This is a genomic window from Tardiphaga sp. 768_D3_N2_1, from assembly GCF_052076105.1.
In the GTDB taxonomy this organism is placed as follows: Bacteria; Pseudomonadota; Alphaproteobacteria; order Rhizobiales; family Xanthobacteraceae; genus Tardiphaga.
In genome coordinates this window covers 3566663-3622475 of sequence record NZ_CP197245.1, presented here as the reverse complement: position 1 = coordinate 3622475, position 55813 = coordinate 3566663, and the positions used below count along the sequence as shown (strand labels likewise).

53 protein-coding genes (2 of these 53 cut by a window edge) are annotated in these 55813 nt (G+C 62.1%); 35 read left to right on the top strand and 18 right to left on the bottom strand.

Annotated features, from left to right (window positions below):
* Window positions 1-617, top strand: partial view of an MFS transporter gene (locus tag AB8A27_RS17120; RefSeq protein WP_441242927.1) — the 3' portion only. Its footprint begins 601 nt before the window's first position; only the last 617 of its 1218 coding nucleotides appear in the window; its start codon lies off the left edge, out of view; its stop codon occupies window positions 615-617.
* Here the strand turns inward: AB8A27_RS17120 and dgcA are convergent.
* Window positions 587-1558 (bottom strand): N-acetyl-D-Glu racemase DgcA, encoded by a 972-nt coding sequence (dgcA, locus tag AB8A27_RS17115; protein WP_441244939.1) that lies wholly within the window; start codon window positions 1556-1558, stop codon window positions 587-589. The genes AB8A27_RS17120 and dgcA overlap by 31 nt on opposite strands.
* 253 nt (window positions 1559-1811) lie before the next feature.
* Between dgcA and AB8A27_RS17110 the strand changes: the two genes are divergently transcribed.
* The 5 genes from AB8A27_RS17110 to AB8A27_RS17090 are packed head-to-tail and all read left to right on the top strand — an operon-like array spanning window position 1812 to window position 6051.
* Window positions 1812-2942, top strand: a complete 1131-nt coding sequence (locus AB8A27_RS17110; RefSeq protein WP_441242926.1) for an MlaE family lipid ABC transporter permease subunit — start codon at window positions 1812-1814, stop codon at window positions 2940-2942.
* Between the two features lie 5 nt (window positions 2943-2947).
* Entirely contained in the window at window positions 2948-3760 is an 813-nt protein-coding gene (locus AB8A27_RS17105; protein ID WP_441242925.1) for an ABC transporter ATP-binding protein, read from the top strand.
* Window positions 3761-3779: 19 nt separating this feature from the next.
* Window positions 3780-4703, top strand: a complete 924-nt coding sequence (locus AB8A27_RS17100) for an MlaD family protein (protein WP_092146358.1) — start codon at window positions 3780-3782, stop codon at window positions 4701-4703.
* Window positions 4704-4718: 15 nt separating this feature from the next.
* Entirely contained in the window at window positions 4719-5594 is an 876-nt protein-coding gene (locus tag AB8A27_RS17095; RefSeq protein ID WP_441242924.1) for an aldose 1-epimerase family protein, read from the top strand.
* Window positions 5595-5646: 52 nt separating this feature from the next.
* A complete protein-coding gene (locus AB8A27_RS17090) occupies window positions 5647-6051 on the top strand; it encodes a GFA family protein (RefSeq protein ID WP_441244938.1) in 405 nt (134 codons plus the stop codon).
* A 264-nt stretch (window positions 6052-6315) separates the two neighbouring features.
* Here AB8A27_RS17090 and AB8A27_RS17085 read toward each other — a convergent pair whose 3' ends face one another.
* The gene (locus tag AB8A27_RS17085) at window positions 6316-7278 is read right to left on the bottom strand and encodes an MBL fold metallo-hydrolase (protein ID WP_441242923.1); all 963 of its coding nucleotides are present in this window, start codon (window positions 7276-7278) and stop codon (window positions 6316-6318) included.
* Window positions 7279-7437: 159 nt separating this feature from the next.
* Here AB8A27_RS17085 and AB8A27_RS17080 point away from each other — a divergent pair, with 159 nt between their 5' ends.
* Window positions 7438-8385, top strand: coding sequence for a LysR family transcriptional regulator (locus tag AB8A27_RS17080; RefSeq protein ID WP_441242922.1), 948 nt, complete (start codon window positions 7438-7440; stop codon window positions 8383-8385).
* Window positions 8386-8632: 247 nt separating this feature from the next.
* On the opposite strand, the gene AB8A27_RS17075 is transcribed toward AB8A27_RS17080, so the two are convergent.
* Window positions 8633-14044, bottom strand: a complete 5412-nt coding sequence (locus tag AB8A27_RS17075) for a hypothetical protein (RefSeq protein WP_441242921.1) — start codon at window positions 14042-14044, stop codon at window positions 8633-8635.
* Between the two features lie 302 nt (window positions 14045-14346).
* On the opposite strand from AB8A27_RS17075, the gene AB8A27_RS17070 reads away from it, so the two are divergent.
* Together AB8A27_RS17070 and AB8A27_RS17065 are read left to right on the top strand one after the other, a co-directional pair.
* Window positions 14347-14817 carry an Hpt domain-containing protein gene (locus AB8A27_RS17070; RefSeq protein ID WP_353647283.1) on the top strand — a complete coding sequence of 157 codons (471 nt, stop codon included), beginning with the start codon at window positions 14347-14349 and terminating at the stop codon, window positions 14815-14817.
* A 143-nt stretch (window positions 14818-14960) separates the two neighbouring features.
* The gene (locus AB8A27_RS17065; RefSeq protein ID WP_089265206.1) at window positions 14961-15281 is read left to right on the top strand and encodes a 2Fe-2S iron-sulfur cluster-binding protein; all 321 of its coding nucleotides are present in this window, start codon (window positions 14961-14963) and stop codon (window positions 15279-15281) included.
* A 70-nt stretch (window positions 15282-15351) separates the two neighbouring features.
* Here AB8A27_RS17065 and AB8A27_RS17060 read toward each other — a convergent pair whose 3' ends face one another.
* On the bottom strand, window positions 15352-15804 hold the full coding sequence (locus AB8A27_RS17060) for an acyl-CoA thioesterase (protein ID WP_441242920.1): 453 nt from the start codon (window positions 15802-15804) through the stop codon (window positions 15352-15354).
* A gap of 200 nt (window positions 15805-16004) precedes the next feature.
* Here AB8A27_RS17060 and AB8A27_RS17055 point away from each other — a divergent pair, with 200 nt between their 5' ends.
* The 3 genes from AB8A27_RS17055 (at window position 16005) to AB8A27_RS17045 (ending at window position 18762) form a co-directional block, all read left to right on the top strand.
* Window positions 16005-17033, top strand: coding sequence for an NAD(P)/FAD-dependent oxidoreductase (locus AB8A27_RS17055; protein ID WP_441242919.1), 1029 nt, complete (start codon window positions 16005-16007; stop codon window positions 17031-17033).
* Window positions 17034-17297: 264 nt separating this feature from the next.
* A complete protein-coding gene (locus AB8A27_RS17050; protein WP_441242918.1) occupies window positions 17298-17927 on the top strand; it encodes a DUF2147 domain-containing protein in 630 nt (209 codons plus the stop codon).
* Between the two features lie 265 nt (window positions 17928-18192).
* Window positions 18193-18762, top strand: coding sequence for a DUF4865 family protein (locus tag AB8A27_RS17045; RefSeq protein WP_441242917.1), 570 nt, complete (start codon window positions 18193-18195; stop codon window positions 18760-18762).
* Here the strand turns inward: AB8A27_RS17045 and AB8A27_RS17040 are convergent.
* Window positions 18759-19616, bottom strand: coding sequence for a LysR family transcriptional regulator (locus AB8A27_RS17040; RefSeq protein ID WP_441242916.1), 858 nt, complete (start codon window positions 19614-19616; stop codon window positions 18759-18761). The genes AB8A27_RS17045 and AB8A27_RS17040 overlap by 4 nt on opposite strands.
* Before the next feature lie 158 nt (window positions 19617-19774).
* On the opposite strand from AB8A27_RS17040, the gene AB8A27_RS17035 reads away from it, so the two are divergent.
* On the top strand, window positions 19775-21319 hold the full coding sequence (locus AB8A27_RS17035; protein ID WP_441244937.1) for an MFS transporter: 1545 nt from the start codon (window positions 19775-19777) through the stop codon (window positions 21317-21319).
* Window positions 21320-21379: 60 nt separating this feature from the next.
* Here the strand turns inward: AB8A27_RS17035 and AB8A27_RS17030 are convergent, their stop codons facing one another.
* Both AB8A27_RS17030 and AB8A27_RS17025 read right to left on the bottom strand, forming a co-directional pair.
* The gene (locus AB8A27_RS17030; RefSeq protein ID WP_441242915.1) at window positions 21380-23338 is read right to left on the bottom strand and encodes a hypothetical protein; all 1959 of its coding nucleotides are present in this window, start codon (window positions 23336-23338) and stop codon (window positions 21380-21382) included.
* Window positions 23339-23418: 80 nt separating this feature from the next.
* Entirely contained in the window at window positions 23419-24495 is a 1077-nt protein-coding gene (locus AB8A27_RS17025; protein WP_441242914.1) for a lysylphosphatidylglycerol synthase transmembrane domain-containing protein, read from the bottom strand.
* 391 nt (window positions 24496-24886) lie between these two features.
* Between AB8A27_RS17025 and AB8A27_RS17020 the strand changes: the two genes are divergently transcribed.
* A complete protein-coding gene (locus AB8A27_RS17020) occupies window positions 24887-25393 on the top strand; it encodes a YciE/YciF ferroxidase family protein (RefSeq protein WP_441242913.1) in 507 nt (168 codons plus the stop codon).
* A 69-nt stretch (window positions 25394-25462) separates the two neighbouring features.
* Here the strand turns inward: AB8A27_RS17020 and AB8A27_RS17015 are convergent, their stop codons facing one another.
* Complete coding sequence (locus AB8A27_RS17015; protein ID WP_441242912.1) at window positions 25463-25897, bottom strand: hypothetical protein; 435 nt, start codon at window positions 25895-25897, stop codon at window positions 25463-25465.
* Between the two features lie 74 nt (window positions 25898-25971).
* Between AB8A27_RS17015 and AB8A27_RS17010 the strand changes: the two genes are divergently transcribed.
* Window positions 25972-26574, top strand: a complete 603-nt coding sequence (locus AB8A27_RS17010; RefSeq protein ID WP_441242911.1) for a hypothetical protein — start codon at window positions 25972-25974, stop codon at window positions 26572-26574.
* On the opposite strand, the gene AB8A27_RS17005 is transcribed toward AB8A27_RS17010, so the two are convergent.
* Both AB8A27_RS17005 and AB8A27_RS17000 read right to left on the bottom strand, forming a co-directional pair.
* Window positions 26575-27000, bottom strand: a complete 426-nt coding sequence (locus AB8A27_RS17005) for a universal stress protein (RefSeq protein WP_441242910.1) — start codon at window positions 26998-27000, stop codon at window positions 26575-26577.
* 59 nt (window positions 27001-27059) lie between these two features.
* Window positions 27060-27596: a SixA phosphatase family protein gene (locus AB8A27_RS17000; RefSeq protein ID WP_441242909.1), complete on the bottom strand. Its 537-nt coding sequence runs from the start codon at window positions 27594-27596 to the stop codon at window positions 27060-27062.
* A gap of 141 nt (window positions 27597-27737) precedes the next feature.
* On the opposite strand from AB8A27_RS17000, the gene AB8A27_RS16995 reads away from it, so the two are divergent.
* From AB8A27_RS16995 to AB8A27_RS16945, 11 genes are all read left to right on the top strand, one after another.
* The gene (locus AB8A27_RS16995) at window positions 27738-29111 is read left to right on the top strand and encodes an NAD(P)/FAD-dependent oxidoreductase (RefSeq protein WP_441242908.1); all 1374 of its coding nucleotides are present in this window, start codon (window positions 27738-27740) and stop codon (window positions 29109-29111) included.
* A 129-nt stretch (window positions 29112-29240) separates the two neighbouring features.
* Window positions 29241-29747, top strand: coding sequence for a peptide-methionine (R)-S-oxide reductase MsrB (msrB, locus tag AB8A27_RS16990; RefSeq protein WP_441242907.1), 507 nt, complete (start codon window positions 29241-29243; stop codon window positions 29745-29747).
* Between the two features lie 232 nt (window positions 29748-29979).
* The gene (locus tag AB8A27_RS16985; protein ID WP_441242906.1) at window positions 29980-31836 is read left to right on the top strand and encodes a flagellar hook-basal body complex protein; all 1857 of its coding nucleotides are present in this window, start codon (window positions 29980-29982) and stop codon (window positions 31834-31836) included.
* Window positions 31837-31894: 58 nt separating this feature from the next.
* Entirely contained in the window at window positions 31895-33796 is a 1902-nt protein-coding gene (gene flgK, locus AB8A27_RS16980) for a flagellar hook-associated protein FlgK (protein WP_441242905.1), read from the top strand.
* Window positions 33797-33803: 7 nt separating this feature from the next.
* Window positions 33804-35426, top strand: coding sequence for a flagellar biosynthesis protein FlgL (locus AB8A27_RS16975; protein ID WP_441242904.1), 1623 nt, complete (start codon window positions 33804-33806; stop codon window positions 35424-35426).
* Window positions 35427-35707: 281 nt separating this feature from the next.
* Window positions 35708-37318 (top strand): flagellin N-terminal helical domain-containing protein, encoded by a 1611-nt coding sequence (locus AB8A27_RS16970; protein WP_441242903.1) that lies wholly within the window; start codon window positions 35708-35710, stop codon window positions 37316-37318.
* Between the two features lie 252 nt (window positions 37319-37570).
* A complete protein-coding gene (locus AB8A27_RS16965; RefSeq protein ID WP_441242902.1) occupies window positions 37571-39139 on the top strand; it encodes a flagellin N-terminal helical domain-containing protein in 1569 nt (522 codons plus the stop codon).
* 377 nt (window positions 39140-39516) lie between these two features.
* Complete coding sequence (locus tag AB8A27_RS16960) at window positions 39517-41115, top strand: flagellin N-terminal helical domain-containing protein (RefSeq protein WP_441242901.1); 1599 nt, start codon at window positions 39517-39519, stop codon at window positions 41113-41115.
* A gap of 256 nt (window positions 41116-41371) precedes the next feature.
* Window positions 41372-41749, top strand: coding sequence for a flagellar biosynthesis repressor FlbT (gene flbT / locus AB8A27_RS16955; RefSeq protein WP_115029896.1), 378 nt, complete (start codon window positions 41372-41374; stop codon window positions 41747-41749).
* A 3-nt stretch (window positions 41750-41752) separates the two neighbouring features.
* Window positions 41753-42118, top strand: a complete 366-nt coding sequence (flaF, locus tag AB8A27_RS16950) for a flagellar biosynthesis regulator FlaF (protein WP_441242900.1) — start codon at window positions 41753-41755, stop codon at window positions 42116-42118.
* A gap of 96 nt (window positions 42119-42214) precedes the next feature.
* Entirely contained in the window at window positions 42215-42574 is a 360-nt protein-coding gene (locus AB8A27_RS16945; protein ID WP_441242899.1) for a hypothetical protein, read from the top strand.
* A 3-nt stretch (window positions 42575-42577) separates the two neighbouring features.
* Here the strand turns inward: AB8A27_RS16945 and AB8A27_RS16940 are convergent, their stop codons facing one another.
* The 4 genes from AB8A27_RS16940 to AB8A27_RS16925 form a co-directional block, all read right to left on the bottom strand.
* On the bottom strand, window positions 42578-42964 hold the full coding sequence (locus AB8A27_RS16940) for a hypothetical protein (protein WP_441242898.1): 387 nt from the start codon (window positions 42962-42964) through the stop codon (window positions 42578-42580).
* Between the two features lie 163 nt (window positions 42965-43127).
* Window positions 43128-43622: a hypothetical protein gene (locus AB8A27_RS16935; RefSeq protein WP_441242897.1), complete on the bottom strand. Its 495-nt coding sequence runs from the start codon at window positions 43620-43622 to the stop codon at window positions 43128-43130.
* Window positions 43623-43639: 17 nt separating this feature from the next.
* Complete coding sequence (gene flgJ / locus AB8A27_RS16930; RefSeq protein ID WP_089265185.1) at window positions 43640-43987, bottom strand: flagellar assembly peptidoglycan hydrolase FlgJ; 348 nt, start codon at window positions 43985-43987, stop codon at window positions 43640-43642.
* Complete coding sequence (locus tag AB8A27_RS16925) at window positions 43987-45111, bottom strand: flagellar basal body P-ring protein FlgI (RefSeq protein WP_441242896.1); 1125 nt, start codon at window positions 45109-45111, stop codon at window positions 43987-43989. The genes flgJ and AB8A27_RS16925 overlap by 1 nt, the downstream gene beginning before the upstream one ends.
* A 327-nt stretch (window positions 45112-45438) precedes the next feature.
* On the opposite strand from AB8A27_RS16925, the gene AB8A27_RS16920 reads away from it, so the two are divergent.
* The 4 genes from AB8A27_RS16920 to AB8A27_RS16905 all read left to right on the top strand — a co-directional run bounded on the left by AB8A27_RS16920 (window position 45439) and on the right by AB8A27_RS16905 (window position 47898).
* The gene (locus AB8A27_RS16920) at window positions 45439-45849 is read left to right on the top strand and encodes a flagellar assembly protein FliX (protein WP_441242895.1); all 411 of its coding nucleotides are present in this window, start codon (window positions 45439-45441) and stop codon (window positions 45847-45849) included.
* A gap of 252 nt (window positions 45850-46101) precedes the next feature.
* Entirely contained in the window at window positions 46102-46512 is a 411-nt protein-coding gene (gene dksA / locus AB8A27_RS16915; RefSeq protein WP_068735634.1) for an RNA polymerase-binding protein DksA, read from the top strand.
* A gap of 199 nt (window positions 46513-46711) precedes the next feature.
* On the top strand, window positions 46712-46975 hold the full coding sequence (locus AB8A27_RS16910; RefSeq protein WP_089265183.1) for a hypothetical protein: 264 nt from the start codon (window positions 46712-46714) through the stop codon (window positions 46973-46975).
* 134 nt (window positions 46976-47109) lie between these two features.
* Window positions 47110-47898, top strand: a complete 789-nt coding sequence (locus tag AB8A27_RS16905; protein WP_441242894.1) for a 2-keto-4-pentenoate hydratase — start codon at window positions 47110-47112, stop codon at window positions 47896-47898.
* Between the two features lie 140 nt (window positions 47899-48038).
* Here AB8A27_RS16905 and flgH read toward each other — a convergent pair whose 3' ends face one another.
* Genes flgH through flgF form a run of 4 tightly spaced genes read right to left on the bottom strand, consistent with a single transcriptional unit; the run spans window position 48039 to window position 51522 of the window.
* The gene (gene flgH / locus AB8A27_RS16900; protein ID WP_092146412.1) at window positions 48039-48791 is read right to left on the bottom strand and encodes a flagellar basal body L-ring protein FlgH; all 753 of its coding nucleotides are present in this window, start codon (window positions 48789-48791) and stop codon (window positions 48039-48041) included.
* Between the two features lie 5 nt (window positions 48792-48796).
* Entirely contained in the window at window positions 48797-49951 is a 1155-nt protein-coding gene (gene flgA, locus AB8A27_RS16895; protein ID WP_441242893.1) for a flagellar basal body P-ring formation chaperone FlgA, read from the bottom strand.
* A gap of 5 nt (window positions 49952-49956) precedes the next feature.
* A complete protein-coding gene (flgG, locus tag AB8A27_RS16890) occupies window positions 49957-50745 on the bottom strand; it encodes a flagellar basal-body rod protein FlgG (protein WP_441242892.1) in 789 nt (262 codons plus the stop codon).
* Window positions 50746-50757: 12 nt separating this feature from the next.
* The gene (gene flgF, locus AB8A27_RS16885; protein WP_441242891.1) at window positions 50758-51522 is read right to left on the bottom strand and encodes a flagellar basal-body rod protein FlgF; all 765 of its coding nucleotides are present in this window, start codon (window positions 51520-51522) and stop codon (window positions 50758-50760) included.
* A gap of 362 nt (window positions 51523-51884) precedes the next feature.
* Here flgF and fliL point away from each other — a divergent pair, with 362 nt between their 5' ends.
* From fliL to AB8A27_RS16860, 5 genes are all read left to right on the top strand, one after another.
* Window positions 51885-52376, top strand: a complete 492-nt coding sequence (gene fliL / locus AB8A27_RS16880) for a flagellar basal body-associated protein FliL (RefSeq protein WP_441242890.1) — start codon at window positions 51885-51887, stop codon at window positions 52374-52376.
* A gap of 18 nt (window positions 52377-52394) precedes the next feature.
* Entirely contained in the window at window positions 52395-53594 is a 1200-nt protein-coding gene (gene fliM / locus AB8A27_RS16875; RefSeq protein ID WP_441242889.1) for a flagellar motor switch protein FliM, read from the top strand.
* On the top strand, window positions 53591-54028 hold the full coding sequence (locus tag AB8A27_RS16870) for a DUF6468 domain-containing protein (RefSeq protein ID WP_441242888.1): 438 nt from the start codon (window positions 53591-53593) through the stop codon (window positions 54026-54028). The genes fliM and AB8A27_RS16870 overlap by 4 nt, the downstream gene beginning before the upstream one ends.
* Window positions 54025-54795 (top strand): MotE family protein, encoded by a 771-nt coding sequence (locus AB8A27_RS16865; RefSeq protein WP_441242887.1) that lies wholly within the window; start codon window positions 54025-54027, stop codon window positions 54793-54795. The genes AB8A27_RS16870 and AB8A27_RS16865 overlap by 4 nt, the downstream gene beginning before the upstream one ends.
* Before the next feature lie 98 nt (window positions 54796-54893).
* On the top strand, window positions 54894-55813 hold the beginning of the coding sequence (locus tag AB8A27_RS16860; RefSeq protein ID WP_441242886.1) for a tetratricopeptide repeat protein. It continues 2797 nt past the right edge of the window; the window shows 920 of its 3717 coding nt (coding positions 1-920); the start codon lies at window positions 54894-54896; the stop codon falls past the right edge of the window.

The window sequence follows — 55813 nt, the reverse complement described above, 5'->3', positions numbered from 1 at the left end:
TGCTGTCGAAGGCAAGCGCGTTGCTGCGCGATCCCGGCTTTCTCGCCATAGCGATCTCCGCAGCGCTGATCCAGGGCAGCCATGCCGGCTACTACACCTTCGCGTCGATCACCTGGCAGGCGGCTGGGCTCGACGGCCTCACAATCGCTGGTCTATGGACGCTCGGCGTGCTGGCCGAGATTGTCCTGTTCGCAGTGTCGCCGCGCCTGACATTGGCACCTGCGACCATGGTCATCCTTGGTGGGCTTGGCGCGTTGCTGCGCTGGACGCTGACCGCGCAAACGCTTCCGCTCCCGATTCTCGTGGTTGTGCAATTGCTGCACGGCGCGACCTATGGCCTGACGCAGCTCGGCACAATGGGCCTGTTGCTGCATCACGTCTCGCCGCACGTCATGGCGCGCGCGCAGGGCTATGTCACGGCCTGCACCGGCCTTGTGATGAGCAGCATGGCAGTTCTGTCAGGCGCGATCTATGCGCGTTACGGCGAGGGCGTTTACTACGTGATGGCCGTGCTCGGCTTTGCTGGCGCGACCGTCATATGGTTCGGCCGGCATCGCGCCGGGCAGCCGCCGGGCGTTGCGGGCGATCAGCCCCACAGCGCCGCGTCGGGCGGATAGACCGTACTCTCGTCATAGCGCAGACCGCCGTCGCGATCCCCGGCCAGCAATAGCGGACCATCGAGATCGACGAAGCGTGCATATTGCGCAATCAGCATCGCCGGCGCCATCGCCAGCGACGTTGCCACCATGCAACCGACCATGATGTCGAGATTCATGGCACGCGCGGCATCGGCCATCGCCAGCGCTTCGGTCAGGCCGCCGGTCTTGTCGAGCTTGATGTTGATCGCATCATAACGCCCGCGTAACGCCTCAAGCGAAGCGAGGCCATGCACGCTCTCGTCGGCGCAGACCATGATCGGCCGATGCACATGCATCAGCGCATCATCCTTGCCTGCCGGCAGCGGCTGCTCGATCAGCGTGACGCCGGCGTTATGGCAGGCATCGAGATTGGCTTTCAGGTTGTCCGGCGTCCACGCCTCATTGGCATCGACGATCAACTCGGATTCCGGCGCAGCCCGGCGCACGGCCGTGATGCGGCTGATGTCGTCGTCACTGCCGAGCTTTATCTTCAGCAACGGCCGGTAGGCGGCCTTTGCGGTGGCGGAGGCCATCGCCTCGGGCGTACCAAGCGAGATTGTATAGGCGGTGGTGCAGGCGCGCGGTGCCGGCCGCTGCAGCATGTTCCAGACGCGCTGGCCCCGGCTCTTGGCTTCGAGGTCGAGCAGGGCGCAATCCACGGCGTTACGGGCCGCACCGGCAGGCATGGCCGATTGCAGGGCGTTTCGGTCGAGGCCCGCGGCAAACCGGTCCTGCATCGCCAGGATGGCCGCCAGCGTGGCCTCCGGGGTCTCGCCATAGCGCGCATAGGGGACGCATTCGCCACGGCCGGTCAAACCGCCGCGGTGAATCTCGGCGACCACGACGACCGCCTCGGTCTTGGCGCCGCGGCTGATGGTGAAGGCGCCTGCGATCGGCCATTGCTCGATCCGGGCGGTCATTAGGGCGGGGGCAGCGTCGGATGCGGACAATGCGGCGTCTTTCGGGCTGTGCCGGCAACGGCGGGTAATGACGTGTCTATAAGTTTACGTGATCGCCGTGAACTTGTTTGCGACGCAATGCCGGTGTCTGACAGGGCGGATTAAGGCTATATTAACCATAGCAACGTGTTGGCTTCACTTGGCTTCTCAAAAACGTATTTGGGCGTGTTAATACTTTGTTCATGCACAGACTGAACGCCCGCGGGAGCCTGTTTTGAGCGGCCCGACCCTGGAACAGATCGCGAAAGGCGACGGCTTGGCGCTGTGCGCGGCTGGGTCGTGGACGGCCCGTTTTGCCCCCGCGCTCGAAAAACTCGTCGGCGAGGCCGAGAAGCTGACGGGTAGCCGCCCCAACATCTTCATCGACGTGTCGCAGGTCTCCAAGCTGGATACATTCGGCGCCTGGCTGATCGAGCGGTTGCGTCGGGCGCTGACCAATGGCGGCCACGAGGCGCAGATCGCGGGCCTGTCGGCGAATTACGCGACCCTGGTCGACGAGGTCCGCCGCGTGAAGCCCACGGTCCCGTTACCGGCAAGCGGTAGCGCCCTGACTGCCGTGCTCGATGGCATCGGCCGCAATATCTATGGTATCGGGGAAACCCTCGTCGCGCTGGTCGATATGATTGGTGCCGTGATCGCGGCCTGGTTCCGCGTCTGGCGGCATCCGTCAAAATTCCGGCTCACCTCGGTGGTGCATCACCTGCAGCAGGTGTGCTGGAACGCGGTACCGATCGTGGTCCTGATCACCTTCCTGATCGGCTGTATCGTTGCCCAGCAGGGCCTGTTCCATTTTCGCCGCTTCGGCGCCGACGTCTTCGTGGTTGATATGCTCGGCGTGCTGGTGCTGCGCGAGCTCGGCGTGCTGCTAGTGGCGATCATGGTCGCCGGGCGTTCCGGCAGCGCATATACCGCCGAGCTCGGCTCCATGAAGATGCGCGAGGAGATCGATGCGCTTCGCACCATGGGCTTCGATGCCATCGAAGTTCTGATCCTGCCGCGCATGGTGGCGCTGGTGCTGGCGCTGCCCATTCTCGCATTTCTCGGCGCGATGGCTGCGCTCTACGGCGGCGGTCTGGTCGCCTGGCTCTATGGGGGCGTCGATCCATCGTCGTTCCTGTCGCGGCTGCGCGAGGCGATTTCGATCAACCACTTCATCGTCGGCATGGTGAAAGCGCCGGTGATGGCCATGGTGATCGGCATCGTGGCCTGCGTCGAAGGCCTGGCTGTGCAGGGCAGTGCGGAGTCGCTGGGACAGCACACCACGTCGTCTGTGGTGAAGGGGATCTTCTTCGTGATCGTGATGGACGGCGTGTTCGCGATCTTCTTCGCATCGATCGGGATCTGACGGCCATGATCTCGACGACTGCGACGCCCATTGCCGAGACGCCGACGGCTGCTGCCTCTACGTCTGCCGATGCGATCATCAGCGTGCGCGATCTCACCGTGGCGTTTGGCAGCCGCCGTGTGCTCGATGGCCTCAATCTCGATGTCACCCGCGGTGAAATCCTCGGCTTCGTCGGCGCGTCCGGCGCTGGCAAGTCCGTGCTGATGCGCACAATCATTGGCCTCGTGCCGAAAGTCTCGGGAACGATCGAAGTGTTTGGCACCGATCTCGACAGAGGCGATAAGGAACGCCGCGATGTCGAGCGGCGCTGGGGTATTCTGTTTCAGCACGGGGCGCTGTTCTCGTCGCTCAACGTGCGGCAGAACATCCAGTTTCCGGTGCGCGAATATCTCAAGGTCTCCGAACGCCTGCTTGATGAGATCACCATGGCCAAGCTCACCATGGTCGGCCTCAAGCCGGAGGTCGCGGATCGCTATCCGTCTGAACTCTCGGGCGGCATGATCAAGCGCGTTGCGCTGGCGCGCGCGCTCGCGCTCGATCCGGAGATCGTGTTTCTGGACGAGCCGACCTCGGGTCTCGATCCGATCGGCGCCGGCGACTTCGACGAACTGGTGCGCACGCTGCAGCGAACTTTGGGGCTGACCGTTTTCATGGTAACTCATGATCTCGACAGCCTGCATACAGCCTGCGACCGGATCGCCGTTCTCGGCAGTGGCAAGATCATCGCGCAGGGAACGATGGCCGACATGCTGGCCTCGCAACATCCCTGGCTACGGGAATATTTCCACGGCAAGCGCGCACGCGCTGTTATCGGCTAGTTGTACTGGAGTTGGGTTGATGGAAACGCGGGCGAACTTCGTCCTGATCGGAACTTTCACGCTGGCGGTGATCGCCGCGGCGTTCGGCTTCGTGCTCTGGTTCCAGAATCTGCATTCGACCCAGCAGCGCACGCCGCTGCGGATCATCTTCGAAGGTGCGGCCTCGGGTCTGCGCAACGGCGGCAACGTCAACTTCAATGGTATCCGCGTTGGCGAGGTCGTCTCCGTGAAGCTTGACAATCCCAAGCGCGTCGTTGCGCTGGCGATGGTCGAAAACATTGCGCCAATCCGCAAGGACACGATGGTCGGTCTCGAGTTTCAGGGCCTGACGGGTGTGGCAGCTATCGCGCTGAAGGGCGGCGATGAGGGCGCGCCCGCAGTGCCGCTCGATACCGATGGTGTCCCGGTGCTGACGGCCGATCCGGAATTGCTGCGCGATATCTCTGAATCGATCCGGGCAACGCTCAACAACGTCAATCGTCTGGTTGCCGACAATCAGGATACCCTCAAGGGCGCCATGAAGAATGTCGAAACCTTCACGGCGACGCTCGCGAAGAACTCCGAAGTGATCGACAGCATCATGCTGAAGATCGACAGCGTGATGGGCAAGGCCGACGGCGTCATGGGCAAGGCGGATAGCGTGGTGGCGCGAACCGACAATATCCTGCTCGGCCTAGATGCGCTCGCAGGCGGCAAGGACGGCGGTGAGCTGACCGCGGCCGTGAAGTCGTTCCATGAGCTGACAGAGAATCTCGACAAGCGGTCCGGTGCATTGATGCTCGATGGCCGTCGTACCCTCGCGGATATCAGCCGCGCTGTGAACAATCTCGACCGCAACCCGACGCGCCTGTTGTTCGGCGCCAGTAGCAGCAGTACACCTGCGGCATCGCCGGCCCCGGCGGCAGCACCTGCTGCTCCTCCGCGCCGCCGGCAGGCTCAATAGGAATGGAGAGTGCTGATGGCGAATGACGATCTTTTCACCATCAGCAACGGCCGCGTCACGGCGAGTATCAAGGCTGACGGCGCCGAGCTCTGTTCGCTGAAAGATGCAAATAGACACGAAGTGTTGTGGCAAGCGGGCCCCGAATGGCCTCGGCATGCGCCGCTGCTGTTTCCGATCGTTGGCAAGCTGAAGGACGATGTGCTGCGCCATCGCGGCCAGGTCTATGCCATGACCCAGCACGGTTTTGCCCGTGACCAGCGCTTCAGCTGGACCGGGCAGGGGCCGTCGTCCTGCTCGCTATCGCTGACGGACAATGACGCCAGCCGGGCGAAGTATCCGTTCGCGTTCAAACTGGACGTGACCTATGCCATCGAGGACGATGAGCTGGTGATCGGCTATGCCGTGACCAACACAGGCGACGAGATGCTGCCGGCCTCGATTGGCGCGCATCCGGCCTTTCATTGGCCCTTGACCGAGGGCGCCGACAAGCGAGCGCATACGATCATCTTCTCCGATGCAGAGCCCGCACCGATCCGACGCCTCGAAGGCGGGTTACTGCTGAAGGAGCCGGAGCCGTCGCCGGTGCAGGGCGGCGCACTGGCACTGTCCGAATCGCTCTTCGTCAAGGATGCGATGATCTTCGATCAGCTTGCCAGCACGTCGCTGAGCTATAGCGCGCCTGGCGGACCAACGATCACCTTCGCCTGGGAAGGTTTTCGCGAACTGGGCATCTGGTCGAAACCATCCGGAGCTGCATTCCTCTGCATCGAGCCGTGGTATGGTTACGCCAGTCCTGTGGATTTCGACGGCGAGTTTGCCGACAAGCCGGGCGTGATGCACATCGCGGTGGGCGAGACACGCAGCGTCACCCAACGCATCGGGTTCGCGTAGACGATCGTTACAGCCCGTGATCCAGCAGACCGCTGCATCGAGGAGGCTCGTCATGTCGAGAACTGCGTCCTGTTCGTGCGGCCAGCTGTCCATCGCGCTCGAAGGTGAGCCTAAGGGCGTCGGTATATGCCACTGTTTTGCCTGCCAGCGCCGGACCGGCAGCGTCTTCGCCGCGCTCGCGTGCTTCGGGCCAGGTTACAGTATAAGCGGCATCGCGACCGAGTATGTCCGCACAGGGGATCAGGGCGCGCGCTTCCGATTCCGGTTCTGCCCCGTCTGCGGCACTAATCTCTTTCACACCGAAGAAGGATATGAAGGGCGTTCCGTCGCCGTGGCGGTCGGCTGCTTTGCCGATCCGGATTTTCCGCCGCCGGCGATCTCCGTCTATCACAGTCGCAGACATCCCTGGGTGACGCTGCCATTCGGCGTCAGCATTCACGACAAGGATCCCGCGTGACGACAGCGTCGGCCTGATCCCCGACATAACGCTCCGGCACAACGATACGCCCAACAAAAAAGCGGAGGCATCGCTGCCTCCGCTTTTCGCGTTCGTCTATGGTCTTGCTTAGCCCGGCCGGCCCGATGCATGTGCGAGCAGGGTGTAGACCAGACCCGTCTCCGAGGTCAGGTGGCTCACAGCGCTGCCGGGCCGCGTCTCGCGGGTGATCCTGTAAAGCTGTTGTTGCGCCGGGGCGTTTCGCTCAGCGCGTCAGCCTGTCGTTCAGGTCTGCAAGGCCCAGTCCGCCACCTGCCAGCGCAGTTGTCCGCGATCCGAGACGATGCGACCGAGGCCGGGGAAGGGCATATGCGTCGCCGCGATCAGCGCGCCTTCGGAAGCTGCGCGCGCAAAGAACTTGTCGCGCATCGCCTGTGCCGCCGGGCGGTCCTGTTCAAACAGGAAGCCCACATCGGTTGCGCTCGGATGGATCACGGGGAAGACCATGTCGGATACCATGATGAGGCTCTGACCGGCATCGGCGATCCGCACGCCGATATGGCCTGGCGTATGACCGGTCAGATCCACAATGGAAATGCCGCGCACGATCTCGCGCTCGCCATCGATCTTCTGCAGCTTGGGATACAGACGCACGACTTCGTTCGCCATTTTGAAGCTGGGCTGCAGATAGTCGGGCGCACCGGCTTGCTTTGCCGGATCGGTCCAATGCACGACGTCGCGACGGTCGACATAGAGCTCGGCCTTGGGAAAATTCTTCTTCCCGCCAGCGATCAGGCCACCCATGTGGTCCTGATGCATATGCGTCACGATCACTGCATCGATTTGATCGCGGCTGATGCCGAATGCGGCGAGCGCCTTCGGGAGTGCACCTGTCTGGCCGATGGAACCTGCCGGCCCGGTATCGATCAGAATCCGGCGCTGGCCGTCCTCGATCAGATACTGATTGAACACGAAACGCACGCCGCTCGGCCGCGCCGTGAACTGCGCCTTTGCAGCCTGTTCCACCTGTTCGGCCGTGCGACCGGGGAAATAAGTGTAAGGCATGTCCGCATAGCCGTCGGTCAGCGCGGTCACGGTGAAGCGGCCGATCTGGATCTGCGCCAAAGGCGTCACACCCTTTGCCGGAGCCGCCGCGTTTTCGGCTGCGGCAATCCCGGGAAGAAGGCCACTGCCCACGATGCCGACACCGAGTCCGCTGATGAGCGTGCGACGAGAGAAATTGTTCATGGTTGGCGCCTTCCTGATCCTTGACGCCGCCTTAGCGCGCGTCCGCTATCTGTGGCACGCATCCCGCGAGGCCCTCAGCGTCGCGAAAACTAGAGTCGCTAATGGTAAAACGGTATCCTAAGACTGCAGGAGGGTTCCTCCCACAGTTCGGAAGGTATGATGGACCGGTTCGAGGCCATGTCGGTGCTGCTGGCTGTTGTCGAAGCTGGCAGCCTGTCCGCCGGTGCCCGGCATCTGCGCGCACCACTCGCCACGGTTAGCCGCAAGGTGGCCGAACTTGAGCAGCATCTCGGCACCCGGTTGGTCATACGCACTAGCCGCAAGCTCACTCTCACCGATGCCGGCCGTGCTTATGTCGCCGCCTCACGTCGGATACTCGAACAGTTGGAGGAGGCAGAGCGAGAGGCGGGCGGCGAATACAATGCGCCACGTGGCGTGCTCCATGTCACGGCCCCCGTCGCATTCGGGGAGCGTCATCTGTTGCCCATCGCACTGAGCTTTCTGGCGGAGCAGCCCGATATCTCGTTGCGGCTCACCCTGGCCGATAAGCAGATCGATCTCGTGAGCGAGCATGTCGATCTTGCTTTGCGCATCGGGCATCTGGAGGACAATGCACTGATCGCGACGCGCGTCGGCGTCGTTCACCGTGTTATCTGTGCCAGCCCTGCTTATCTGGCTCGGAATGGCACCCCGCGCGTGCCGGAAGATCTGGCACGGCATGACGGAATTGCTTTCAATGGCTTCGCGACATCGCCCGAATGGCGCTATCGGCGAGACACCGCTGCCTTCTCCGTGGAGCCGCGCTCGAAGCTGGCGGTGAATACAACGGACGCGGCCATACAGGCCGCCCTTGCCGGCATCGGGATCATCCGGGTGCTCTGCTATCAGGTGGCGGATGAACTAAAATCTGGTCGGCTACAGATTCTCTTACCGGATTTCGCGCCGGAGCCGTTACCGGTCAGCTTGGTCTATCCGGATGCCGGACTGCAGCCGTTGAAGGTCCGGTATTTTCTGGACTGGGCCGTGCCGCGTCTGCGGGCCGATATGGCGCAGCTCCAGGCGGATTGGCTTCTCAGGCAAACGGCGTCAAGCGCCGGAGTTTCATGATCGTTCGATGCGCAGATCAATGATGATCGAAGATCTTGCCGCCGCTTTCACAGTTCGCGCTGGCTGTCCGGTTTCGGATAAGCGTCCAATCTCCGCAGATGGCGCGGATCGGCAGAAATCAAGCGTGTCGCCGAAGTTGCGTTGAAGCTCCATCTCGGGCGTTTCCTCTTTATGAGGTCACGACCTAGTCTAACAAAAAAGCGGAGGCATCGCTGCCTCCGCTTTTCGCGTTCGTATGTGGTCTTGCTTAGCCCAGCCGGCCTGCTGCATGCGCAAGCAGGGTGTAGACCAGACCCGTCTCCGAGGTCAGGTGGCTACGCAGCGCCGCCGGGCCGCGTTCGTCGCGGGCGACTTCGTCGAGCAGGCGTTCGAACTCGGTGATGTAGCGATCCACCGTGCCCTTGAAGTTGCGATCCGACCGATACTTGCGGGCGACTTCGTCGAAGGCTTTCTGGCCGGCGGGCGTGTAGAGCCGCTTGCTGAAGGCCTTGCTCTCGCCGCGCTGATAGCGATCCCACATCTCTGCAGCCAGCGTCCGATCCATCAGTCGGCTGATGTCGAGCGAAAGCGACTCCAGCGGATTGGTCGAGGCTGCAGGCTGCTGCGGAGCTGAGGCGCGGCGCGGCGGCGTGCGATCTTCCTCGACGTGATCGGCGCGGCCGAGCAGATCCGACAGCCAGCCGTCACGGCCCTGGTCGGAGTTGGCCGGAGCGACCGACGGGGCTTCGGTGCGGCGCGGGGCAGGGCCACCGATATCAGGCATCGGCAGGCTCGTTGCGCTGCGGGCCGGCGGCTCCTCGCGGCGTGGGGCCGGGCGCGGAGCTTCGTGACGCGCTTCGCTGCGGCTGCTGGCGATCGCCATCGCCGGCTCCTCGTCGCGCTGCACGCTGCTGCGGCTGGTTGAGACCACGTCGAGGCCACGGCCATGGCGCGCAACGATGCGGTTCAGTTCGGCGAGCGCCTCGATCTGGTCGACGATCACCTTGCGCATCTGCGCAGTGCTCTCGGCGGCTTCCTGCGGCATGTCGAGAACGCCACGGCGCAGCTCGGTGCGGGTGTTCTCGAGCTCGCTGTGCATTTCAGCAGCCATCTGCTTCATGCTCGCAACCATCGACGAGAACTTCTCGGCCGACTGCTTGAACATGGCATCGGCTTCCTGCGTGCCCTGCTGGTAGATCTCGTTCATGGCCTGCGAGGTCGCGCGGCGTTCTTCTTCCGCCGCGGTGCGGACGGCTTCGAATTGCCGGCTGATCGCAGCCGAGCCCTGGCCTGCGGTCTCGGCGACGACGCGGGCGATGTCGCGGGCACGCTCTTCGGCGGCTGCCAGCGATTCATCGAGCAGGCCTGTGAAGCGGGTGAGGCGCTGATCGAGATCGGTCGTGCGCAGATCGATGGTGGTGACCAGCGATTCCAGCGCCGCCTTGCGTTCGCCGACCGACGTCATCGTGGTGCGGTTGCTCTGTTCGACCAGAGCTGCAGCATCCACCAAGGCATGGCCATGGGTTTCAAACTGGGTCGACAGCGAGCCGAGATCGCCCAAGGCCTTCGAGGTCTTGGCGGTGAACACGGTGAGCTGTTCTTCCAGCGTCTGGGTGGCCAGGCCATTGCGCGACGTCACGTCGTTCATGGTGGACACGAAGTCCGCGACACGGGTGACCAGGGCGCGCTCGAGCGAGTTGAGGTTGTCGTGAGCGCCGGTGAGAACTTCCTGCAACAGGATGTTGCCTTCACGCAGGCGTTCGAACAGCGCCACGGTATCGGTGCGCAGGATCTTGCTGGTTTCCTGCATCTCCGTGACCGCAGTGATCGAGACCTGACGCGACTGCTCGATGGCGGTGCGCGAGCCCTGCTCGAGATCCTTCAGCGACTTGTTGACCGCGCCGGTGGCGAGTTCGCCAGCCGTGGTGATCGCGCGAGCCACGTCGGTGCTGTTGGTGACCATGGTCTGCGAGAAGGTCTGGCCCCGGTTTTCGATTGCCTTGAGGGCGTCGGCGGTGACGCGATCGATATCGACCGTGAGCTGATTGGCCTTGGCGCCCAGTGCATCGACCAGCGAACCGCGCTTGGCGTCGACCATCTGCGACAGACGGTCGGTCTGCTGCTGCACATAGGTGACGATTTCGTCGGTCTTGCCGGTCATCGTGGTGCCGAAGCTGCCCGAAGCGGCGAACACCGACCGCTCGATCTCCGACGAGGTGGTCTTGATCTTGGTGGTGATCTCGTTCGAGGCAGCAACCAGCGAGTTGTGCGCATTTTGCGCACTGGTCTGGATATTGTCGGTGGTGTTGGCGGTGACGTTCGAGAGCGAACGCTCGATGTCGGCGGAGATCACCTTGATCTGGTTCGCGGCGTCGGCCGACGAGGTCGCCAGTGAGGTCTGCACTTCGCGGGCACTCGACAGGATGGCAGCGGCCGTATCGGCGCCGACGGCGGTGAGCGTACGCTGCACGTCGATCGCGAGTGACTTCACATGGCTCGATGCCTCGGAGGACGCCGTGACCAGCGTGCTCTGGGCTTCGCGGGCGCCGGCGACGATCGACTCGGCGGTCGCGGTGCCGGCTGTCGTGAGGCTGCGCTCCATGTCGGCCGCGAGGTTGCGGACATGGTTCGACGCTTCGGTCGAGGCGTCGATCAGCGAGGATTGGACATTGCGCGTGCTGGCCAGGATCGAGTCCGCGCTGGCGGTACCGGCGGCGATCAGGGTGCGCTCGACATCAGCCGCAAGGGTGCGGACCTGCTGCGAGGCGTCCGTCGACGCGGCGACCAGCGTGCTCTGTGCGGCGCGGGCGCCGGACAGCACCGAGTCGGCCGTTGCGGTGCCTGCCGCGGTGAGGGTGCGTTCGATATCGGCCGAGAGCGACTGGATCTGGGTGGCGACTTCCGAGGAGGTGGCAACCAGGGTCGACTGGGCGTCGCGGGCACCTGAGACCATCGAGGCCGCCGTGGCGGAGCCTGCCGCGGTGAGGGTGCGTTCGACATCGGCCGAGAGCGACTTCACCTGCAGTGAAGCTTCGGAAGACGCGTTGACCAGCGTGGCCTGCGCATCGCGGGCGCTGTTGACAATGGCGGTGGCAGCAGTGGCGCCGACAGCGGTCAGCGAGCTCTCGATATCGGACGCCGTCAGCTTCAGCTGCGCGCCGACATCGGTCGAGACAGACACGAGGGATTCCTGCGCGGCGCGGGCGCCGGCCTGAATGGTCTCGCTGGTATTGACCATGAGATGCGTGAGCGAACGCTCGGCGTCCTCGACATTGGTCTTGATGCCGATCGAGAGTTCTTCGGCACGGGCCATGAGCGAGTCGCTGGCCGTGCGGCCGGACGTTTCGATACGGCCGGCGACGGCCTCGATGCGCGAGCCGAGCAGTTCCTCGAACTGTTCGACGCGGCTTTCGATCCCGCCGGCAACGATGCCGATACGACCTTCCATGCCTTCGTGGATCGTCTGGAAGCGCGCAGTGATGGTATCCGCGAACTGCGTGCTGCGGCTGTCGATGGCATCGGTGACGTTGTTGATGCGGCTGTCGATGGCCGTGATCGCCTGCGTCGTGCCTTCGGTTAGCGAGCTCGTGAAGTAGGACAGGCGGTCGTCGATCGAGTGGATCGCCTGCACGGCGCCGTCCGTGAGCGCGGTGGTCAGCTGGGTCAGGCGGTCGTCGACCGAGCTGACCGCGAGGTTCGCGCCTTCGGTCAGGGCGGTGGTCAGATGCGTCAGGCGCGAGTCGACCGACTGGACGGCCTGGCTGGCGCCTTCCGAGAGCGTCGATGCGAGGTTTTCAAGACGCGTATCGATGGTCGCGGTGACCGACTGGGCGCGCGCGTCGAAGGTCTCTTCGAGGGTCTTCAGGCGGGTGTCGACAGTTACGTCGAACGACTTGATCCGGGTGTCGAGCGACGCATCGAGATTGACGATGCGGCCTTCGAAACTGGTCTCGAATTCTGCAAGGCGGGTGTCGAGCGACGACGTGATGCCGCCGACATTGGACGCGACGCGGGTGTCGAAATTATCGACATAGGTCTTCAGCGTGTCCGAGATGTCCTGCGTGCGCTGACCCAGGCGATCGACGACTTCGCCGCCGAAGGTCTTCACGGTGCGGTCGAATTCCGAGATGTGTTTGGTGATCAGTGCGCCCAGCGTGCCGCTGTCGCGCGAGAAGCGCTCGGCCAGCTCGGAGCCCTGTTCCTTCACCAGCTCGTCGAAGGCGTTCATCTGCAGGCTGATGGTGTCGTGCGCGGTTTCGGTCTGGCTCGCGACCTTGGCGACCAGTGCATTGACGGTGGCGTCGAGGGACTCGCCTGCCTTGTCGCCTGACGTGAGGATCTGGTTGGCCAGGCGGTTGCCGGCATCGTCGATCTTGCTGACGAGGTCGCCGCTGCGCAGCTCGAGTTCGAGCAGCAGGCTATCGCTGGAATTCTTGAGCGAGTCGTGGACCTGCTCGGTGCGATCCGACACGCGATCGACGATCGTGGACGAACGCTGTTCGAATTCGCTGGTGATGCGGTCGATACGCTCGTTGAGCATTTCGTGAACGCGGTCTGCCAGATCGACGAACTCGTCGTGCACGTGGCCGGTTTTGAAGTTGAGGCTCGTCGTCAAACGCTCGCTGGCGTCGAGCACCGCGCGGGTGGTCTCGGCGCTGGCTTCTTCGAGGCGGTCGAGCAAGTCGCCGCCGCGCTCGCCGAGCGCAAGGATCATGTTGTCGCCGGCGTTGCCGAGAGCACGGGTAATGTGTTCGCCGCGCTCTTCGAGGGCGCCGGTGATGCTCTTGGCGACTTCGTCGACGCGCGATGCAATGGCGTCCGAAATCAGCGCGATGTCGTGGCGAAGATCGATCTGCACGCCGGAAATGGCGGAGCGAACCTGCTCGGCCTGACCGACCAGGTTGTCGCGCTGATGCGCGATGTCCTGCAGCAGCGCGCGGATGCGGACTTCGTTGTCGGAATAGGCGCGCTCGAGCGCGGAGACTTCGTTGGCGACGAGGGTTTCGAGTTCGCCGGCACGCGCAATCGCGCGCTCGACGCCGTCGCCCATCGCGGCGACTTCGCGGCGGATTGCCTGGCCGACCGTGACCATCGAGTCGCTGGCAGTGTTTTCGGGCTCGGAGAAGCGGATCGCGACCTGTGCCATCGACTGGGCGATCAGGCGCATTTCCTGGCCGCGCCAGGCGAGGCTGGCAAGGAAATAGAACAGCAGGATCGGGGCGAACAGCAGCGCAGCAAGGCCAGCCAGCGCCAGCGTACCGCCTGAGCCCTGACCGATCAGCGCCTGCAGCGACGGCAGGAACGCAACGGTCAGCAGACCGGCGCCGACGATCCACAGACCGGCGAACAGAGTGGCGAGTGTGTAGACGTTGCGGGCAGGGCGGTTCTTCTGCAGCGCCTGCAGGATCTGGCCGATGGTTTCGCGGTCATCGTTCGCCGGACGGCGCGCAAAGCGCTGCTCTTCCAGTGGCTCGAAGCTCGGGCGATCATTGGCGAGGCGCGCGTCGAAGGCGTTCTCGTCGAGGTTGACGGGGGAAGATGGATTGGCGGGAGCGTTGTCGGCACGGATCGCGGGTTGATCGCGATCGCCCTGCGCGGGGTCGCTGATGTTGAGTGCTTCCTGGATGGCAGAGAGCGCGACTTCGGTCGGATCCTTGGCCTTTTTGGTGTTGTTTGCCATGCTCGTTCCACGCCCCCTGGTTACGCAACTGACGGAAGTCCCCGCGATTCGTTCCCCGCCTGCAGCATGGCGACTGGCCATGTGCACCCCGCGGGACGAATTTCGGACTGCCGGTCGCTCGGCTTGTCCGCTACTTCCGCAAACATCCTATTGGCTTGGTCGTGCGAATGAAATGGTTCTGGTTAAGACATTCTTAATGATAGTTAACGGCTTCCCCCGGTAACTTCTTGTGGCGCCTCAAATAAACGGAATCGCCCCTCAATCGTGGCGAGTTTGCGTCAAAACTGCGTCAACCCGGCGGATTGTCCCTGGAACGTTCCATTAACCAATTCCGTGTTTGGCTGCAAAAAATCACAGCCGGATTGTCCGGTTGGCGGGAATTTGGGCCATCATCAATGCCGCTTCATCTCGAACGGGTTCAATGGATGCCGTCACCGCCGCTGGTTCCCGATGACGGGCCGATCGATTTTCCCCACCTTCAGCGTATGACCATGGGCGATAGCAGCCTGGAGCGTGAAGTCCTGGCGATGTTCGCGGCCCAGTCGAGCGAGTTGATCGAGAAGATCGTCAAAATGCCGACGGATGCGGCTCAGCTTACGCACAAGCTGAAGGGCTCTGCGCAGGCCGTTGGCGCGTTCCGCATCACGGAAGCCGCCGAATGGCTGGAAAATACGCTGCGCGACAGCAGCGATACCGCTGAGGCCCTGATGACGCTCACCGACGCCGTTCTCGAGGCGCGGGCGGAGATCGACGTCCTTCTGAAGCGGTCCTGATCCCGAGGGATCGTTTTTGATCCCCAAAGGGATCATGGTTGTTCCTGCTTTTCCAGATGACGGTTTTGCTGCGGAGCGCTGGCGCGATCCGGATCGACCCGTTATAGGACAGCCGGTATCTTCCTTCCGGCAGCGCGAGCATCATGGCCAAGATAAACTTTGTCGATCACTCCGGTGAGACCCGCAGCATTGACGCCGAGATCGGCTCCACGGTGATGGAGGCGGCCATTCGCAATGCCATCCCGGGTATCGAAGCCGAATGCGGCGGCGCCTGCGCCTGCGCCACCTGTCATGTCTATGTCGACGAAGCCTGGCAGGAGCGCGTCGGTGCGCCGACGCCGATGGAAGAGGACATGTTGGACTTCGGTTACGACATCAAGCCGAACTCCCGGCTGTCGTGCCAGATCAAGATCACCGATGCGCTCGATGGGCTGGTCGTGATCACGCCGGAACGCCAGGCCTGAGCCTGGCCGGACCTGTTCTGAGCTTCCCGGGACTTGTTATTTCAAGCCTCGTTATTTCAAGCCTTGTTATTTACTGCGCGTTCAAGCCGCGCAGCATCCAGGGTTGAAACCGGTCGACGACGTCGGGCGGGATCGGCGTTGGCTGTCGGCTGGTGATGCCGACCATCACGGTCGTCGCGATCGCCGAGGCCATGCACTTGCCCTCCGAAAACACCACCTGCGAATAGGTCACCGAGGTCCGGCCGATCCTGGTGACGCCGAGCCCGAGTTCGATCTTGCCGGGCCAGTGCAATTCGGCACGAAAGTGAATATCGAGCCGCGCCAGCACCCAGCTTTGCCCCGGCGCGATCAGCCCGCATGCCGGGTCCCGCATCAGCAACACGCGGCTGGTCTCGAAATAGCTGGAATACACCGCGTTGTTGACGTGGTTGTTCGGATCGAGATCCGCAAAGCGCACATTGTCCGAAAGGCGATAGGGATAGTCGTCGAGGACAGGCGCCGGGGCGCGGGCAGGGGCGTTCACGAAATTGATCTCCAGCAAGGCTCGGCAGGTTTGCGCCTGTTACAGCGCAGTTGCACAGCCCAGGCAAGGGCGGCGCACGTGCTGATTTCAGGCCGAGCCGCTGTGGCTTTCCCTGTGTGGCGCCGCTAGGCTGGACGCAACAGCCGGATGGCGCCGGGCTCTGCGATTGCGTGGACCCGGTTCAACCGAGACAAAACACCATGGGCGACACGATCAAGACGGACGTGCTGATCATCGGCGCCGGTCCCTGCGGACTGTTCGCCGTTTTTGAACTTGGCCTGCTCGATATGAAGGTCCACCTCGTCGATATTCTCGACAAGATCGGTGGCCAATGCGCCGAGCTCTATCCTGAAAAACCGATCTACGACATTCCCGCGATCCCGCTGGTCACCGGTCAGGGGCTGACCGATGCATTGCTGGAGCAGATCAAGCCGTTCCATCCGACCTTTCACCTGAATGAAATGGTCGAGACCATCGAGAAGATCGGCGATCCCCTGTTTCGTGTGACCACCGACGCAGGTCAGGTGTTCGAAACCAAGGTTGTGGTGATCTCCGCCGGCGGTGGATCGTTTCAGCCGAAGCGTCCGCCGGTGCCGGGCATCGAAGCCTATGAGGGCACGTCGGTGTTCTACGCGGTGCGCAAGATGGAGCAATTCCGCGACAAGGATCTGCTGATCGTCGGCGGCGGCGACAGTGCGCTGGACTGGACGCTCAACCTGCATCCGGTCGCGCGGCGCGTCACGCTGCTGCATCGGCGCGATGATTTCCGTGCAGCGCCGCATAGTGTCGAGCAGATGCGCAAGCTCGTGGCCGCTGGTCAAATGGATTTGCGGATCGGCCAGGTGACGGTGCTCGAAGGCGAAGGCGGCCGTCTCACCGGAGCCGTCATCAAGGGCAACGACAATGAGAGCGTCCGGATCGACTGCAATACGATCCTGCCGTTCTTCGGTCTGACCATGAAGCTTGGCCCGGTCGCCAACTGGGGTGTAACGCTGGAGAATAACCTGATCCCGGTGGAGACGGCGTCGTTCGAGACCAACGTGCCCGGCATCTTCGCCATCGGAGATATCAATACGTATCCCGGCAAGCTGAAGCTCATCCTGTCCGGCTTCCACGAGGGGGCGTTGATGGCGCAGAAAGCGTATCACTACGTCTATCCGGACAAGCGACTGGTGTTTCAGTACACGACGTCCTCCTCAAATCTGCAGAAGAAGCTCGGCGTTAACTAACTTTGGCTAGTTGTTGGGGTCATCTTGTATGACGGAGATGCAAAGGCGGTTCGGATCGCCGGTAACCGCGTCGGGTTCGGTGGGGTAGCTTGTGGCAAAGCTATGGCCGCTGACACAATCAGACATCCGGCGCGTGATCGGCAATCTTGCAAAAGCCATCAACCGCAGTCACTCTCTCGTCGCGGAAGATTGATAGTCTATGCAATCGGATCGAGTGCGGATGCTCGGCGGATGCCTGGACGACGAACTGCACTGGGGAAGACGATGGCACAATTCCGATCCCGAGGTCTGGCGCTCACAATCGCCTCAGGTCTGGCCGCATGCGCGATGTTCGCCGGCCCTCTACACGCAGCAGAACCGACCGCCGCCGGACTCTGGCAGAAGGTCGAGAACAACAAGCCCGTCGTGTGGGTTCTGGTGGTTGACCATGGCGGCGTATTCGAGGGTGCGATTGCCAAGACATTCCCGAGCGCCGACGACAAACCGGGCGACGACGTGTGCAGCAAATGTGTCGATGACCGGAAGGGCCAGCCCGTGCTGGGCATCTCCTTCATCCGCAACATGCAGCAGCAGGGAATGAAGTACGAGAACGGCAACATTCTCGATCCGCGCGATGGCAAGGTCTACAAGGCCAAGATGAGCGTCAGCGCCGATGGCCGTGCGCTCACCGTGCGTGGCTACTGGGGCATTGCGCTCCTCGGCAAGGACGAGACCTGGTACCGCCTGCCCGACACCGAAATGGCCTCGCTCGATCCAACCGTGATCGCGAAATATGTGCCGACCCTCGCGGCAGCGGCCGTGAAGCCACCGACCGTCGGCAATGCGGCGAAGGCTCCCGTCGCGCCGATGAAGAAAGCCAGCAACGTAACCCCGGGCAGCAACGTCGCCCGCTGATCGCGATCAACTTGCTTGTGGTTCTCCCACAAGCAAGGACTGTCCAACACCACACATTGGAAGCCGACGCCGTGGTGTCGTCGGTTGTTCTGGTGCCGATTCCATCTTCGCACGCCAGCTTCCAGCGTTGCTTATCAAATCCCCCAGGCGTCATCCATTTGAATAGCGGATCATAGAAATTTGATTCCGCGTCTGTTCTTCGCGGCCTGTCGATCGATATCGTGCATCGATCCAATGACAATGGCTGCCGAAGGAGCTCATCACGATGATCGTTGCGCATTACGAGCATCGCTTGCCGGCCGACTATGATCTCGGCTTGATCCGCTCACGCGCGGGGGAGCGCGGACCGCTCTGGGACGCGGTGCCTGATCTCTTTTTCAAGGGATTTCTGCTGCGGGAAAGCGGGCGCTTCGGAGCAACGGCTTCGAGCTATTCCTCGCTTTATCTGTGGCGGCACGACGAGGCGTTTCGCGATTTTCTCGTGAACGGCGGATACAAGATCGTCGTCGATATGTTCGGTCGGGCGCAGATCGAAACACGCGTTGCCCTCGATGCCCGGAAGGGGGCTGGACGGGAGGCCCGCTTTGCCTATCGGCAGGACGTCGCTATTTCGCCCGATGCAGATCTCGCAGCGGCAATGACAGGCGAGATCGAGCGCAACGCGGATCTCTCGGCGCGCGCCGGAATTGTTGCAGCCGTGATCGGACTGGATGCCGAGAAGTGGGTCTTCACCCGCGTTCTGCTGTCAGAGAACGAACAGACCGATGCCGGTGCTTGCTATCAGATCCTGCATCTGGCGCAGCCGCTGCTGGATCGCCTTCCATACGCGACCTAGCCCGCGTGCGTGCGGTGTTCGCGGAACGCAGCCGCGAGGGTTCGCAGCGCTTGGCGAGATTGCATATCCGACAGTGTCGAGAGAAGTACGATTTCCGATGACGCAAGCGGCGGCAGGCCAAACTTCTGGCTGACTTCGATGGTGCCGGGTGGTGCAAGCCGGCAGGAGAACACCGCGGTGGCAAGACCAGCCGAGACTGCGTCCGACACGACTGAAGAGCCGCCACCGAGAAACACCTCCGTCCATGCGATGCCAGCCGCGTCCAGCGCATGAATGGCAACGTCGTGCACGCCACATAGTGGCGTCAGCGCGGCCAGTCGCAATGCCTCGCCCGGCCGGTGCACGAAACCCGGTGCTGCGAACCAGCCGAAATGCTCGGGCGCAAGCACTTCGCCATCGCGGCGATCATCCTCGCGCCGGACGATGGCCGCATCGATTTCGCCGCGGTCAAAGGCGTCCAGCAGGTTGCGTGAATTATCGAGGCGAACCTCGATCGTGAGCGTGGGGTCATGCGCATTCAGGCGGGCCAGCAGCGTCGGAACTTCCGGCCCGGCCACATGGGCCGCAATGCCGAGTGCGAAACGGCGACGGGTCGCAGACAAAGCTGCGACAGCGCGATCATGCGCGGCCAGGAAGTCGCGCGCTGAATCGACGAATAACGCGCCTTGTGCCGACAGGCGCACCAGTCGCGGGGTTCGCTCGATCAGCCTGTGGCCGAGACGATCTTCCAGCCGCTTCAGCTTCACGCTGATGGCGCCCTGCGTCGTGCCGAGCGCTTCCGCTGCACGCGTGAAGCTTTGAAGATTGGCGATGGTCACGAATGCCTGCACCGCATCCACGTCCAGAGCGCTCATGCCAAGTATCCAGATTTGTTGTCTCTGAAATATTCAATCATCCAATTCTGAAATGGTCAACTTCTGCCTATGTTGCGTTCATCGCAACGCAGACCGGGTGGACCTCGTCCTCTGTCGTCGGGCTTCACTGTGGCGCGTCATTATCCCGAAAGGTTCCCATGCTCTCCGAAACGACACGACAAAGCACGCTGGCTTTGGCGGCTGCCTGCCTCACCTCCCTGATGTTCGGTCTGGAGATTTCCAGCATTCCCGCGGTCCTGCCGACGCTGGAGCGGGTGCTTCATGCCGATTTCAAACAACTCCAGTGGGTCATGAACGCCTACACGATCGCGGTGACGACGGTGCTGATGGCAACTGGCACGCTTGCGGATCGTTATGGACGCAAACGTGTGTATTTGATCTCGATCGTTGCATTCGGCGCTGCATCGCTGCTTTGCGGCCTGACCGAAAATACACTGGTGCTGATCGTTGCCAGATTTCTTCAGGGCATTAGCGGCGGTGCGATGCTGATCTGCCAGGTCGCGGTGCTGTCGCATCAATTTCCGGCAGGGCGTCAGCGTGCCATTGCCTTCGGTTGGTGGGGGATCATCTTTGGTATCGGTCTCGGCTTCGGTCCGATTATCGGCGGCGCGATCGTCGCACTGTTGAGCTGGGAATGGGTCTTTCTCATCCATGTCCCGCTGGCGGCAGTGGCCCTGTTGCTTGCCGCGAACGGTGTTCGCGAGTCACGCGATCCCGAGGCCAGTAGTCTTGATGTCGCAGGAATCCTTACGCTCTCGCTCGCGGTCTTCTGCCTCGCATTCTTCATTACCCAAGGCCCGGATATCGGCTTCGGCAGCTCGCTGGCATTCGCAATTATCGGCGTGTTCGTCGCCAGCCTTATCGGCTTCGTCATTGCTGAGCGGATTAGCCGGCGGCCGATGTTCGATTTCACCGTCTTCCGCATCCGCAACTTTGCCGGAGCACTGATTGGCTCGATGGCCATGAATTTCAGCTTCTGGCCATTCATGATCTATCTGCCGATCTATTTTCAGGCAGCGCTGGGCTATGGCAGCGTGGGCGCAGGGTTGTCGCTGTTAGCTTACACGCTGCCGACACTTTTCGTGCCGCCGGTGGCCGAACGCCTCGTGCTGCGTTTCCATCCGGGTCTGCTCATCCCGCTCGGCCTGTTCACGATCGGAACAGGGTTCTTCGCCATGAAGGTTGGCAGCTCAGTGGCGCATGCGAGCTGGCTGACGATGCTGCCGGGATGCGTCCTTGCCGGCATCGGATTGGGGCTGACCAACACACCCGTGACCAACACGACGACCGGATCGGTGCCGCAGGAACGCGCGGGCATGGCGTCAGGCATCGATATGAGTGCCCGCATGATTGCGCTTGCCATCAATATCGCGCTCATGGGCCTCATTCTCGTCGAGGGGGTAGGCGCGTCTTTGAAGGCCGCACTGCCAAGCGGTACCAGTGCCGAGCTACTCCGCTCGCTGGCAGAAAGCGTCGCCGCCGGCACCGCGCTCGCGTCCGAATACAATCCCGGCGGAGCCGTCATTCGAGACGCCCTGACCCAAGGATTCGGCTGGGTCCTGCTTTATGGCGGAATGAGCGTGTGGATTCTCGCGGGCGTCAGCTTTGTTGTCTTCGGCCATGGATTGCCGAGACGCGCGTCCCATGGCCAAAGCTGTGTCGAAGGCGACGGTCGGGCGTAGTCCGGATCGCCGAGGTCCTCGCTTCCGCGGGGACCTCGATGGATAGCTGAGCTGATTGTCCTATCGCGCGGCCGGCTGCAGCACCATCGGTGCCAGCGGCTCGTTCGTCACGTCAGCTTCAGCCCCCAATCGCAATACGCTCGCCGCTGCCGGCACGACGGCATCGGCCATTGCGGCGTGGCCTTCGCCAGTGGGATGGATGGCGCCGCCATAGACGGCGGAGAGAATGCCCCAGGTCGCGTCATGGATATCGGCCGGCTGGATCGCCGCCGAATAGCCCTGCGGATAGGTCATCGCCGCGAAGTAGCTGTCATTGGCGTCGCGGATCCAGCGGCCGCGCGGCAGATAGGGACGGAATTCGCTGGCGCCGCGACCGCACACCATCGGCTGCGCCGCAGCTTCGACGAGACTGCTCTCGAAACTGTCGCCCTTGGGCGAGAAGCAGGCGCGATCGAATTCGGGATCAGACGATGAGCGTGCGCAGAAGCCGTGATTGGCGAAACTCGCTTGATGTTGATCGACGAAGGTCATGCGATCGGCTTCGGGATTGCGACAGAGTACGCCGCCCTGGCACAGCGCGATGGATTTCAGTTGCGGCAGGAATTCGGACTCGACGAAGTTCGCGACATTGGCCAGCCGCCGCGGATCCGCTGAGAATGACGGATGCACGTCGAAGCCGGCTGGGCCGCCGGGGCAGGGCGCGCCATTGGCGAAAGTCGGGTTGGCGTAAGCGGTAAACACCACGCGCGACATGTCTCCGCCGAGCAGCGGCTTCAGGGCTTCCCGCAGCTTGCCAAAGCTGGAGGGCAGTTCGCTCACCAGCGCGCTGCGAGAGTCCTCGACCGAGCCGAGAATGCCGCCGCGCTTGAACAGCGCACGTTCGGTGGCGTTATCGACGATGACGTCGGCAACCAGACCCGAGAAGTTGATGTCGTTGGCGCCGATCGACAGCAGCACGAGATCGAGCCGGCGTGCCGGCTGGCGGCGCTTGGCGGCAGTGATGGCTTCGCGCAGTTCGGCGATCTGCGCATTGACGCTGCCCGCACAGGTGCTCGCATTCTTCGTGGTGAGGCACTCGCGCGCGCGCTGTCCGCCCAGCAATCCATCGGCGATGGTCGCGCCCGAACAGGCCAGCGGCAGGTAGGTGACGGCAATGTGCGGATACTGCACGGCGAGCGCCAGTGCAGCGCGGGTCTGGTAGCTATAGAGCGAGCGGTGGCACGCAGCGTTGAGCCATTGGGCACCCGCGCGCTGCCAGGACTGCAGCGACTCATAGGAGTCGCAGGAGCGGCCGCCTTTGAAACCGGCGCGGCTCGGCCGATAGAACTGCCCGCTGGGCCCGCCGAGATAAGAGCGGAAGCAGAAGCCATCATCGGACAGCGCGACCGGCCGATCCGGATTGCCTTCGCCAGACGCAATGGAATCGCCGAGGCCGGCAATCAGGATGTCGCGCACGGCGATGTCGGCGCTGACACGCACAGGCGCCTCGGCGCCGCTGGTGACCTCCACGGTCGCTACCGTGCGGCGACCATAGATGGCGCGGAAATTGATCGGCTCGGCGCAGTCGAGGGTAGATTGCCGCGGGCCTTCGCCGTCATCGAAGGTCCAGGCACAGATCGCGCCGACTGGTACGTCGCCGGTCAGGCGGACTGTGATCGGATGTTCGGTCGGCGTCAGGTAGCTTTCCTTGACCGCGTCACGGGTGCAGGGCTCGCCGACCTTTCCAGCCAGATCGATGCACAGCCGGTTGACGGTGTTGCGCGCCCAGCCGCGGCCATCGCTCTGCACGCCCAAAACCTGTTCGGCGGCCAGCACGCTGCGGTTGCGCATGGCGTCGACATGGAGCTGGAAGTCACGTTCTTCGCGGAACAACCTGAAGCGGTTGCGTACTTCCCAGGAGATCTGGATCGAACTGTTGGCCATGCCCTGCGCGGCGGCCGGTCCGACCGGCAGCGCGCCCAGCATGCCGAGCAGCACGGCGAGGTTGATCAATGAACGTCTGAAATAAATGGGGGCCATGGCGGTGTTGAACGTCACGTATGGGGCGGAAGTAAGAAATCGATTGGCCGGACGCGCGGCGTGGCGCGCCCGCTACTGATTCAACCCTGTGACTGACGCTTCAATGGCTGCTCATGCACGACGACCGGGGCGGGCTCGATCTCGCGACGTTCATTGCGGTCATCCAGGCGGCGCCTGTGCCACGGCTGGATGACACTGAGCCAGATTTCGCGGGTGCCCATGATGCAGATCGAGATGGCGAACGGGATCATGAAATACAGGATCCGGAACATGACCACGGTGGCAACCAGCTCCTCCTGACGGAACTGCGGCAGCGCCACCAGCAAAGCGGCGTCGAATACGCCAAGGCTACCGGGGGCATGGCTGGCGAAGCCCAGCAGGGTGGCGAGGATGAACACCACAGCCAGCGAGACGAAATCGATATAGGGCTGATCTGGCATCAGGAGATACATGGCCAGCGCGCAGAAGCCGAGATCGACAACGCCGATGGCGATCTGCAGCAGCGTCAACTGGGCGGAGGGCAGGACGACCTTCCAGCCGTTCTGACCGAGCTCGCGGCGTTGCTTGCCGACGGACAGCCAGATCAGATAGCCGATGATGCCGGCCAGGCAGCCGAACCCGATCAGCCGATTGATGGCATTAGGAAGGAGATCGATGGCCGAGGCGGCCTGCGGATGCCAGACCATGCCGATGCCCAGCACGAACAGATTGCCGAGCCAGAAGGTTAGTCCGGAGATGAAGCAGATCTTGGCGACGTCAATGGCATTCAATCCGTAGTCCGAATAGATACGGAAGCGGATGGCGCCGCCGGTGAACACGGTGGCTCCGATATTGTGGCCGATGGTGTAGCTGGTGAAGCCCGACAGCGCAGCGATCCGATACGGCACATGCTTCTTGCCAATCGTTCTGAGCGCGAAGAAATCGTAGAAAGTGAGGGTGCAGAAGGCGCCGATCACGCACAGCGTCGCCATGGCGATTTGCATCGTCGATTTCGCGGCCATCGCCGCCAGGATCTTGGCGGTATCGAGACCCTTCAGCGTATGCACCAGATGGGAGATGGCGAGGGCGATGACGATCAGGCTCGCGACAACACCCAGCCGTTTCCAGCCGACGTGTTGCTTGAAGCCGCGCCCGAACGCGGTCAGCAATCGTTGCATTCGTCCTCCCGGCGGAGCGCGAACAGGTGGAAAGCCGATCGGGGTAACAGGCGGCAAGCGGCGACCAATTCACTCATACGCGAAGTTCACTCATCAAGCCCAAACCCTTACGGCAAAAACGTTCCGTTGTGCAGTCCTTGACAGCGCCAGCGTTAATGCCGCGCCGCAAGGTCGCCACATACCCGCGCTGGCTGCAAAGCCCCGGTCCTGCAAGATAATCTCGAAGCATTCGTCCTGCATTTCATATAGGCAGGCAAGCCGAATGTTCCATGCGGCATATCAAGCCCGTGCCAGGAACACGTCCCGATATCGGTGGTTACCGGCCTATCGCAACCGAACGGGACAATGCGCCGCAGCGGCCACCCCGTTCCAGAACACCGGGATTGAAACGATGGGACTGTTCACCAAGGACATCAAGACAATGGATGACCTGTTCGTGCACCAGCTGCAGGACATCTATTATGCCGAGAAACAGCTTCTGAAGGCGCTGCCGGAAATGGCCGACAAGGCTGCAGAGCCACTGTTGAAGCAGGCTTTCAAGACGCATTTGCAAGAAACCGAAGTGCATGTGCAGCGGCTCGAGCAGGTCTTCGCCATGCACGGTGTCGAAGTGAAGGCGGTCATCTGCCCAGCGATCGACGGTATTATCAAGGAAGCCGACGAGACCGCCGGGGAAGTCGAGGACAAGAAGGTACTCGACGCCGCTTTGATCAATGCGGCTCAGGCGGCCGAGCACTACGAGATCGCGCGTTACGGCAGCCTGATCGCGTGGGCGCGCCAGCTTGGCCGCAACGATTGCGCGGCCGTGCTGCAAAAGACGCTCGATGAGGAAAAGACCACCGACAAGAAGCTGACATCATTGGCCGAAGGCAAGGTCAATATGCGCGCCGCAAGCTGATCGCGGTAGATCACACGGCATAGAACCGTCGCGCGGGCGAAAGCCTGCGCGATTTTTTTGGAGCTTTGCCTACGCCTTTCGCAGCGCAAAATGGGCGCCGCAGAACGCCATGACGCCGCCGAGGCCGAGGGCGGCAAGACTGGCCAGAACACCTGAAGCGGTTGGTATTGCGTTGGGTGCCGAGGCCGCCTGACCGGCGCCGGCCAGAAACAACACGCCGATGGCGATCAGAAACTGCCGCATGCGCTGCGGGATGCGACCGGATGCTGCGCTGTGCAGCAGGTTCGCGGTGACATAGCCGCCGACAAAGGCCATCGCCGCAATCAACCACCAGGCGAAGGCCGATCCGATCGGCATGAAATTGTCGGGATCGTTGCGCCAGAGGCCACCGAGGTCGAGGCCGAAACGCTGGCCGAGCATGTGCACGGCCAGCGCCAGCAGCAATCCTGACATCATCGCGCCGGCCAGAATCAGGCGGCGCGGAAAAGTGGTCGTCTCGGCCATGCGGAGCTTGTAAAGGACGTCGGGGCTGCCACGCAAGCAACGTGCGGGGACGGGCGGTCAGCAGCGGGGTAGACGTGTTCAAGAGATCTGGCTTCTCGGCGAATGTCGCCGCGTCCGACGGCACGACCTATGCCTACAAGGCGTCGCTGGTTGGTTCGGCACATCGGTTTGAGCTTACCGAGCAGGGGCTCTCGTTCCATGTGGGGCGCAAATCTGGCGTCTGGCCCTATGCGGATATATCGAGCGTCAGGCTGTCCTACCGGCCGGTCTCGATGCAGTCGCGGCGGTTTCGCGCCGATATCGGCAATGAGTCGGGCGAGCGGATCGCTATTCTCTCCACGACTTGGCAGACTGTGGCGCTGATGGAGCCACAGGATCGTGACTACCGCGCCTTCATCGTCGAACTGCACAAACGCCTTGCTGGAGCCGAGGGCCGCATCGTGCTGACCGGCGGGTTGCGGCCGTGGATATACAATGCGGGTCTTGCCGTCATCGGGCTCGTTGCCATCGCCATGGCCGGATTGCTGGCGCGCGCGGTCGCCATCGGCGAGTTCGGCGGCGTCCTGTTCATCGCCGGTTTTGCAGCTCTGTTTGGTTGGCAAATAGGCGGCTTCATCCTGCGCAACAGGCCGCGCAACTACAGTTTCGATGACCTGCCATCCGAGCTGTTGCCGTAGTCACGGCCGCACCACCAGCACCGAGCATTTCGCATAGCGTACCACATGGCCGGCATTGGAGCCGAGAAAGTAGGTGCGCATCGCCGGGCGATGCGATGTCATCACGATGAGATCGGCCTTGACCGCCGCGGCCTCTTCGAGAATCTCGTGATAGATGCCGCCCTGTCGCACCACGCTGGAGACGTGGGCGCCGTCGATGCCGCAATCTCTGGCGACCGCTGCCAGAGCCGCCTGCGACGATTCCAGTTGCTGGGTGTCGAAATCCGCCGGGACATATTCCGCCAGCATCACCGGCGTCATTGGCATCACGTTGAGCAGCCGGACGGTTGCGCCGAAGGTCTGCGACAGTATTGCGGCCTGGGCGATCGCGGGCTTAGCCACATCGGTTTCGGCCAGATCAATCGGGACCAGAATGGATTTGTACATGCGCACCTCCATCGTCGTCCGGAGAAGGATAGCACAAACCGGGTTCCGATGGGCGCGGCTTATTGGCCCGCGGCGCGCTTCAGCAGTTTCGGACTGACGAATTGCACAAGTTGTCCATCGCGGAAGGCGACGTCGTTCCAGTCCTCGATGGGAAAGTCGATCACCACGACGCTGCCGGTCGGCAGGTTGTCGGCAAGGGCTTTCCGGCCTGCGGCATCGCCGCTGCCAATCAGGCTGAGCGCCATTTCATGCAGACCGGGATTGTGGCCGACCAGCATTAGCTGCTCTGGATCTTCCACGGCTGCGCCGCGGATCACCGCCAGCAATTCAGAGAGGCCGGCGCCATAGAGTTCATCAAGGTTGGCGATTGTCGGTTTCGCCGCCGGCATCGCCGCGGCCACGAGGCTCCAGGTCTGCTGCGCGCGTACCGCCGTGGAGACGCAGACCAGATCGGGCAGGGGCGGGTTTCTGCTGAGCCAGGCGCCTATCAGAGCCGCATCCAGCCGGCCGCGGTCGTCCAGCCTGCGATCGAAATCCTTGCCGCTCGGCGCATCCGTTTCAGTCTTGGCGTGACGCAGCAGCAGTAAACGGCGCATGGCGCGATCTCGATTCGGCAAGAGCAAGAGGTAGTAGCGGGGCAGGCGGCGCGGTTGCGCCAGACGTCAGGTCTGCGGATTAATGGACATGAACCGTGAGGACAAGGTGACAAGCGCGCCACCTGTCCGTAAGAAAACGTTATGACCGCCCCTTCCGCAAGCGTGACATTTGGACCTGAGGTCGCCGACGCCGACCGGGCGCGGCTGACCTTCAGCCTCGATGTCGATGTCTGCGTGGTCGGGGCCGGGCTCGCCGGGCTCAGTATTGCGCTGGAAGCGGCGCGTCTGGGTGCAAGCGTCGCGGTGCTCGAAGGGCGTCATGTCGGCTGGAACGCGTCCGGCAACCAGCTGGGAACCGTGATGCCGGGCTTTGGCCTGCCGCTCGCCGATCTGATTGCGCGTGTTGGCCTGGAGGACGCTCGTGAGTTGTGGGCGCTGTCGAAGCAGGGCGCAGATTACGTCCGGGCCCAGGCATCGGATGACCTGATCCCCGGTCTCGGTTTGTCCGAGGGCGCACTTGAAGTCTCCAATGTCGATGTCGGCGATCACCTGATCGCACGCCTGCAGATGCTCGGCGAAGATTTCGATACTGAAGTGGAAGGCTGGCAGATCGACCGCGTCCGCGACGTGCTCAAAACCAAACGCTACTTTCACGCCGTGCATTATCCGAAGGCGTTCCAGATCGATGGCCGCAAATATCTGCTGGGTCTCGCCGCGCTGGCGAAACAGGCCGGTGTGCGGATCTTCGAGGATACGCCAGTAGTCAGCATCGATGCCGGTGGCATCCGCAAACGCATCATGACTCCGTCGGCGCGGATGCGTGCCACACACATCGTGTTGGCCGGCAACATCCATCTCGGAGCGCCGGCGCAGCGGTTGTCGGACACGCTGTTGCCGGTGTGGCGCTATGCAGGCATCACCGAACCACTCGGTGAGCGTCTTGCCGAGGCGGTGACGTTTCAGGGCTCGGTCAGTGATAGCGACGGCGTCGACCATTTCCGTATTGTCGAAGGTGATCGGCTGATGTGGTCGAGCCCGGAAACAACCTGGGCCGGACGGCCGGAGCGCTATGCCGGCGCCATCGCACGGCGCATCCGGACCGTGTTTCCGGCGCTGGGCAAGGTTGCTATCGCAGAGACCTTTGGCGGCGCGCTCGGACAGACCGTCCATGGCATGCCGCAGATCGGGCAACTCCGGCAGGGATTGTGGGTCGCCAGCGGCTTCAGTCACCGGGGTCTCAACACCACGGCGATGGCCGGGCAGCTGATCGCTGGCGGTATGCTGGCTTACGACGATCGCTTCAAGCTGTTCGCGCCGTTCGAACTGGTCTGGGCGGGTGGCACGACCGGGCGGTTCGTCGGCCACGCGGTCGGGTTATGGGAGCGGCAAGGCTCGGCGCTGGCCGGCACGCTGGCGCGGTATCGCGAGCGGGCGCGGGCGCGGGAGCGGATTCGCGAGGCCCGGCTGGCCGAGGCCAATCTGCGCGCGGGAACGCGGGGCCCGCAGCCGGGCTAGGCCGATCCGCCCGGTTCCGGCGCGCAACTAAACGTGAGTAATATTTCGGAACCGGCGTGTAACTTCCGGCTCGTCCGCCCGTATTTCAGGCGAACGAGATGATTGTCTCGATTGTCAGGGAGACCAACCATGATCGACCGCCGCTTTCTTTTGACGACCGTTGCTGGCCTGGGAGGATTGCTGTCGCTGAAATGGCTGACGGGGTCGTCGGCGCGGGCTGCCTCGGACGAGAAGTTCGAAGTCATGAAGACCGATGAGGAATGGCGCAAGCAGCTGACGCCGCAGCAATACGAGATCCTGCGCAAGGAAGGCACCGAGCGGCCGTTTTCGAGCCCGCTGAACAAGGAAAAGCGCAAGGGCATCTTCGCCTGCGCCGGCTGCGATAATCCGCTGTTCTCGTCGGAGACCAAGTTCGACAGTGGCACCGGCTGGCCGAGTTTCTGGCAGCCGCTGCAGAATGCCGTGGGTGAGCGCAAGGATACGACGTTCGGCATGGTTCGCACCGAGATCCACTGCCGTCGCTGCGGCGGTCACCTCGGGCACGTCTTCGACGACGGTCCGAAGCCGACCGGCCTGCGCTATTGCATGGACGGCTTCGCGATGATCTTCAAACCGGCTGCGCCCTCCGCGACGTGAGAGTTGGGCGACCTGAGCAACTACGCAGAACCCGGCGAAATCAGGCACCGATCCGGCAAATATTTCCTCGCTAGGCAATTGTGCCCCGGTCCGTGGACCGGGGTACTTTGTTTAGTGCGTTGAATTCGTTGGTTTTATCCCCTTGGCACGGGGCTTGCGACATCTCCTCCGACAGCGGCTGTGAATTTGGCACCATCCGGCGGCCGCCCGGATCGAAGTTGGAGACGATGTAATGGGTATCTTCGGCGCTCTCACCACGTCCGTTGCGGGCCTGCGGGCGAACTCCTATGCGCTGGAAAACATTTCCGGCAACATCGCGAACTCGCAGACCACCGCCTTCAAGCGGATCGATACCAGCTTCCTCGACCTCATTCCCGATGCCGGCACATCCGCGCAGGTGGCCGGCAGCGTCACGGCGCAATCGCGCAGCACCAACACCATCGCGGGTTCGGTGCAGTCGTCGTCGGTCGCGACTTACATGGCCATCAACGGCGACGGTTTCTTTGCGGTGCAGAAGCCGGGCAACGTCTCCGACTCCACGCCGATCTTTGACGGCGTTAACAAATACACCCGTCGCGGCGACTTCTCGCTCGACAAGAACGGCTATCTCGTCAACGGCGCCGGCTACTATCTGCAGGGCGTCAAGATCGATCCCTCGACCGGCAACCCGGCCGGCAGTACGCCGGAAGTGCTGCGCTTCCAGAATGACTTCCTGCCGTCGCAGGCCACCACCAAGATCGACTACCGCGCCAACCTCGCCAGCTATCCGCTGACCACCAAGCATCAGACGTCGGTGCCTGGTTCCGAATTGCTGCGATCGGCCGACTTCGTGTCGAACCCGCGCGTGCTGGGCACTGCTGCAACGCCTTTCGGCAATACGGGTGTTGCCGGAAACGCGCGCAACAATTACGCGACGACGCCGGCGCCGATCTCGGCGAGTACCCTGCTGGCGCCGGTGTCAGGCAGCGATACGCTGCCGGTCGGCTTCGCAAACGGCGATACACTCGTGCTGAAGACCACCAATGCCGGTGTCACCACGACCAAGACGATTTCGTTCTACACGGGTGCCGTTGCTCCCGCGGCCGTGCCGGGCACGACCTTCATCCCTATCGACACCGCCAATGTCGGCGATGTGCTCACCGCCATCGATGCCGCGACCGGCAACACGTCGCCGCTATCGAGCGTGTCCGCCACCGGCGTGATCACGTTGAACTCCGGTACGGCGAACGACTTTACGCTGGCGGCAGGTTCGACGACCACGGCGGTTGCCGGCTTCCAGGCTCTCGGTTTCACCGGCACCGTCACCGGTCTTCGTTCGGGCGGCGGCACGGCGGGTACCGGCATCGTGATCGGCAGTGACTCCCAGACCTTCCTCGATGAATCGATCAGCGGTGGCGCCAAGACGGTCTATGACGGCAACGGTGCACCGGTCAGCCTGCAATTCAGGTGGGCGAAGGTCGAGTCTGCTACGCAGGGCGGAACGGATACCTGGAACCTGTTCTACCAGACCGATCCCGCGGCCACGGGCGCAAGCCCTGCCTGGCAGAATGTCGGCACCGACTTCAAGTTCGGGCCGAACGGCCAGATGCAGCCGGTCGTCGCCCAGATCACGTTGACCGGCCTGACCGTCTCGGGCAAGGCGCTCGGCAATGTCACCATGGCGTTCGGCACGGGTGGTCTGACGCAATTCGCCGACACCAACGGTAACGTCCAGGTCAACCAGCTCGAGCAGGACGGCTATGCTGCGGGTCAGCTCCAGAGCGTATCGGTGAGCAATGAAGGACGTGTGGTCGGCAGCTACTCCAACGGCCGCAACATCGATCTCGCTGAAGTCAGCATTGCGACCTTCAACGGCGCGAACTTCCTCAAGCGCATCGATGGCGGTGCGTTCGAGACTACCAACGAATCCGGCGAGGCGCTGTACGGCAAGGGTGGCAGCATTTCCGGCTCGTCGCTGGAGTCGTCGAACACCGACATCGCCGACGAATTCACCAAGCTCATCGTCACCCAGCAAGCCTATTCGGCCAATACCAAGGTGATCACGACCACCAATACCATGGTTCAGGATCTGCTGAACGTGATGCGCTAATCGCAAGGCCGCATCCGCGGCCTTCTTCCCGCGTGAACCTTGAGAGCGACAGTTAGTTATGAGTCTGAACGACGCACTCTCCATCGCCATGTCCGGCCTGCGCGCCAATCAGGCCGCGATGTCGCTGGTCTCCTCGAATGTGGCCAATGCGGAAACGCCCGGCTACATTCGCAAGTCGACGGATCAGGTCGCGGTCAATTCCGGCAACGGCAGCAGCGTCCGCACCGTCGGCGTCAATCGCGAACTCGATCAGTACATCCAGGCGCAGCTCCGCACCGAAACGTCGGGCGCGGGCTACGCCTCGCTCCGTTCGACCTTCCTGCAGCAGATGCAGAGCCTCTATGGCGATCCTGGGTCAGTCGGCTCGCTCGAATATTCCTTCAACGCCCTGACGACGGCAGTGCAGGCGCTGTCAACGAGCGCGGACAGTCAGTCAGCGCGGATCGGCGTTCTCAATGCCGCGCAAACACTCGCGCAACAATTGAATTCGATGACGCAGGGCATTCAGAACCTGCGCAGCGCGGCGGAAAACGGCATCAAGGATTCCGTCACGACCGCCAACACTCTGATGAAGCAGATTGCCAAGATCAACAATCAGTTGACGGCCAATCCGCAAGGCGGAACATCGACGGATTCCAACACTGCAGCGCTGCTCGACCAGCGCGATCAATATGTCACGCAGCTATCGCAGCTGATGGATATCCGCGTCACCACCAATGGCGCCAATCAGGTCACCATCTTCACCGGTTCCGGTGTGCAGCTGGTGGGCAATGAAGCGGCGACACTGGCGTTCAATGCCCAGGGTACGGTATCGGCAGGCACGACGTGGAATGCGGATCCCAGCAAGAGCAATCTCGGCTCGGTGGTGATCGAATTTCCGAACGGCGGATCGATCGACCTGACTGCTGCCGGCGCTATCAAGTCGGGCACGATCGCTGCATATACCGAACTTCGCGACAAGACGCTTGTCGAGGCGCAGAACCAGCTCGATCAGTTCGCAGCGTCGATCTCGAGCGCGCTCTCGGACAAGACGACAGCTGGAAGCGTCTTTCCCGTGCCGACGGTGCCGCCGACGGCGCTGCCGGCAGGGACGCCGACCGGCTTTACGCTCGATGTGTCGCAGATGAAGCCGGGCAATGTCATTCACTTCACGTATACGGATACGGCGACCAACACGCAGCGCGAAATTTCGTTCATGCGGGTCGATGATCCCAGCGTGCTGCCGCTGTCGAACACGGCAACGACCGATCCGAACGACACGGTCATCGGTATCGATTTCTCTTCGGGCTTCGGCTCGGTTCTGAATCAGTTGAACGCGGCGCTTGGCGGCCAGGCAACGTTTAGCGGCACGGCCGGCGCGCTCACCGTTGTCAACAATCCCGCATTCTCTAACGTCAATGCGGCGTCGGTGACGGTCACGCAAGGTCCCACCGATCTGAGCAACGGCAGCCCGGAGTTGGCGCTGTTTACTGACAACGGCGCCGCTTATAGCGGTGGCATCAGCAAGAACGGTTCGCAGATGGCCGGTCTCGCTGGACGGCTGACGATCAACAGTGCGATCGTCGCCGATCCCTCCAAGCTGGTGGTTTATAGCGGATCGACGGCAGCAGGCGACACGACGCGGTCGGCCCTCCTGCTCAAGCAGTTGAACAATGCCAGTTTCACCTATTCGCCGTCGACCGGAACGGGCAGCGATGCGGCGCCGTTCAAGGGAACGCTGCTGAGCTATATGCGCCAGTTCGTCGGGCAACAGGGCGCTGCGGCGGATTCCGCCAAGCAACTCGCGGATGGCCAGAACGTCGTTCTCAACACACTCGACAAGAAGATGGCGGACGCGTCCGGCGTGAATATGGATGACGAGATGGCGCATCTGCTGTCGTTGCAAAACGCCTATTCGGCCAATGCGCGCGTGATGTCGACGGTCAACGAATTGTACAAAACCCTGATGCAGGCATTCTGAGGTAATCATGACGATCAGCGGTGTCGGCTCACGCACATCATACATCGGATCCGGAATTACCAGTCTGCGCGATCAGCTCGACACGCTGACGCAGCAGCTGTCGAGCGGCAAGATCTCCAACACCTATGCAGGGCAGGGCAGCGGTCGCAGCCTCGCGATCGCGCTGCGCGCGCAGATCAGCGGCGTTGCGGCCTATGCCGATACTGCCGTCAATCTGAACACGCGCATCGGCGTGGCAAATCTGTCGCTGCAGCGGCTGGTGGCGATCGGATCGGACGTCAAAGGCGCCGCCGTCAGCGCCGGCAGCAATTTCGACAATACCGGTCAGACGCCGGGCCAGAAGACCGCGTCGCTCGGCTTCTTCGATTCCGTCGATATGCTGAATGCGCGGTCAGGCGACCGCTACCTGTTTTCCGGCCGCGCCACCGATACCGCGCCTGTCGCGCCCGCCGACCAGATCATGAATGGCAATGGTGCGCTCGTCGCCGGTCTCAAGCAGGTGATCGCTGAACGCAAGACGGCCGACCTCGGCGTCAACGGGAACGGGCGCGTTGGCAGCGCAGTCGGAACCCCGGCGACCTCGGTGGTGATTTCCGAAGAGGATGTGACGCCGGCGCCGCCGGCTGCGGCGCAGCCGTTCGGCATGAAGGTCACAGGTGTGTCCACCACGATTGCCGGAGCGACAGTTACTCAGCCTGTCGATCTGCCTGTGACCGTTCCGCCTGCGCCACCAGCAACGCCGGTGGCAAAATCGATGTCGGTCGATCTCGGCGCGACCAACCCGAATGTCGGCGATCAGGTCAAGTTCACCTTCACGATGCCAGATGGCACGAAGGAAGATATCGTCCTGACCGCATCGGATCAGACACCCCTGCCGGCCAATTCGTTCCTGATCGATCCCGGTCAGCCGAACGCCGTTCCGCCGGTGGCGCCGTCTTCGACGGTCACCGCGGCGAATCTCAATACTGCGCTGGGAAGCGCCATGAAGGATCTCGCCAACGGGCCGATGGTGGCGGCATCTGCGATCGAGGCTGGCGACAATTTCTTCGATCAGCCGCCGCTGCGCGTCGGCTCGACGCCGCTTGGCTCTGCAACCACGCTCGTCGCCGGAACGGCCGACAATACCGTGATCTGGTATCAGGGCGAGCAGAACACGACCTCCAACGGCTCGGCCCGCGGATCGGCAGTCTCCCAGATCGATACATCGATCACGGTGCAATATGGCGCGCGTGCCGACGAGCAGGCCCTGCGCTCGCAACTACAGACAGTTGCGGTGTTCGCGGCCGTGGCCGTCGATCCGGCGCAACTCAACAATGCGACTTATGCAAAGAACGCCAATGCGCAGATCGCAGCGCTGAACCAGCGCGTAGCGCAGAACCTGGCGGCTATCCCTGGCCAACAGACGATCCAGGACATCCAGGCCGACTTCGCCGGCGCGCAGGCATCGATCAAGTCGACCACGGATCGCCAGGTGCAGACCAAGGCGATGGCCCAGACGATGCTCGACTCCATCGAGGGCATCAATAACGATGAGGTCGCGACCAAAATTCTGGCGCTGCAGACCGCTTTGCAGGCTTCGTACCAGACAACGTCAAATCTTTATCAGATGAGCTTGGTTAAGTTTCTTTAACGGGTTGCTTCGCGTTTACAACTTCGCCGGGTTCTGGCAGCCTCGCCGAAGTCCGGGAAGTCAAACTCCCAACTACACAAAAGCGCTGATAACAAACGACAAAGCCCGACTTTTACGAGTCGGGCTTTGTCGTTTTCGGGGCGAGTGCAGGTAATTAAATGCACGCATAGAGCGCATCAAATCGGCACAGTTCCCTTTACGCAATTTTAGAACCTGCAGGTCATCTTCCCCGTGTCGACCAAGAAGGTCGCTCGTTGTGTCTACCAGGAAGGTAACCAAACATGTCCGGCATTACACTCTCGGCTTCCGTTCGTCAGAACCTGCTCTCGCTGCAGTCGACCGCGGATCTTCTCTCCACCACCCAGAACCGCCTCTCGACCGGTAACAAGGTCAACTCGGCGCTCGACAATCCCACCAACTTCTTCACGGCTCAGGGCCTGAACAACCGCGCCAGCGACATCAACAACCTGCTTGATGGCATCGGCAACGGCGTGCAGATCCTTCAGGCTGCCAACACCGGCATCACCTCGCTGCAGAAGCTGGTTGACTCCGCCAAGTCGATCGCCAACCAGGCGCTGCAGGCGACCTCGGGCTATTCGACCAAGTCGCAGTTCTCCACCACGATCACCGGCGCGACTGCCAGCAACCTGCTCGGCGATGCGGACACCGCTGCGACGGTCAGTGGTACTGCGGTGAACAACAACCTTGCCTCCCCTGTTGCGATCACCGGCGCCACCGGGCTTGTGTCGGCGGCGACCTCCGATACGCTCGCCGCGACCCCGGCGAACGGCTCGAAGATCACTGTCAACGGCGTGGATATCACGTTCTCGACCGCGGCAACGACCAAGACGGGCGATGCCACCACCGGCTTCACCATCGGCGTCGGCGCCGGCAGCACCCTCACGGTGCAGGACGTGCTCGACTCGGTTGACGCGATCACCGGTGCGACCGGCGCTGACAAGGCGTCGATCACGGCTGGCGCGATCACCATCAAGGCCAAGAACACGACCGATACGATCTCGCTCGCCGGCAACGGACTGGCCTCTCTGGGCCTGACCGCAACCACGACGCCGGTTGCCCCGACCAGCTCCAAGGCTGGTCAGGCGCTGACGATCGGTGCGATCGATGGTTCGGCTCCGCAGACGATCACTTTCGGCACGGGCGCCGGCCAGGTCAACACGCTCGACGACCTCAACAAGAAGCTGGCCACCAGCAACTTGCAAGCCTCGATCGACACCGCCGGCAAGCTGACGATCCAGACCACGAATGATGAAGCTTCGTTCGATCTCACGGCGAGCGGCCTCATCAGCGGTACGGCGACCGGCGCAGGCAAGCTGTTCGGTGCGCTGAACACTTCGGCCCCGGTGGCTGACGTCAACGCTCAGAACACCCGTGCTGGCCTGGTTGCCCAGTACAACACGGTGATCGACCAGATCAAGACGACTGCCGCTGACTCGTCGTTCAACGGTGTCAACCTGCTCAACGGCGATACACTGGCTCTCACCTTCAACGAGACCGGCAAGTCGAAGCTGAGCATCACGGGCGTGACCTTCGATCCTGCGGGTCTTGGTCTGTCGTCGCTGACCAAGGGTACCGATTTCCTTGACAACGCGAACACCAACAAGCTCCTGACCTCGCTGAACAACGCCAGCTCGACGCTGCGTTCGCAGGCTTCGGCCTTCGGTTCGAACCTCTCGGTCGTTCAGATGCGTCAGGATTTCTCGAAGAACCTGATCAACGTGCTGCAGAACGGCGCGTCGGCTCTGACCCTTGCCGACACGAACGAGGAAGCGGCCAACAGCCAGGCGCTGTCGACCCGCCAGTCGATCGCCGTCTCGGCGCTGTCGCTGGCCAACCAGTCGCAGCAGGGCGTGCTCCAGCTGCTCCGTTAATCCCGGCGCACTGATCATACGAAAACCAGGCGGCGGGGCAGAAAGCCCCGCCGTTTTTCGTTGTGAATTCACAAGAGGGAGGAGGGACAACCGGTTTGTTCAATCGCTCGATCTGAGCGGACAAAAATGGAAAAATACACGCGAAGGATTTGTTTTCCGGGTTCCATTTTTAGAGAGTCTTAACAGGCGCGGCCTGATTGTGCCGCTGCGCCCATGAAGGGCGCCATATTGCTACCAGGAAGGTATCAAAACATGTCGATTACGCTTTCGGCATCCGTTCGGCAGAACCTGCTTTCGCTGCAGTCGACCGCAGATCTTCTCTCGATCACCCAGAACCGCCTCGCGACCGGCAACAAGGTCAACTCGGCGCTCGACAACCCCACCAACTTCTTCACGGCCCAGGGCCTGAACAACCGCGCTAGCGACATCAGCAACCTGCTCGACGGCATCGGCAACGGCGTGCAAATCCTTCAGGCTGCCAACACCGGCATCACCTCGCTGCAGAAGCTGGTCGATAGCGCGAAGTCGATTGCCAACCAGGCGCTGCAGGCGACCACGGGCTATTCGACCAAGTCGCAGTTCTCAACGACGATTGCGGGGGCGAGCGCCGACAGGCTGCTCCCACCGGATACGGCTGCCACGCTGACCGGCTCGACCGGAGGAGCGCTTGCAGCTCATGCGCGTCTGACCCTTCCGGCTGGCGGCGGCTTTGCGACTAACGATACGCTGATTGTCAATGGCACGACGATCAAAATCACGGCTGCTGGCCCAGCGAGCGCGGCCGTCATCACCGATCCTGATGGCACGATCAATCTGAACACGGATGCGGCGAGTAGCTCCACCTGGGACCTGCTCGATGCGTTCAAGACGGCTCTTGGTGGCGGCACCGCGACCGCGGCGATCACCGGTAACGAACTCACGCTCACCGCCGGCAACACGACCGACAGCATCACCCTCGGTGGTTCTGCACTGAGCAAACTCGGCCTCACCGCCGGCACGACTACTCCGACCAGCACGAAGGCAGGCCAGACGCTGACGATCGGTGCGATCGACGGCAGCGCTCCGCAGACCATCACCTTCGGCAAGGCCGCCGGTCAGGTCAACACGCTCGACGACCTCAACAAGAAACTGGCCACCAGCAACTTGCAGGCGTCGATCGACGACAAGACCGGCAAGCTGACGATCCAGACGACCAACGACGAGGCGTCGTTCGACCTGACGAAGGGCTCGATCTTCGGTGGTACGGCGGTTGGCGCAGGCAAGCTGTTCGGTGCGCTGAACACCTCGGGTCCGGTCGCGGACATCAACGCGCAGAACACCCGTGCTGGCCTGGTTGCCCAGTACAACACGGTGATCGATCAGATCAAGACGACTGCGGCTGACGCATCCTTCAACGGCGTCAACCTGCTCAACGGCGACACGCTGGCTCTCACCTTCAACGAGACCGGCAAGTCGAAGCTGAGCATCACCGGCGTCACCTTCGATCCGGCCGGTCTCGGTCTGCAGTCGCTGACCAAGGGCAGCGACTTCCTGGACAACGCCGGTACCAACAAGCTGCTGACCGGTTTGAACAACGCCAGCTCCAAGCTGCGTTCGCAGGCTTCGGCCTTCGGTTCGAACCTGTCGGTCGTGCAGATGCGTCAGGACTTCTCGAAGCAGATGATCAACGTGCTGCAGAACGGCGCGTCGGCTCTGACCCTTGCCGACACGAACGAGGAAGCGGCCAACAGCCAGGCGCTGTCGACCCGCCAGTCGATCGCCGTCTCGGCGCTGTCGCTGGCCAACCAGTCGCAGCAGGGCGTGCTCCAGCTGCTCCGTTAATCCCGGCGCACTGATCATACGAAAACCAGGCGGCGGGGCAGAAAGCCCCGCCGTTTTTCGTTGTTCGATCAACGGTAAAGGCCCGGAAAGCTTGAGCTTTCCGGGCCTTTACCGTTTTGGGACAGTTTCGCGAAAGCCTTAATCCGCTGTTAACCATATCTTAAAAGGTCGTCGGTCATATTCGGCCTGATTAGGAAGCAGGTAGGCCGAGAATCGGCCGCGTTAATCCGGGCATCGCCGCAAGGCGGACCGAGATTCCTCTTCCAGAAGGGCGTCAAATTCAACCGGCAGCATCGCGGCGAGACGATTCTCGTCAGATGCACCATGCGCTTGTGCGACCTGAAGGTCGACTGCGCGGGGAACAGGAAGGTTTCCATATGTCAGGCATTGTTCTCTCGGCCTCGGTTCGTCAGAACCTGCTGTCGCTGCAATCCACTGCGGATCTCTTGTCCACGACGCAGAACCGTCTTGCGACGGGCAAGAAGGTCAACACTGCCCTCGACAACCCCACGAATTTCTTCACGGCAGCAGGGCTCGATAGCCGCGCCGGTGACATCAACGCCCTGCTCGACGGCATCGGCAACGGCGTGCAGGTGCTGCAGGCGGCCAATACCGGCATCACCTCCCTGCAGAAGCTGGTCGATACCGCGAAGTCGATCGCCAACCAGGCGCTGCAAATTCCGGTCGGCTATAACGCCAAGTCGTCGTTCACGACGCCGATCAATCCCGGTGCGACCGCCGACAACCTGCTGGGTACATCCACGAAGACCGACAACACCTATGTCGGTACTGTTGCGAACAACAAGAATGCCGTTGCCATCACCGGCGCCACGCTGCTGTCGGGCGCTGCTGCCTCCGACTCGATTGCCACCAGTTTCGCGGCGAACGACACCATCACCGTCAATGGTCAGAGCCTAACCTTCAGAGCTTCGGGCGCTTCGGGCGCCAACGAGATCAACGTCACGGACAGCGTCGCCACGCTGCTGGCGAAGATCGATGCACTGTCGGGTGGTGCTGGCTCCGCAGTCAACACGGCAGCACCCATCGGCGCGATTACGCTGCACACGGGTACGGCTTCCGATCTGTCGATCACGAGCTCGAACACCGCCGCGCTCGCCGGGCTCGGGCTGGGTACGTCGGTGACGCAGGCGCGGACCTCAGGTCCGACGGCCCTGGGTGGCCCGCCGGCCCTGACGCTGACGATTGCAGCGACCAATCCGTCAAGCACCCCGACGAACATCACCTTCGGCACCGCGAGCGGTCAGGTCTCGACGCTGGCGCAGCTCAACGCGGCACTGGCGCCGAACAATCTGCAGGCCGTCATCGATCCCGCCGGCTTCATGACCATCACGACCTCGAACGATGCTGCGTCGTCGACGATCGGCGCCATCGGTGGCACGGCCGCAGGTGTCGGCAAGCTGTTCAACGGCCTGGTGCCATCGACGCCGGTGCAGGACTTCGCATCGCAGACCTCGCGCGCCAATCTCGTCGCGCAGTACAACAATATTATCGATCAGATCACGACCACGTCGCAGGATGCCTCGTTCAACGGCATCAACCTGCTCGGCGGCGACCAGCTCAAGCTGGTCTTCAACGAGACCGGCAAGTCGACGCTGAACATCGCAGGCACCACGCTGACACCGGCGGGTCTCGGCCTTAGCAAGCTTGCCAAGGGCGCGGACTTCCTCGACAACACCTCGGCGAACAACACGCTGGCTGCGCTTAACATCTCCAGCTCGGTCCTGCGTGCACAGGCATCGGCGCTCGGCTCCAACTTGTCGATCGTGCAGATCCGCCAGGAATTCGCGAAGAACCTGATCAACGTGCTGCAGACCGGCTCGTCGAACCTGACGCTGGCAGACACCAACGAGGAAGCCGCCAACAGCCAGGCGCTGTCGACCCGTCAGTCGATTGCGGTCTCCGCGCTGGCACTCGCCAACCAGTCGCAGCAGAGCGTACTCAAGCTGCTCCAGTAAGTCTGGTGACCGCGCCAAGACTACCGAACGGCGGGGGAAACTCCGCCGTTTTCCGTTTGTGGCGGATAATCGGCGCCCGCATTATCGGGCCGTGGCTTTCCCGGGCCTGAAGACGTCCGTGGCGGAATGCTGGTATTATTCGAATCGCGGGCGTATTTTCAGGGTTCCTGGATAGTGCGTGCCCGCCCGAAACGTGGCACCAGATACCGTTGGCTTTGCATGTGGCCTGGTGGCCGCTGCGGGGAAGGAGAGCTGAATGCCTTTGCGAGTCGAACTGAAGCCGGGTGAACGAATCATCATCGGTCAAAGCGTGATCACCAATTCCGATACGCGCACGGCGTTCCTGATCGATGGCGATGCGCCGATCATGCGTGAAAAGGACATCCTCACGGCGGAGACTGCAACGACGCCGGTCAAGCGCGTCTATCTCTGCGTGCAGATGATGTATCTGGAGAACGATATCCCCGCGTATCAGGAACTATATATGGGTTTCATCAAGGAATTGATTGAAGCAGTGCCGAGTTTTCGCGAGTCGATTGAGGAGGTCAGTAAGCTTATTTTAAGCGGCGCGCTTTACAAAGCACTCAAGGAATTACGTCCGCTGATCAAGCGGGAAGAAGATCTTCTGAGGTGAAGCATGTCGACTGGTGCCCAGGCTTATGCGCGTACTGCTCAAACCACGGCATCACCGAGAGACATTGAAGCGCAGGCTCTCCTCAAAGCAGCGCGCAAGCTTCAGGACGTCGTGGCAAACTGGGACCATACCGATGCTGGTCTCGACGACGCTCTTCTGTTCAATCGCAAGCTCTGGTCGATCTTCGTTGGTGACGCCCTCAATGACCAGAATCCGGAATCGATCGAGATACGGCAGAACATCGCCAATATCGGCATTTTCGTTCTGACGCAGTGCACCGCGCTTCAGCAAATCCGCCAGGTTGAACATCTGCAAGCGCTCATCGATATCAACCGCAATATTGCGGCGGGATTGTCAGGGCGTCCCTGAGCCCGAGTGACATCCGTAACGATAGCTTAACGGTCTGAGCCGTCTAATTGCCGGCACAGATGCGCGGTGATTCTGACTGCGCGGCACAAGGCAGCAATGGCAGACCCTCTCAGCATCCTGGCGACAGCCTACAAGACGACGACGCCTACCACGGCTGGAAAATACGTGGCCGTGGACGCCGACGCCTATAAAGGAAGCTGGGAAGGCAAATATGCCAACGGCAAGAAGTTCGAAATCTCGATCTCGCAGGTCGAGGGTTTTCGCGCGCAGGTGAAGTATCAGAGCGAGGGAACGGTCAAGTTTCAGCAGGTGCTGATCAAGGACAATTCGTTTCGTGTCGGCGACGCCAAATTTCAGATGACAGGGAAGAACAAGGCGACGATCAAGAACGTCGTCACGGATGCGGCGACAGGCGGTACCTATCTCGACACGGCCTTTGCGACGCGTGACGTCTGACGATCAGGCGCTTCGGTCGGTTTCGATCCGTCGCTCGTAAAGCTTGGCATCCTGCTTGAGTGCGTCCATAGCGCGCAGATAGGCCCGGGAACGCAGGCGCGATTCCTCAGGGTACTGGTCGATCACCTGGTTGGACTTCTTGTCCACAGACACGAAGACGATTTCGCCCGCGCCCTTGTCGATGATGACTTCCTTCGAGATGCGATCGCTATCCATCTGCTGATAGTTCGCCGCAGAGATATTGGGCTGCAGCAAGCGAGGAGTAGCTGACACGGTCTTGTCAGGGGGGAGTTGCGTGGGCACGGCTTCGCGCACCGCTTCCGGCGCGGGTCGTATCACTGGTGTGGCAACCGGTGCCCCCACCGGTTTGATATTGAAGTCGGCACCCATGGCAGCCCTCCTGGCTCCATTCGATAAATCCCGACCCGTTCCCAAATGACATTATGCACCGAACGGCTGAATCCGGTGCTTATTTCCGCGCTGCAATTTAAGTCAAAAGATAGCAATGCCGCGGCGCATCAAACGCGCTCACGCTGCGTGATTAGTTATACAATCAAAGTGACCGGCTGACGACAATGGGTGTCATGTTGGCCCGGCCCGGCTGGGCCTGTCGACCGGCCGCCGTATAGGTCTGCGGGACATTACGCTTCTGAACTTCGGCATTGACGCCGCGGACGATACCTTCCGACACTGCATGCGCGGTGGCGAGCACGGTCAGATTGACCTGCAGCATGGCGCGAAACACGTCGTGGTGTTTGCGCAAGGCTGAAAGCAGGTCGGGCGTCGTCTGTGCGAGATATGTCTGGCTGATCTTGAGCAGCGAGATCATCGCAATGTAACGACGCGAGATGTCCGCCTTCGGCGCTTCCAGCTTGATGGCCTCGCGGATGCTGCCGTTGCGGACCAGTGCCGTCTCCTGTTCGATGATGGCGAGCAGTTCGTTCATCACCTTCATGAGCTCGTCGGCGAGCTGGCGGGCTTCCATCGGCGTCGCCACGGAGCGCGGTGTGGCGATCGGGGCGGCTTGCTGGCGTTGCGCGTTGTGCATGGCGGTGTCCTTTGCGCTCAGCTGGCGCGATTGGCTTGCTGGATGATGAGCGAACGAAAGACTTCGTTGGAGATGCCGACGCCGCCGGCCTTGGCGAAGGACTTCGAATATTCGTCTGTGAGCATCGAGCGCCATGCACCGGTGCCGGTGGTGTCGCCGAACGGGCCTTCACCCTTGATGCCTGATGTCATCTGCGAGAACATCGTATTGATGAACATCGCCTCGAAGTCTTCGGACTGCTTGCGCGTCTTGGCCTGAGCTTGCGGCGACACTTTCTGCAGTGCGTCGATCAGGTTCTGATCGGGGCGGCCATTGATTGTCGGGTGCTTGGCCTGATAGGCGGCGACGGCGGTGTTGACGTTCATCACATCACCTCGATGTCGGCCTGGATGGCGCCCGCGGCCTTGATGGCCTGCAGGATGCCGATCAGGTCGCGCGGGCCGATGCCGAGCCCGTTGAGGCCGTCGACGAGCTGTTGCAACGATACGCCGTCCTTCACCAACGCGAACTTCTTGCCGTCCTCGGTGACGCCGACGCGTGTACTCGGTGTGGCGACGGTGCGGCCGTTGGAGAATGCATTGGGCTGGCTGACATTGGCGCTCTCCGAAATCGTCACGGTGAGATTTCCTTGCGCCACCGCGACGGTGGCGACGCGCACGTCACGGCCCATCACGATGATGCCGGAGCGCTCGTCGATGATGATCTTGGCGGCCAGATCCGGTTCGACCTGCAGCTGCTCGATCTCGGTGAGCAGCGCGACGACGTTGCCCTTGAACTCCGGCGGGATGGACATCTGCACGGTGGAAGGATCGATCGGCTCGGCGGTCTTGGATCCCAGGAAGTCGTTGACGGCGGCGGCAATGCGTTTGGCCGTGGTGAAGTCGGGGTTGCGCAAGGCGAGGCGCACATTGGGCAGGCGGTTCAGTGCGAATTCGATCTCCCGCTCGATGATGGCGCCATTGGCGATGCGGCCAACGGTCGGCACGCCGCGGGTGATGCTGGCGGCGGCGCCTTCGGCGGCAAAACCGTTGATGGCGAGGGAGCCTTGGGCGACCGCGTAGACGTTGCCGTCGGCGCCGAGCAGGGGGGTGACCAGCAGGGTGCCGCCGGTCAGGTTCTTGGCATCGCCGAGCGCCGAGACGGTGACGTCCATCCGGGTGCCCTGGGTGCCGAAGGCGGGCAGGTTGCCGGTGACCATGACGGCGGCGACGTTGCCGGTGCGCAGCGTCTGGCCGCGGATGTTGACGCCCATGCGTTCCAGCATCGCCTGCAGCGACTGGCGGGTGAACGGGATGTTGTTGAGGGTGTCGCCGGTGCCGTTGAGGCCGACCACGAGGCCGTAGCCGATCAGCTGGTTCTGCCGGACGCCCTCGATATTGGCGAGATCCTTGATCCGCGATGTGGCGTCCGCAGACACAGCCGACAGCACCAGCGCGAACAGCGCTGTGCAGACGGTCTGACAGAATCGGATCGAAGGTAGGCTCGGCATCCTCTGCTCCCCGCTGAGGTCTTTGACGGACCGCTCGCCACTCCCATGACGACGATCCGGCATTCATTATGCGAGCGCCGTGCCAGCGTTCTAATTCGATTTAAGGCATTGATTTATAATAGGAATGGTAAATTCTTTCGGGCTGGATGCGTGGTTCTAGCCCCGGCGAATGTGCCGCCTGCGGCAGATTTTGCCGGGCCGTTTACGATTGATTAACCATAAAAGACCACCTTTCCGCATGGAGGTCCGTTTACGCTCGCGATGGTACAGAGCGAACGGCAAGCCGCCGTGGGCCGGGATCGGCCATCACCCTCGCTGGACACGCCGATGCGCATTTACGGACCGAACGGCACCACATTCGGAGCCCCGTCTTCGGGAGCAAAGAAAACCAGTTCGACCGGGTTTTCGTTGCCTGACGCGACGCCGACCTCCGACACCAGACCGACCGCGGCGCCTCGGGCGGCCAACAGCATCGATGCGCTTCTGGCCATGCAGAGCGTCGAAGACCCCATGGAGCGCCGCAAGCGCTCGGTGAAGCGCGGCCGCGGCGCGCTCGATGTCCTCGATGAACTCAAGATCGGCCTGCTCACGGGCTCGATCAATCCGGCCATGGTGGCGCGGCTTCGCAGCGCGGCGGCGAACCTCAAGGAATCATCCGGCGAGCCAGGCCTGGACGCCGTGCTCTCCGAGATCGAGCTCCGGGTTGAAGTCGAACTGGCCAAGGCTGGCCAGATCTGATCCGCTCGAAGCGGGGCACCAAGTCCGACTGTGGCCCGGATAAATGCCGTTTATGGCCCGTCAAACAGCCTTTTGACCCAGGTTGGGCTCAGGCTGTCACGTGCTGCAGCTGCACAGTTCCGGCCGTGAAACCGGGCGGTGGACGGCGGTTCCGGAGGTATCCTGACGTTATTGTCTGTCACATGACCTAGCTATATAAGCTGCGGCGCGGCCGGTCATTTCCGGCGCCTTGCACGCATAGATGGATTGGCCTTGGACAAGTTGAAAAGCTATCGCCCCTCCGAAAAAGAGCCTTTCATGAACGACCGGCAGCGCGACTATTTCCGCGCGAAATTGCTGGCCTGGAAGGAAGAAATCCTCCGAGAATCGAAACTCACCCTGCAGGCTTTGCAGGAGGAGAACGTCAATCACCCCGACCTCGCCGACCGCGCGTCGTCGGAAACCGACCGCGCGATCGAACTGCGGGCGCGCGACCGGCAGCGCAAGCTGATCTCCAAGATCGACGCGGCACTGCTGCGCATCGAGGATAATACCTACGGCTATTGCGAGGAGACCGGCGAGCCGATCTCGCTGAAGCGGCTTGAAGCCCGCCCGATCGCAACGCTCTCGGTGGAAGCCCAGGAGCGCCACGAGAAGCGCGAAAAGGTCTATCGCGACGAATAGTCTTTCAGATGCCAAACGGCCGCCCATTGGGCGGCCGTTTTCATTTGGGAATTCCGGAAGGCAATCACGCATGCTGTGCGATGCAGTGATCTATGATGACTGCACTGCAGCACGGCGACATTCTTAAACACGGGAATATGAACGTCATCATTCCTCAATAGGACGTAGGCTTACTCCAGAAAAAACGGGAGGATGAATAATGGCTGCGCCTGCCTCTTATGATCCCGATACGATCGCGCTGATGCGGAATGTTCTCCAGAAGGTCGTGGCAAAGGTGCCCGAGCAGCACCGCACCTCCTGTAATCAGGCGGCCATCGCATCGCGCATTCTTGCGACTGCGGCGCAGGGCCGACGTTCCGAAGACGTCCTGACCACGGAGGCTCTTGCCGAAGTGAAGGAGATCTTCACCGGGCCCGCCGGGATGAGGCGGCTTCATGAAGACCTGACCAGGGTCTTCGGCTGAACTCAGGACGATTTGTAGTAGTGCGAGCGTCGGTTCGCGGCAGCGACGTTGCGCATAGTTGCCAAGCAGGATGGCGGTCGCTACCCGTTGGTCATATGTCGGCGCGAGCCGTATGACGAGCGAAGGGACCGCCGATGGAAAAGTATCTCGCGATCGCCGAAATCCTGGCCTACGTCCGCCGCAACCGCGCGCCGCTCACCATGTTGCCGCCAGACGCGGTCCCGCATGACGAAGCCGATGGCTATCGCGTGCAGGACGCGCTTCACAATTTGCTGTCGCCCGATTTCGGCTTGCAGGTCGGTTACAAGATCGGCTGCACCAGTGCAGTGATGCAGCAATATCTCGGTATTTCGCATCCTTGCGCCGGTGGACTCTATATGAGCGGTGTTCATGCCGCCGGAACCTCGCTGCGCTACAGCGATTACGTGCATGTCGGGGTGGAATGTGAAATTGCGGTCCAGCTCGCGAACGATCTGGTGCCGTCGGGCGAGCCGTTCACGGCCGATGACGTCGCATCAGCGATCGATGCCTATCATCCGGCTATCGAGATCGTCGATGATCGTTTTGCGGGCTGGCGCAGCATGGATGCGCCGACACTGATCGCGGATGATTTCTTTGCAGCAGGATGTGTTCTGGGTGCGCCTGTTGCTCGCGGCCAGGCGCCCGATCTTCTGTCGGTGATTGGACGTGCCGTCGTCAACGGCATGGAAGTGGGGCGCGGCAACGGCTCAGATGTCCTTGGTCATCCGCATCATGCATTGGCCTGGCTTGCCAACCATCTCGCAGACCGAGGCAAGATGTTGCGCGCCGGAGACTTCGTCTTGACGGGCAGTCTCGTACAGACGGCGTGGCTCAATGCCGGCGATCACGTCCGGATGGAGTTGCTCGGGCTCGGCAGCGTCGAGGTCGATTTCAAGAGCTGACGTTCAGCGCTTCGCCTCGCCGCGTTTGTTTAGAGGTTGCCCAAAACGACGACGACCTTCCGCCAGGGGAGCTGACGGAAGGTCGCGTGTGAACACCTCACCGCGTGGGAGCACGATGAGATGTGGGAGCTCTCTGCGGGTTAGAAGGGCAGCAGCACGTCCATCACCTGCTGGCCGTAGCGCGGCTGCTGGACATCCGAGATCTGGCCGCGGCCGCCATAGGCGATGCGGGCTTGTGCGATCTTGGCGCTGTCGATGGTGTTGTCGCTCTGAATGTCTTCCGGACGCACGATGCCTGCGACGATCAGTTCGCGGATTTCGTAGTTGACGCGGATTTCCTGTTTACCCTCGACCACGAGATTACCGTTCGGCAACAGTTGCGTGACCACCGCAGCGACGCTGGTCTGCAACGCTTCCTGCCGCGCTACCGAGCCCTTGCCGTCGCTCGACGACGATCCATCAGCCGTCAGAAGGCGACCCGGAAGCACCGAAGTCGCCGGGTTCTGAATCAACTTGCTACCGAGGAAGTCGGTGATGCCGGAGTTCTCCGTATTGGTGCGACTGCGCTGGGTCTCGTTGGCGATATTGGCCTTGTCGGTGAAGTTCACTGTGACCGTGAGGATGTCACCGATCTGGCGGGCGCGCTGATCCTTGAAGAAGGCGCGCGATCCGCTGCGCCACAGTGAGTTGGCGTTGTAGGAGGCGACCTCCGGCTTCGGCATCGGCATCTGCACCGGCTTGTAGCCGGGCTGTGTCGTCGGATTCTCGATCGCCGTGAGCGCTGGCTTCTCGCCGATGGAGGCGAGGCGGTCGATCGACGAGCAACCGCTGGCAGCAAAGCCGACCGCCAGAAGTGCAGCACCGGTGACGAAAGGACGATTGAACTGGAACATCAACTTTACTCAGCTTTTCGAGAAACAGGCGCGTGGTCGTTGGCGGCAAGAGCGACGGGAGAGGTGGCAGCGGGAGAGTCGGCCAGGGGAGGTCTGGCCTGGGAGATTTTTTCGGACGGGAGAGAATCGCGGGTTGGAGCAGGAGACGGTGCGAGAGTTTCGACTTGCGCCGGGAGACGCGGTGTCGGAGCGGACACGGCGACCTGGCCGCGGCCGACAACGACGCCGGCGACGGTGCGCTTGGATTGGAGGTTGATCACATTGACCACGTCACCTTCGGTCCCTCCTTCGACGGCCTTGCCGCGGAGCGTGAGGTAGAGCCCGGCGGTTTCGTAGATCAGCGTCACTGCCTGATCGCGGGTGACGAGGTCAGGCTTGGCGAGGTCTGCATTGCGGATTGCCTGACCGGCGCGCAATTGGCGGCGGCTCTGCATGCCCACGGCGCGGTCGCGCGTTGCGCCATCGTTACCGACTTCGGCTTTCGGGCGGCGCTCAATGACAACGTCGGAAGACTTCAGCACTTCGCTGCGTTCGACGCCGCGCGCCAGTACGGCCACTTCTACGGTCTCGACGGCAGTGCCGGTGAAGCGCAGCTTGGTGGCAGACGCGTTGGAGTCGTTGCTGATCGCAAAGGTGACGTCGAAACGGCCGCTGCGCGCGTCGAAGCGGATCGCGACAGGCTGCAGCGCGCCGGTATTGCTGGTGTCGAGCTGCAGGCCCTGGACTTCGCGGTCGAAAGTCAGGCTGAGATTGGCGGCGGCACCGAGGCCGTGGCGGTTCTCCAGCGCCTGCGCGACCTGGTTCTCGATATCCTTGCTGTCGATGCTGCGCGACAGCCGCGTCACGGTGATGGATTTGAGCTCGCGTGTATCGACGCCGATCACCTGATGCTGCCGCAACGCCGCGATGACCTGTGCGGTCGATAGCGTGCCGACGGTCCCGAGGTCGGGCGCCCGATAGATCGCGATCTGCGCAGTGGGGCCGGCGTTGTCGATGACGTCGCCAATCCGCACCACGTCGCTGGACACCGTGACATTGGCGCGCAGCATCGGCGATGCGATGACCTCGTCGCGCTGCGCCTGGCCGAGCGCAGCGGTGGCCGCTGCAGCGAGCAGGGCGGCGGCGAGGAGAAGTGAACGCGCGGCTGATGTCATGATCATTCTCCTCAGCGGAACATGCCGGCGGTGGATTGCAGCATCTGGTCGGCGGCGCTGATGACCTTGGCGTTCATCTCATAGGCGCGCTGCGCGGCGATCAGGTCCGAGATTTCGGTGACGACTTCGACATTGGCCATTTCAAGGTTGCGCTGCTGCATGTCACCGAAGCCGTCAACATTGGCGACGCCGTCCTGCGGTGGGCCGGAGGCCGGAGTTTCGGTGAACAGGTTGTCGCCGATCGAATTGAGGCCGGCCTTGTTGATGAAGCGGGTGAGGCCGATCTGGCCGAGAACGGTCGGGGTCGTCGAGCCCGGCACGATCACCGAGACTTGACCTTGGGCATTGATCGAGAGTTGCGACGACGCCTGGGGGATCGAGATCGTCGGCTGCAGCAGGTTGCCCTGCGCGTTGACGATGCGACCCTGCTGGTCGGTAGAAAACGAACCATCGCGGGTATAGGCGAAGGTGCCATCGGTGAGCTGGATCTTGAAGAAGCCTTCACCGCGGACTGCGATATCGAGATCGCCGCCGGTCGCCGACAGCGTGCCCTGGGTCATCATGCGCGGGGTGCCGACGGTCTTCACACCGCCGCCGATATCGACGCCGACCGGAATGACCGTGCCCTGATCCGATGCCTGCGCACCGACGCGGCGCACGTGATCGTAGATGAGGTCCTGGAATGCGGCACGCTGCTTCTTGAAGCCGGTCGTGCGCATATTGGCGATATTGTTCGAGATGACCTGGACGTTGAGTTCCTGGGCCGCCATCCCGGTCGCTGCAGTGTAAAGAGCGCGCATGGGTCAGATTCCTTAAGCCGGAACGTCGGCAAGTTTTTCGATGGCGGAGCGCCGCGCGTCGCCCTGCGACTGCAGCATGTTCGACAGCTCGGTATAGGCGCGGGTGACGTCGATCATCCGGGTCATTTCGGCGACCGAGCTGACATTCGACTTTTCGATGAAGCCCTGATTGAGCTTCGACGTGGTGGATGGCTGCGGATTGGCGCCGGGGCCGGCCGAGAACAGGTTGGAGCCTTCCTTCACCAGTCGCTGGGGCTGCGCGAAATTGACCATGCGAATCTTGCCACGCACGGAGTCGATACGGTTGGTGCCTTCGAGCACCGTGACCGTGCCGTCCTGCGAGATGGTGATGTCGTGGTCGGTCTGCTGGAATACGATCGGGCCGTTGGCGCCGAGCACCGGCTGACCGCCCGCCGTCACGAGCTGGCCCTGCGAGTTGATCTGCATGCCGCCGTCGCGGGTATAGCGCTCGCCATTCGGGGTCTGCACCGCCAGGAAAGCGTTGCCGTCGATGGCGACATCCAGCGGATTCTTGGTCTGTTCGAGGGCGCCGCCGGCAAAATCATGCATGGTGGCGCGGTCCTGCACGAAGGACACGCGGCGGTCGCGGCCGACGAAGTTGTCTTCGCGCGCGCCTGGGCTCAGATATTCCTCGAACATCGTCCGCTCGGCCTTGAAGCCCGAGGTGTTGATATTCGCAATGTTGTTCGCCACGACGTCCATCTGACGCCGGAGCGTCATCTGCCGCGACAGTCCGACGAGAAGCATATTCTCCATCGGTGGTTCTCCCCTAAGTTCCCGCGGTCCGCTCTCCCAAGCTCGCCGTGGATCTCGTAAACCGCACAGCTCTCCCAAGCCGCGGTTCGCTAAGGGAGTAGCGAAAGCCGTGCCAAGTCAAAAAGTTTATATTTTTCAACTTGTTGGTAGTTTTGGAGGCGCGAAAACGGGCGGCAGAAAGGTCTTGTTGACCATATTTGCCGGCAGAATTTTCCTAGTTGAGCGTTAAAAGAAAGATTCCGTTAACCATTGCGACCTAGCGTCACGATCACACAGGGCCTTGGGCGCTGGCAGCATTTGTATCGCGTCTTTAAAGCCTGCTTTGCAGCATCGAGCTCATCCCAACCCCGGACGGGCAGGCGATGGCGGATACGGAAACTTCAGACGGCGTCCCGACCGGGGATGAAGCGGCAGCTCCCAAGAGCAAGTTCAAACTGATCGCAATCGTCGCCGGTGTGCTCGTGCTCGCCGCGGGCGGTGGCGGCTGGTTCTTCCTGAAGGGGCATTCGAAGGAAGAGAAGAAAGAGGCGGCGCCGGCTGCGAAGCCGCTCGCCTTCATCGATGTGCCGGAAATCCTGGTGAACCTTGCCGGTCAGCCCGGCGAGCGCGTGCAATATCTCAAGGCCAAGATCGTGCTCGAGGTGAAGGAAGCGCCGCTGGTGGCGCAGATCACGCCGTCGATGCCGCGCATCACCGACATGTTCCAGGTCTATCTCCGCGAACTCCGCACCACCGATCTGAACGGCTCCGTTGGCATGTTCCGGTTGAAGGAAGAGCTCACGCGGCGCGTCAATGCCGCGATCTCGCCCCATCACGTGAACGCCGTGCTGTTCAAGGAAATCCTCATTCAGTGAGGAATTGGATTTAGGCTGATGTCTACCGAACAGGTCGATCAAGACGCAATTGCCGCCGAATGGGAAGCGTCTCTGGATTCAGAGGATCCCGTTGAGGCGGCGAAAGCGGCTGCCGAAAACGAACTCACCGGCACTATGGCGGAGCAATGGGCCGCCATGGTCGAGGACGGCGGCCGCGATATCGGCGGCGGCAAGAACGGTGGCGAGCGCGTTCTCTCGCAGGAAGAAATCGACAATCTCCTCGGCTTCAGCGTCAACGAGGTCCATCTCGACGAAAATTCCGGCATTCGCGCCATCATCGATTCCTCGATGGTGTCGTATGAGCGTCTGCCGATGCTCGAAATCGTGTTCGACCGTCTGGTGCGGTTGATGACCACGAGCCTGCGCAATTTCACCTCCGACAACGTCGAAGTCTCGCTCGACCGCATCACTTCGGTGCGTTTCGGCGACTATATGAACTCGATTCCGCTGCCTGCCGTGCTGTGCGTGTTCAAGGCAGAGGAGTGGGAGAATTTCGGCCTCGCCACCGTCGATTCCAGCCTGATCTATTCGATGATCGACGTGCTGCTCGGCGGCCGTCGTGGTCAGGCCTCGCTGCGTATCGAGGGGCGTCCGTATACCACCATCGAAACCAATCTGGTGAAGCGCCTGATCGAAGTCGTGCTGGCAGACGCCGAGCAGGCGTTCCGGCCACTGTCGCCCGTGGCCTTCACCATCGACCGGCTCGAGACCAATCCACGCTTCGCCGCCATCAGCCGTCCGGCCAATGCCGCCATCCTGGTGCGCCTGCATATCGATATGGAAGACCGCGGCGGCAATATCGAATTGCTGCTGCCCTATGCGACGATCGAACCGATCCGTGCCCTGCTCATGCAGATGTTCATGGGCGAAAAATTCGGTCGTGATCCGATCTGGGAAAGCCATCTCGCCACTGAAATTGCTCAGGCCGAGATCGCCGTCGACGCCGTGTTGTATGAGGCGGAGATCCCGTTGAAGCAACTGATGCTTCTCAAGGTGGGCGATACGCTGCCGCTGGAAATGCGGGCGGATACCCTTGTTGCCGTGCGTTGCGGAGCCGTCACTCTGACCGAAGGTCGGATGGGGCGCGTCGGCGACCGCGTTGCCATTCGAGTCACGAAACAATTACGCAAGCCTAACACAACCTTCGCGATGTTTGAGAAGGCTGATGAGCAAACTAAATTAATGGAGGCACAATGAGTCATTCATTGGGAATTGTGATCGAGAGCCTGGTTGCGGTGCTTCTGATCCTGACCATCGCCTATTGCATGTTGCTCAACAAGCGCCTGAAGCGCCTCAAGGCGGACGAGCAATCGTTGAAGGCCACGATCGGCGAGCTCATTACCGTGACCGAGATCGCCGAGCGTGCGATCGGCGGACTGAAGCACACCGTGCGCGACGTCAATGAAAATCTCGGCAGCCAGATTTCTGCTGCGACGGCGCTGGCCGATCTGCTGAAAGCGCAGCTCGCCGAGAGCGACGCTGTCGTGCGACGGTTGTCGAAGATCGCGGTGGCGGCACGGCCGCTCACCGAAACCGACCCTGACGCGCCGCGGGTGTCCGCAGCGCGGGCCAATGCCGCGGCAGCGCAGGCGTTTGCCGAGCGGAGGAGGCCTGACGGCATCGCTGCATGAAAGCTTTTCGGGACGTTCGTATTCTTCCTGTCGTCTTGGTGGCGGTGTTCGGTCTGGCGATTCTCAAGATCGCCGGTCTGGTGATCGATGGCGGCTACGTGTTCAACTACGATCCGCAGCCGCGGCCTGCGAAAGGATCGTGGGCGCAGGAGATGTTCAACTTCCCGGGCGGCAAGCCCGTAGACGGCGACATTACCGGTTCGGTCCCCGCCAAGAAGGAAGAGCCGAAGCCTGCGGTGGCGGCGCCTGCGGCGATCGAACCGACCAGCAATCCGCCTGTCGAGCTGTCTCCTCAAATCTCGCCCGCTGAACGCGCGATTCTCGAACGGCTGCAAGCGCGCCGTCAGGAACTGGAAACGCGTGCCCGAGAGATCGACATTCGCGAGAGCCTGCTGAAGGCCGCCGAGAAGCGCATCGAAACCCGCGTCGATGAATTGAAGGGCGTCGAAGCCGGTATCAAGACGGCGAACGACCAGAAGAGCGAAGTCGATGCCGCCCGCTTCAAGGGCATCGTCACCATGTATGAAAGCATGAAGCCGAAGGACGCGGCGAAGATCTTCGACCGGCTGGAAATGCCGGTGTTGTTCGAGATCGCCTCGCAGATCGCGCCTCGGAAGATGTCCGACATTCTCGGTCTGATGCAGCCGGAGGCCGCTGAGCGCCTCACGGTCGAGCTCGCGCGCCGCGCCTCGGGCGGCGAACGATCTGCCGCGGCGACGGAACTGCCCAAGATCGAAGGCAGGCCGATCCAGCAGGGCCGGAATTAAAGAAAATAATTAACAAATCCTTAGAGGGCGGAATCTAGATTCGACACAGGGCGGACGATCGGCCGTCCTTCGAGCATCGGGCTGAGAGACATTTCTGAATGGCACGGACGGCTGCCGTTGCATGTTGGACGCAAGCTCGCGCATGGACGCGGGCCGTTCGACGTTGCGCAGGTCTCGCCGCCATTGTGTGTCTCGCGCTGTCGTTTCCGGACGCCGCATCTGCGCAAGCGGTGAGGGGCACTGCCAGCATGGGCACGTCGGGCGGCTATGGCCGCATCGTGCTCAAGCTCGCCGAGGACGTGGAGTCCGAGGTGACGCAGGCCGGCACCATTCTCGTCATTCGTTTCAAGCGGCCGGTCGATATTCCCGTCGAGATTCTTGGCGACGCCGCCCCCGACTATATCGGCTCTGCACGCCGCGATCCCGATGGCACAGCGATCCGTCTCGCTTTGTCACGCAGGGTAACCATCAATTCGATGACGGCGGGTGAACGCATCTTCATCGATCTGCTGCCCGACACCTGGAAGGGCATGCCGCCCGGTCTGCCGCAGGATGTGGTCAAGGAATTGTCGGAGCGTGCGCGCCTGGCCGAGCGCGCCTTGCGCCAGCAACGGGCTGCCGCGGAAAGCCAGAAGAAGCCGCCGATCCGCGTGCGCGCATCCGTGCAGCCGACCTTCGTGCGCTTCGTGTTCGAGACCGGCGGCGTCGGTGTGTCGTCGGTGCTGAACGAGAAGACGCTGACGCTCACCTTCAGCGCCGGTCTGGTGTTCGATCTCGCTGATGCCAAACTGTCCGCACCCGCCAATGTTGCATCGATCGGTCAGGCGATGGACGGCAACCGCACCGCCGTCGAAATCAGCTTGATCGGCGACGTCGATGTGAAGTCGTTCCGCGAGGACAAGAGCTACGTCGTCGACATCGGCTTCCAGCAGAACGAGAAGCCGTCACCGCTGGCCAAGCTGCCCGTAGCCGCCCCTGTGGACGAGAAACCGCCGGTGACGGCGAAGCCTCCCGAGGT

What these genes read in the sequence shown, in the direction of transcription:
- flgH (WP_092146412.1), bottom strand. Translation starts at nt 48,791, where the DNA reads ATGTTCCAGTTCAATCGTCCTTTCGTCACCGGTGCTGCACTTCTGGCG.
- AB8A27_RS17025 (WP_441242914.1), bottom strand. Translation starts at nt 24,495, where the DNA reads ATGCAACGATTGCTGACCGCGTTCGGGCGCGGCTTCAAGCAACACGTC.
- AB8A27_RS17020 (WP_441242913.1), top strand. Translation starts at nt 24,887, where the DNA reads ATGGGACTGTTCACCAAGGACATCAAGACAATGGATGACCTGTTCGTG.
- flaF (WP_441242900.1), top strand. Translation starts at nt 41,753, where the DNA reads ATGTCGACTGGTGCCCAGGCTTATGCGCGTACTGCTCAAACCACGGCA.
- AB8A27_RS16945 (WP_441242899.1), top strand. Translation starts at nt 42,215, where the DNA reads ATGGCAGACCCTCTCAGCATCCTGGCGACAGCCTACAAGACGACGACG.
- AB8A27_RS16905 (WP_441242894.1), top strand. Translation starts at nt 47,110, where the DNA reads ATGGAAAAGTATCTCGCGATCGCCGAAATCCTGGCCTACGTCCGCCGC.
- flgJ (WP_089265185.1), bottom strand. Translation starts at nt 43,987, where the DNA reads ATGAACGTCAACACCGCCGTCGCCGCCTATCAGGCCAAGCACCCGACA.
- AB8A27_RS17080 (WP_441242922.1), top strand. Translation starts at nt 7,438, where the DNA reads ATGGACCGGTTCGAGGCCATGTCGGTGCTGCTGGCTGTTGTCGAAGCT.
- AB8A27_RS17055 (WP_441242919.1), top strand. Translation starts at nt 16,005, where the DNA reads ATGGGCGACACGATCAAGACGGACGTGCTGATCATCGGCGCCGGTCCC.
- AB8A27_RS17035 (WP_441244937.1), top strand. Translation starts at nt 19,775, where the DNA reads ATGCTCTCCGAAACGACACGACAAAGCACGCTGGCTTTGGCGGCTGCC.
- flgA (WP_441242893.1), bottom strand. Translation starts at nt 49,951, where the DNA reads ATGATCATGACATCAGCCGCGCGTTCACTTCTCCTCGCCGCCGCCCTG.
- AB8A27_RS17095 (WP_441242924.1), top strand. Translation starts at nt 4,719, where the DNA reads ATGGCGAATGACGATCTTTTCACCATCAGCAACGGCCGCGTCACGGCG.
- AB8A27_RS16920 (WP_441242895.1), top strand. Translation starts at nt 45,439, where the DNA reads ATGCGCATTTACGGACCGAACGGCACCACATTCGGAGCCCCGTCTTCG.
- AB8A27_RS17015 (WP_441242912.1), bottom strand. Translation starts at nt 25,897, where the DNA reads ATGGCCGAGACGACCACTTTTCCGCGCCGCCTGATTCTGGCCGGCGCG.
- flgK (WP_441242905.1), top strand. Translation starts at nt 31,895, where the DNA reads ATGAGTCTGAACGACGCACTCTCCATCGCCATGTCCGGCCTGCGCGCC.
- AB8A27_RS17045 (WP_441242917.1), top strand. Translation starts at nt 18,193, where the DNA reads ATGATCGTTGCGCATTACGAGCATCGCTTGCCGGCCGACTATGATCTC.
- AB8A27_RS16940 (WP_441242898.1), bottom strand. Translation starts at nt 42,964, where the DNA reads ATGGGTGCCGACTTCAATATCAAACCGGTGGGGGCACCGGTTGCCACA.
- AB8A27_RS16935 (WP_441242897.1), bottom strand. Translation starts at nt 43,622, where the DNA reads ATGCACAACGCGCAACGCCAGCAAGCCGCCCCGATCGCCACACCGCGC.
- AB8A27_RS16970 (WP_441242903.1), top strand. Translation starts at nt 35,708, where the DNA reads ATGTCCGGCATTACACTCTCGGCTTCCGTTCGTCAGAACCTGCTCTCG.
- AB8A27_RS16985 (WP_441242906.1), top strand. Translation starts at nt 29,980, where the DNA reads ATGGGTATCTTCGGCGCTCTCACCACGTCCGTTGCGGGCCTGCGGGCG.
- flbT (WP_115029896.1), top strand. Translation starts at nt 41,372, where the DNA reads ATGCCTTTGCGAGTCGAACTGAAGCCGGGTGAACGAATCATCATCGGT.
- AB8A27_RS17030 (WP_441242915.1), bottom strand. Translation starts at nt 23,338, where the DNA reads ATGGCCCCCATTTATTTCAGACGTTCATTGATCAACCTCGCCGTGCTG.
- AB8A27_RS17100 (WP_092146358.1), top strand. Translation starts at nt 3,780, where the DNA reads ATGGAAACGCGGGCGAACTTCGTCCTGATCGGAACTTTCACGCTGGCG.
- AB8A27_RS17075 (WP_441242921.1), bottom strand. Translation starts at nt 14,044, where the DNA reads ATGGCAAACAACACCAAAAAGGCCAAGGATCCGACCGAAGTCGCGCTC.
- AB8A27_RS17005 (WP_441242910.1), bottom strand. Translation starts at nt 27,000, where the DNA reads ATGTACAAATCCATTCTGGTCCCGATTGATCTGGCCGAAACCGATGTG.
- AB8A27_RS17090 (WP_441244938.1), top strand. Translation starts at nt 5,647, where the DNA reads ATGTCGAGAACTGCGTCCTGTTCGTGCGGCCAGCTGTCCATCGCGCTC.
- AB8A27_RS16925 (WP_441242896.1), bottom strand. Translation starts at nt 45,111, where the DNA reads ATGCCGAGCCTACCTTCGATCCGATTCTGTCAGACCGTCTGCACAGCG.
- AB8A27_RS16995 (WP_441242908.1), top strand. Translation starts at nt 27,738, where the DNA reads ATGACCGCCCCTTCCGCAAGCGTGACATTTGGACCTGAGGTCGCCGAC.
- dgcA (WP_441244939.1), bottom strand. Translation starts at nt 1,558, where the DNA reads ATGACCGCCCGGATCGAGCAATGGCCGATCGCAGGCGCCTTCACCATC.
- AB8A27_RS17040 (WP_441242916.1), bottom strand. Translation starts at nt 19,616, where the DNA reads ATGAGCGCTCTGGACGTGGATGCGGTGCAGGCATTCGTGACCATCGCC.
- AB8A27_RS16965 (WP_441242902.1), top strand. Translation starts at nt 37,571, where the DNA reads ATGTCGATTACGCTTTCGGCATCCGTTCGGCAGAACCTGCTTTCGCTG.
- AB8A27_RS17065 (WP_089265206.1), top strand. Translation starts at nt 14,961, where the DNA reads ATGGCCAAGATAAACTTTGTCGATCACTCCGGTGAGACCCGCAGCATT.
- fliL (WP_441242890.1), top strand. Translation starts at nt 51,885, where the DNA reads ATGGCGGATACGGAAACTTCAGACGGCGTCCCGACCGGGGATGAAGCG.
- AB8A27_RS16975 (WP_441242904.1), top strand. Translation starts at nt 33,804, where the DNA reads ATGACGATCAGCGGTGTCGGCTCACGCACATCATACATCGGATCCGGA.
- flgF (WP_441242891.1), bottom strand. Translation starts at nt 51,522, where the DNA reads ATGGAGAATATGCTTCTCGTCGGACTGTCGCGGCAGATGACGCTCCGG.
- AB8A27_RS16870 (WP_441242888.1), top strand. Translation starts at nt 53,591, where the DNA reads ATGAGTCATTCATTGGGAATTGTGATCGAGAGCCTGGTTGCGGTGCTT.
- AB8A27_RS16910 (WP_089265183.1), top strand. Translation starts at nt 46,712, where the DNA reads ATGGCTGCGCCTGCCTCTTATGATCCCGATACGATCGCGCTGATGCGG.
- AB8A27_RS17085 (WP_441242923.1), bottom strand. Translation starts at nt 7,278, where the DNA reads ATGAACAATTTCTCTCGTCGCACGCTCATCAGCGGACTCGGTGTCGGC.
- fliM (WP_441242889.1), top strand. Translation starts at nt 52,395, where the DNA reads ATGTCTACCGAACAGGTCGATCAAGACGCAATTGCCGCCGAATGGGAA.
- AB8A27_RS17050 (WP_441242918.1), top strand. Translation starts at nt 17,298, where the DNA reads ATGGCACAATTCCGATCCCGAGGTCTGGCGCTCACAATCGCCTCAGGT.
- flgG (WP_441242892.1), bottom strand. Translation starts at nt 50,745, where the DNA reads ATGCGCGCTCTTTACACTGCAGCGACCGGGATGGCGGCCCAGGAACTC.
- msrB (WP_441242907.1), top strand. Translation starts at nt 29,241, where the DNA reads ATGATCGACCGCCGCTTTCTTTTGACGACCGTTGCTGGCCTGGGAGGA.
- AB8A27_RS16865 (WP_441242887.1), top strand. Translation starts at nt 54,025, where the DNA reads ATGAAAGCTTTTCGGGACGTTCGTATTCTTCCTGTCGTCTTGGTGGCG.
- AB8A27_RS16960 (WP_441242901.1), top strand. Translation starts at nt 39,517, where the DNA reads ATGTCAGGCATTGTTCTCTCGGCCTCGGTTCGTCAGAACCTGCTGTCG.
- AB8A27_RS17105 (WP_441242925.1), top strand. Translation starts at nt 2,948, where the DNA reads ATGATCTCGACGACTGCGACGCCCATTGCCGAGACGCCGACGGCTGCT.
- AB8A27_RS17000 (WP_441242909.1), bottom strand. Translation starts at nt 27,596, where the DNA reads ATGCGCCGTTTACTGCTGCTGCGTCACGCCAAGACTGAAACGGATGCG.